At 62.4% G+C, this 57,671-nt stretch carries 46 protein-coding genes and 1 pseudogene (2 of these 47 only partly in view); 10 read left to right on the top strand and 37 right to left on the bottom strand.

What is annotated here, in order from left to right; translation table 11 throughout:
* The 6 genes from AUL39_RS02825 to AUL39_RS02800 all read right to left on the bottom strand — a co-directional run.
* A protein-coding gene (locus tag AUL39_RS02825; protein WP_059053404.1) for a type II secretion system F family protein crosses the window boundary here: on the bottom strand, positions 1-634 show its 5' portion. Its footprint begins 308 nt before the window's first position; only the first 634 of its 942 coding nucleotides appear in the window; the start codon lies at positions 632-634; its stop codon lies off the left edge, out of view.
* Positions 613-1,938, bottom strand: coding sequence for a CpaF family protein (locus AUL39_RS02820; protein WP_059053401.1), 1,326 nt, complete (start codon positions 1,936-1,938; stop codon positions 613-615). Before AUL39_RS02820 ends, AUL39_RS02825 begins: the two co-directional genes overlap by 22 nt.
* Positions 1,939-3,201, bottom strand: a complete 1,263-nt coding sequence (locus tag AUL39_RS02815; RefSeq protein ID WP_059053400.1) for a P-loop NTPase — start codon at positions 3,199-3,201, stop codon at positions 1,939-1,941. It lies immediately after the preceding gene.
* On the bottom strand, positions 3,201-3,896 hold the full coding sequence (locus AUL39_RS02810) for an SAF domain-containing protein (protein WP_059053397.1): 696 nt from the start codon (positions 3,894-3,896) through the stop codon (positions 3,201-3,203). The genes AUL39_RS02815 and AUL39_RS02810 overlap by 1 nt, the downstream gene beginning before the upstream one ends.
* 358 nt (positions 3,897-4,254) lie before the next feature.
* Entirely contained in the window at positions 4,255-5,454 is a 1,200-nt protein-coding gene (gene rsgA, locus AUL39_RS02805; protein ID WP_059053395.1) for a ribosome small subunit-dependent GTPase A, read from the bottom strand.
* 6 nt (positions 5,455-5,460) lie between these two features.
* Entirely contained in the window at positions 5,461-8,139 is a 2,679-nt protein-coding gene (locus tag AUL39_RS02800; protein WP_059053394.1) for a cation-translocating P-type ATPase, read from the bottom strand.
* A gap of 309 nt (positions 8,140-8,448) precedes the next feature.
* Between AUL39_RS02800 and AUL39_RS02795 the strand changes: the two genes are divergently transcribed.
* A complete protein-coding gene (locus AUL39_RS02795) occupies positions 8,449-9,477 on the top strand; it encodes a 2-hydroxyacid dehydrogenase (protein ID WP_059053391.1) in 1,029 nt (342 codons plus the stop codon).
* 43 nt (positions 9,478-9,520) lie between these two features.
* A complete protein-coding gene (gene pyk / locus AUL39_RS02790; protein ID WP_059053389.1) occupies positions 9,521-10,975 on the top strand; it encodes a pyruvate kinase in 1,455 nt (484 codons plus the stop codon).
* Positions 10,976-11,311: 336 nt separating this feature from the next.
* On the opposite strand, the gene AUL39_RS02785 is transcribed toward pyk, so the two are convergent.
* From AUL39_RS02785 to pheS, 4 genes are all read right to left on the bottom strand, one after another.
* On the bottom strand, positions 11,312-12,718 hold the full coding sequence (locus tag AUL39_RS02785) for an alpha-amylase family glycosyl hydrolase (protein ID WP_235810729.1): 1,407 nt from the start codon (positions 12,716-12,718) through the stop codon (positions 11,312-11,314).
* A gap of 778 nt (positions 12,719-13,496) precedes the next feature.
* Positions 13,497-14,174 (bottom strand): hypothetical protein, encoded by a 678-nt coding sequence (locus tag AUL39_RS02780; RefSeq protein ID WP_070807535.1) that lies wholly within the window; start codon positions 14,172-14,174, stop codon positions 13,497-13,499.
* Between the two features lie 33 nt (positions 14,175-14,207).
* Positions 14,208-16,670: a phenylalanine--tRNA ligase subunit beta gene (gene pheT, locus AUL39_RS02775; RefSeq protein WP_059053383.1), complete on the bottom strand. Its 2,463-nt coding sequence runs from the start codon at positions 16,668-16,670 to the stop codon at positions 14,208-14,210.
* 103 nt (positions 16,671-16,773) lie between these two features.
* On the bottom strand, positions 16,774-17,841 hold the full coding sequence (pheS, locus tag AUL39_RS02770; RefSeq protein ID WP_059053381.1) for a phenylalanine--tRNA ligase subunit alpha: 1,068 nt from the start codon (positions 17,839-17,841) through the stop codon (positions 16,774-16,776).
* 662 nt (positions 17,842-18,503) lie between these two features.
* On the opposite strand from pheS, the pseudogene AUL39_RS11615 reads away from it, so the two are divergent.
* Both AUL39_RS11615 and AUL39_RS11180 read left to right on the top strand, forming a co-directional pair.
* Positions 18,504-19,046, top strand: a pseudogene (locus AUL39_RS11615) (amidohydrolase family protein); the annotation flags it as partial.
* A gap of 64 nt (positions 19,047-19,110) precedes the next feature.
* Positions 19,111-19,482, top strand: coding sequence for an amidohydrolase family protein (locus tag AUL39_RS11180; protein ID WP_059053378.1), 372 nt, complete (start codon positions 19,111-19,113; stop codon positions 19,480-19,482).
* A gap of 417 nt (positions 19,483-19,899) precedes the next feature.
* Here AUL39_RS11180 and AUL39_RS02755 read toward each other — a convergent pair whose 3' ends face one another.
* The 3 genes from AUL39_RS02755 to AUL39_RS11015 all read right to left on the bottom strand — a co-directional run bounded on the left by AUL39_RS02755 (position 19,900) and on the right by AUL39_RS11015 (position 22,931).
* Positions 19,900-20,811 (bottom strand): AEC family transporter, encoded by a 912-nt coding sequence (locus tag AUL39_RS02755; protein ID WP_059053376.1) that lies wholly within the window; start codon positions 20,809-20,811, stop codon positions 19,900-19,902.
* 84 nt (positions 20,812-20,895) lie between these two features.
* Entirely contained in the window at positions 20,896-22,218 is a 1,323-nt protein-coding gene (locus AUL39_RS02750; RefSeq protein ID WP_059053373.1) for an ATP-binding protein, read from the bottom strand.
* On the bottom strand, positions 22,218-22,931 hold the full coding sequence (locus AUL39_RS11015; RefSeq protein WP_059053372.1) for a LytR/AlgR family response regulator transcription factor: 714 nt from the start codon (positions 22,929-22,931) through the stop codon (positions 22,218-22,220). Before AUL39_RS11015 ends, AUL39_RS02750 begins: the two co-directional genes overlap by 1 nt.
* Positions 22,932-23,118: 187 nt before the next feature.
* On the opposite strand from AUL39_RS11015, the gene AUL39_RS02740 reads away from it, so the two are divergent.
* Together AUL39_RS02740 and AUL39_RS02735 are read left to right on the top strand one after the other, a co-directional pair.
* Positions 23,119-26,205 (top strand): glycoside hydrolase family 3 protein, encoded by a 3,087-nt coding sequence (locus AUL39_RS02740; protein ID WP_059053370.1) that lies wholly within the window; start codon positions 23,119-23,121, stop codon positions 26,203-26,205.
* Complete coding sequence (locus AUL39_RS02735; protein ID WP_059053368.1) at positions 26,205-26,615, top strand: hypothetical protein; 411 nt, start codon at positions 26,205-26,207, stop codon at positions 26,613-26,615. Before AUL39_RS02740 ends, AUL39_RS02735 begins: the two co-directional genes overlap by 1 nt.
* A 90-nt stretch (positions 26,616-26,705) precedes the next feature.
* Here the strand turns inward: AUL39_RS02735 and AUL39_RS02730 are convergent, their stop codons facing one another.
* The 7 genes from AUL39_RS02730 to AUL39_RS02700 form a co-directional block, all read right to left on the bottom strand.
* The gene (locus tag AUL39_RS02730) at positions 26,706-28,193 is read right to left on the bottom strand and encodes a S10 family peptidase (protein ID WP_059053367.1); all 1,488 of its coding nucleotides are present in this window, start codon (positions 28,191-28,193) and stop codon (positions 26,706-26,708) included.
* 11 nt (positions 28,194-28,204) lie between these two features.
* The gene (locus tag AUL39_RS02725; RefSeq protein ID WP_059053365.1) at positions 28,205-29,470 is read right to left on the bottom strand and encodes a M20 family metallopeptidase; all 1,266 of its coding nucleotides are present in this window, start codon (positions 29,468-29,470) and stop codon (positions 28,205-28,207) included.
* Between the two features lie 51 nt (positions 29,471-29,521).
* Complete coding sequence (locus AUL39_RS02720) at positions 29,522-30,556, bottom strand: ABC transporter ATP-binding protein (protein WP_059053363.1); 1,035 nt, start codon at positions 30,554-30,556, stop codon at positions 29,522-29,524.
* The gene (locus AUL39_RS02715) at positions 30,549-31,604 is read right to left on the bottom strand and encodes an ABC transporter ATP-binding protein (RefSeq protein WP_059054062.1); all 1,056 of its coding nucleotides are present in this window, start codon (positions 31,602-31,604) and stop codon (positions 30,549-30,551) included. The genes AUL39_RS02720 and AUL39_RS02715 overlap by 8 nt, the downstream gene beginning before the upstream one ends.
* A gap of 9 nt (positions 31,605-31,613) precedes the next feature.
* The gene (locus AUL39_RS02710) at positions 31,614-32,528 is read right to left on the bottom strand and encodes an ABC transporter permease (protein ID WP_082667189.1); all 915 of its coding nucleotides are present in this window, start codon (positions 32,526-32,528) and stop codon (positions 31,614-31,616) included.
* A complete protein-coding gene (locus AUL39_RS02705; protein WP_059053361.1) occupies positions 32,528-33,484 on the bottom strand; it encodes an ABC transporter permease in 957 nt (318 codons plus the stop codon). Before AUL39_RS02705 ends, AUL39_RS02710 begins: the two co-directional genes overlap by 1 nt.
* Positions 33,485-33,601: 117 nt before the next feature.
* The gene (locus AUL39_RS02700; RefSeq protein ID WP_201783900.1) at positions 33,602-35,332 is read right to left on the bottom strand and encodes an ABC transporter substrate-binding protein; all 1,731 of its coding nucleotides are present in this window, start codon (positions 35,330-35,332) and stop codon (positions 33,602-33,604) included.
* Positions 35,333-35,532: 200 nt separating this feature from the next.
* Between AUL39_RS02700 and AUL39_RS02695 the strand changes: the two genes are divergently transcribed.
* The gene (locus AUL39_RS02695; protein ID WP_059053359.1) at positions 35,533-36,471 is read left to right on the top strand and encodes a DUF1177 domain-containing protein; all 939 of its coding nucleotides are present in this window, start codon (positions 35,533-35,535) and stop codon (positions 36,469-36,471) included.
* A 2-nt stretch (positions 36,472-36,473) separates the two neighbouring features.
* Complete coding sequence (locus AUL39_RS02690) at positions 36,474-37,151, top strand: AroM family protein (protein WP_059053357.1); 678 nt, start codon at positions 36,474-36,476, stop codon at positions 37,149-37,151.
* On the opposite strand, the gene AUL39_RS02685 is transcribed toward AUL39_RS02690, so the two are convergent.
* From AUL39_RS02685 to AUL39_RS02620, 14 genes are all read right to left on the bottom strand, one after another.
* Complete coding sequence (locus tag AUL39_RS02685) at positions 37,148-37,996, bottom strand: MurR/RpiR family transcriptional regulator (RefSeq protein ID WP_059053355.1); 849 nt, start codon at positions 37,994-37,996, stop codon at positions 37,148-37,150. The genes AUL39_RS02690 and AUL39_RS02685 overlap by 4 nt on opposite strands.
* Before the next feature lie 125 nt (positions 37,997-38,121).
* A complete protein-coding gene (locus tag AUL39_RS02680) occupies positions 38,122-39,456 on the bottom strand; it encodes an MFS transporter (RefSeq protein ID WP_059053353.1) in 1,335 nt (444 codons plus the stop codon).
* 59 nt (positions 39,457-39,515) lie between these two features.
* Positions 39,516-41,006, bottom strand: a complete 1,491-nt coding sequence (locus AUL39_RS02675; RefSeq protein ID WP_059053352.1) for a M20/M25/M40 family metallo-hydrolase — start codon at positions 41,004-41,006, stop codon at positions 39,516-39,518.
* Positions 41,007-41,549: 543 nt separating this feature from the next.
* Positions 41,550-42,368, bottom strand: a complete 819-nt coding sequence (locus AUL39_RS02670; RefSeq protein WP_059053350.1) for an HAD family hydrolase — start codon at positions 42,366-42,368, stop codon at positions 41,550-41,552.
* Positions 42,369-42,398: 30 nt separating this feature from the next.
* Positions 42,399-43,238: a permease prefix domain 1-containing protein gene (locus AUL39_RS02665; RefSeq protein WP_059053347.1), complete on the bottom strand. Its 840-nt coding sequence runs from the start codon at positions 43,236-43,238 to the stop codon at positions 42,399-42,401.
* Complete coding sequence (locus tag AUL39_RS02660; RefSeq protein WP_201783899.1) at positions 43,238-43,579, bottom strand: PadR family transcriptional regulator; 342 nt, start codon at positions 43,577-43,579, stop codon at positions 43,238-43,240. Before AUL39_RS02660 ends, AUL39_RS02665 begins: the two co-directional genes overlap by 1 nt.
* Before the next feature lie 471 nt (positions 43,580-44,050).
* Positions 44,051-45,211, bottom strand: coding sequence for an N-acetylglucosamine-6-phosphate deacetylase (gene nagA, locus AUL39_RS02655; RefSeq protein ID WP_059053345.1), 1,161 nt, complete (start codon positions 45,209-45,211; stop codon positions 44,051-44,053).
* An 83-nt stretch (positions 45,212-45,294) separates the two neighbouring features.
* Positions 45,295-46,464, bottom strand: coding sequence for an SIS domain-containing protein (agaS, locus tag AUL39_RS02650; RefSeq protein ID WP_059053343.1), 1,170 nt, complete (start codon positions 46,462-46,464; stop codon positions 45,295-45,297).
* 25 nt (positions 46,465-46,489) lie between these two features.
* Entirely contained in the window at positions 46,490-47,218 is a 729-nt protein-coding gene (locus AUL39_RS02645; protein ID WP_059054050.1) for a GntR family transcriptional regulator, read from the bottom strand.
* A gap of 146 nt (positions 47,219-47,364) precedes the next feature.
* Positions 47,365-48,465, bottom strand: a complete 1,101-nt coding sequence (locus AUL39_RS02640; protein ID WP_059053341.1) for a PTS system mannose/fructose/sorbose family transporter subunit IID — start codon at positions 48,463-48,465, stop codon at positions 47,365-47,367.
* Positions 48,455-49,264, bottom strand: coding sequence for a PTS mannose/fructose/sorbose/N-acetylgalactosamine transporter subunit IIC (locus AUL39_RS02635; protein ID WP_059053339.1), 810 nt, complete (start codon positions 49,262-49,264; stop codon positions 48,455-48,457). Before AUL39_RS02635 ends, AUL39_RS02640 begins: the two co-directional genes overlap by 11 nt.
* Positions 49,265-49,389: 125 nt before the next feature.
* Entirely contained in the window at positions 49,390-49,872 is a 483-nt protein-coding gene (gene agaB / locus AUL39_RS02630) for a PTS galactosamine transporter subunit IIB (RefSeq protein ID WP_059053336.1), read from the bottom strand.
* 94 nt (positions 49,873-49,966) lie between these two features.
* Complete coding sequence (gene yajC, locus AUL39_RS02625; RefSeq protein WP_059053334.1) at positions 49,967-50,251, bottom strand: preprotein translocase subunit YajC; 285 nt, start codon at positions 50,249-50,251, stop codon at positions 49,967-49,969.
* A complete protein-coding gene (locus tag AUL39_RS02620; RefSeq protein ID WP_059053332.1) occupies positions 50,251-50,682 on the bottom strand; it encodes a PTS sugar transporter subunit IIA in 432 nt (143 codons plus the stop codon). Before AUL39_RS02620 ends, yajC begins: the two co-directional genes overlap by 1 nt.
* Before the next feature lie 408 nt (positions 50,683-51,090).
* Here AUL39_RS02620 and pfkB point away from each other — a divergent pair, with 408 nt between their 5' ends.
* Positions 51,091-52,023: a 1-phosphofructokinase gene (pfkB, locus tag AUL39_RS02615; RefSeq protein WP_059053323.1), complete on the top strand. Its 933-nt coding sequence runs from the start codon at positions 51,091-51,093 to the stop codon at positions 52,021-52,023.
* 14 nt (positions 52,024-52,037) lie between these two features.
* Here pfkB and AUL39_RS02610 read toward each other — a convergent pair whose 3' ends face one another.
* Complete coding sequence (locus AUL39_RS02610; protein WP_059053321.1) at positions 52,038-52,811, bottom strand: DeoR/GlpR family DNA-binding transcription regulator; 774 nt, start codon at positions 52,809-52,811, stop codon at positions 52,038-52,040.
* Positions 52,812-53,163: 352 nt separating this feature from the next.
* On the opposite strand from AUL39_RS02610, the gene AUL39_RS02605 reads away from it, so the two are divergent.
* Positions 53,164-54,015 (top strand): class II fructose-bisphosphate aldolase, encoded by an 852-nt coding sequence (locus tag AUL39_RS02605; RefSeq protein ID WP_059053319.1) that lies wholly within the window; start codon positions 53,164-53,166, stop codon positions 54,013-54,015.
* Positions 54,016-54,426: 411 nt separating this feature from the next.
* Here AUL39_RS02605 and AUL39_RS02595 read toward each other — a convergent pair whose 3' ends face one another.
* Together AUL39_RS02595 and AUL39_RS02590 are read right to left on the bottom strand one after the other, a co-directional pair.
* On the bottom strand, positions 54,427-57,360 hold the full coding sequence (locus tag AUL39_RS02595; protein ID WP_160327010.1) for a glycoside hydrolase family 3 protein: 2,934 nt from the start codon (positions 57,358-57,360) through the stop codon (positions 54,427-54,429).
* A gap of 124 nt (positions 57,361-57,484) precedes the next feature.
* Positions 57,485-57,671: the 3' portion of a DeoR/GlpR family DNA-binding transcription regulator gene (locus AUL39_RS02590; RefSeq protein WP_070807534.1), read on the bottom strand. It continues 608 nt past the right edge of the window; the window shows 187 of its 795 coding nt (coding positions 609-795); the start codon falls outside the window, past its right edge; the stop codon is at positions 57,485-57,487.

The following is a 57,671-nucleotide window of genomic DNA, read 5'->3' as shown; positions in this document are numbered from 1 at the left end:
TGAGAAGTCCCATCCCTGGCGCGTCGAGAGTGCGTGAGAGCGACTCAAGCGCGTCCTCTGTCGATACGCCACAGCGAAGCCCCAGCGAGGCAGATGCAAAGCCCGCAGAGACCGGCCCGTGGCCGTGCGACCCCACGTACTCGATAGCCTGGGCCAGTGTCTGGCCAGCGCCAAGCGCCACGGAGAGCGTCCGGAACACGCCAGGCATCTCCTGCGAAATATCGTGCACACGACGCCGGTCACGCGAAGAGCGCCATGCAGATAGGGCAATCCTCTCCAGACAGGCAAGAACGAACGCCGAGACGAGCGAGAGGAAGAGCAGGCCTCCCACGCAGGCAATCCCCACCCCAGCGACCAGCAGCGCAGCGCACGCGGACTCCCTTCTCAAGCCCGGCCTGCCCTCATGGGGAAGCGCGGCAAGGGCGTCCGACGCCTGTCTCCAGTCCTCACCCTCGAGAAGCGCAGCCACCATGCCACTGCGCCCCAGGGACTCGAGACGTCTACCTGCCCAGCGCTCGCATGCACGGAGCGTTCGAGACGCCATGGTCTTGGCGCCACGCTCGCCGCTTGCGATGAGTATCCGCACGGCCGAAAACGCGCAGGCGGCAGCCATCAGCGGAAGGAAGACCTCCATCGCTCCACCTCGCCTTCGTCGAGAATCCCGTCGCACACCGCCTGTGCCACAAACGCCGGCTCGCGGACGAGCTTCCAGGAGCGCTCTGCCACGTCAAACGATACGCACTCGACGAGGTCCACCGACTTTGCCCCTCTCGACCACCCAACCTCATGCGTCGTAGTGATGTAGCGCGACCCATCCGGCGCACGCCGCGACATCACGATGAGGTCGAGCGCCGAGGCAATCTGCTCCTCGATGATGTCGGCGGGCAGGTCCATCCCAAAGCGCGCCATGAGCACCAGGCGAAGCACGGCCTCCTCGGCGGTGCCCGCGTGCAGCGTGGTCATCGAGCCGTCGTGTCCGGTCGTCATTGCGGCCAGCATGTCGATGCACTCCTCGCCGCGAACCTCCCCCACCACAATGCGGTCCGGCCGCATGCGCAGCGAGTTCTTGACCAGGTCGCGAATCGTGACCTCGCCGGACCCCTCAATCGAGGCGCCCCTTGCCTCAAGGCTCACCACGTCCGGATGCGCATCAAAGCGCAGCTCGGCGGAGTCCTCTATGGTCACAATCCTTTCGCCGGGGTCAATCTCGCACGAGAGCGCGTTGAGGAGCGTGGTCTTGCCCGACCCGGTGCCTCCGGCTACTGCTATCCCCTTTCGCGTCCTCACAGCCCAGCGCAGCAGCTGCGCGTACCATTCAGGCAGCGAGCCCAGCTCGACCAGCGTGCCCAGCGACGTGATGCGGTTGGAGAATCGCCTGATGGTGACCACCGGCCCGCCTATGGCAACCGGGTCCGCCACGGCGTTCACGCGGTCGCCGTTGGCAAGGCGCGCGTTCACAATGGGGCAGCTCCTGTCGAGCCTTCGCCCAAGGGGTGCCAGAATTCGGTCGATCACGATCATGATCTGCTCGGGTGAGTCAAACACCGCTGGTGCCGAGAAGACCTCGCCCCCACGCTCATAGAAGAGCGCATCGCAGCCGTTGATCATAATCTCAGAGACATCCTCGTCCTCGAGAAGTGGCTGGATGGGGCCAAGACCGCAAATCTCGTCCGTCACCTGGCGCACGAGACGCGCCACGTCCTCGCGCGAAAGGCCCTCGTAGCCCCCAGTGTTTATGATTGCGTTGCACGTCACGGCAAGTGCCGAGCGCGCCTGGGTGGCATCGCCCGCAGAGAGCATCGAGGCAATGGTCGCAAGCCCCAACCGCTCCACCAGGGCGTTCTTGAGGCTCAGCCGCTGCTGGCGAAGGTCGCGTCCCTCCGTTGTGGCAGTCCCTCTCCGCGCTTCCTCCTCGCGGACCATCTCGAGTACAGACACCTAGACCGCCTCCCTCCTGCGCCGGAAAAGGCCCCTGCGCCGCGGGGCAAGCCCCTGGGCAGCGCGCTGTGCAGGCTCGGCCTCTGGGAGCGACCCAAGCTCCTGGAGGAGCTGCGCCAGGCAGGCGGCAACAGACTCCGCAAACGGCGAGCCAACCTCCAATAGGCCTGCCGCATCTCCATATCCCAGGTAGTCAGAAACCTCGTCCCCGCCATCGAGCGCCGTGAACGCACGCGCAGCCTCGAGCCCCACCTCTGCCCTGCCCAGCGCCGGGTCTGTCCTGTCCCGCACGTCCACGCGGTTCTCCAACCGGGCAATGCGCGTGCGCGCAACGCCCAGCCGCACGGCAAGTCCGCTCGTGCGGGCAAGCGCTGCCAGTGATCCGGGCCGGCTGTCATGTACGAGAACCACGCGGTCGCTCTGGCGAACGGCAAGCGCCACCGCCTCAGAGAATGTGGGAGACGTATCGACAAGCACCAGATCGGCATCAAGCGCAAGGGTGCCAAGCAGTACAGACACAATCCCCGAGACAAGCTCGGAGGTTTCCGGACGCTCGCATGGCCCCCACACGCGGATGCGCTCGCCGCACGGAGCACCAAGCCTCCCCAGGTGCTCTGCGTCCCCCAGGTCTTCCGCCGAGAGGCGCGAGAGGTCCGTCCCGCGCGCAAGGCCAACCATCGCGTAGAGGTTCCCACAGGAGAGGTCCAGGTCAACCACCTCTACTCGCATGCCCCACGAGGCTGCGGCAACCGCAGCGCACGCCACGACGGACGTCTTGCCAACGCCGCCTCTTCCCGAGCAGAACGTAAGAATGGGCGCGCGGGCCCCCTCGGGCGCCAGCGCCGGCCCCGGAGCAGCCGAGGTGCGACCCCCATCGCTGTTCTGCAGGGGCTCCGGAACCGGCGCGGCGTCCATCTCCGCAGACGGCGCAGGGGACACGCCGTCCAGGTCAACGACAAGGTCGATGCCCGCCCTCGCAGCGCGAGACCTCAGCGACCCAGAGGGTGACCTCAGCGCAAGCACGACCTTCTCGGCATGGCCGTCGGACGCAATGGCGGCCGCAAGGTTGACGTCCGAGACACCGCTTTTGGAGAGGCCGATAAGGGCGGACCGCTCGCCGCTGGCGCACTCTGCCATGCGTTCCCGCAGTTCGCTGGCATCCTGGGCAAACTCGCACTCTGCCAGGCCGTCTATCGTCCTGAGCGCCTCGACCATCCCGGCGCGCTCCTCCTTTGGGCACAGCACGCTCCACGCATGTCCCATCACTCGCCCACCTCCTGGTCAACCTTGGTTGGCGCGGCGGGCACGCCCACCTCAGCGCCCTCGACGTCGCTTGCGGGAAGGCCAAACCGAAGGCTCCCCTCGGTCGACGCCGCCAGGACGCTCGAAACGTCCGTCGGAGCAAGCGCAACGGTCATGACCTGTGATCCCGATGCAAGCGTGCGCGACCCCTCGGGCATCGAGAGCACCGTTGCCTCCTTGGCAAGCACCGTTGCTGCGCCATCTGCCACGCGGTAGGCAACGAGCCGGTCACCCGCTACTACACCCTCGCCCACGCCAAGCTTGTCTGCCATGGGAACAGAGACGGCAATCTTTCCTGACGGCACCTCGACAGCGGCGCCCGTCTCCCTAAAGTTGAGCTGGGTGAGCGGTGTCCCAGAGGCAGCGGCAACCGTGATCTTCTTGCCAATGGCATCGTCCAGGTTCGTAATGGCACCTTCTGGCACCAGGTCAGAGACCCAGTCTCGCTTGGCAACGTCACCCGCCGAGATGACCTGCCCCTCCTCCAACTGGGATGTGGCAACAACCAGGCTCACCACCTCGCCGCCGTAGCGCGTGAGCGTCTCCTGGCGACGCGCCTCCTCCTCCGCACGCACGCTCTCGCCATATGCCAGGCACAGCACAACGGCAAGCAGCGCAAACGCCCCAGAGAGCACGATCTTGAAGCGGCGTGACATGGGCTCCCCCTTTCCCAACCTCCGTTCCTGGCTGAGAAAATTGTCCGGTGGGAGAAGCCCCGAATCGCCATCCTTCCAAGAAAGAGCTGCCAGGAACGGGCATCTCTCTTGCAGGAAGCTGTCACATTTTGTTGTTATCGCGGGATTTTTGCTATGAGAAATCGCGATTTGCTGTTATTGCCTGGGCATGCCAGAACCGCGCCCAGCACGGCCCCGCAGCCGCATTTGCGCAGCTCAGATGGCATATATTTAAATGTGTAGGAATTGTGTGCGCACCGCGACAGAGTCCATATCAAATATTCGCTGTTCTGCGCATGCACGCTGCGTCACGCGGCGCCCGCCGCGTACAGCCGCCCAGCTAAAGCACGATATCCGGGTCGAGTGTCCGCGCGCTCTCGCGCATCTCGGCGGCCAGCGCCACGTACGCGTCGTAGCGACGTTGAGAGATGCGCCCCTCGGAGAGAAGCTCGCGCACCTGGCATCCCGGCTCGTGCGTGTGCGTGCAGTCACAGAAGCGACACCCACGCGCGGCATCCGCCACCTCGGGAAACACAGCCGCAAGGCCACGCTCGTGACCCACGATGGGAAGGCTCCTCAGCCCCGGCTCATCCACGATCACGCCACCGCCCGGCACAGAGACCATGCGGCGCGCCACCGTCGTGTGCCGGCCCGCGTCATCGGACCCGCGCACGGCGCCGGTCTTGAGCACGTCATGTCCCAATAGGGCGTTGAGCAGCGTTGACTTGCCCGCGCCGGACTCCCCCAGCACAATGGCAACGGTACCTGCGGGCGCAAGCGAGCGCACGGCGGCGGGACCCCAGGCAACTCCCAGGGCGCCCGCGTCCTTCTCGGCACGCTCGGCCTCCACGCCATCCGCCGAGGAGGTCATGACCAGCCCGCACTCCTCGCCTAGGACGTCACGAACGGCGGCAACGTCCTCTGCCAGCACCGCGCTGGGGGCGCGGTCCGCCTTGGTGAGAACAACGGCGACCCGCGCGCCACAGTCGCGCGCAATCACGGCAGAGCGCGCGATTCTCTCGCACGAGATGGGCGCCGCTCCCAGCTGCTGGACAACGAGCACCACGCTCACGTTTGCGGCAAGGGTCTGCCTCTCGCCGCGCGAGCCTCCCCGCCAGCGGGCAATGTCGCTCTCGCGCGGCAGGATCTGAAGGATAAGGCCCATGTCGTGGCCCGCGGGCACGCGCGCCAGAACCCAGTCGCCTACGGCCACGCGCGAGTCCCCACCCTTGGTGAGGTGCGCCGAGAACTCCGCGCGGAAGAGCGCATCTGCCGTCACCACGGCAGGAAAGCCGCGGTCCAGCCGCACCACGCAGCCAAGCGCCATCTCGTCCACGCTGCAGCCCAGAGCCCGCGCGGCCTGCGCTGCCGCCTCGCCAAAGGTGCTCCGCTGGCGCTCGGATGGCGTGAGCTCGGAAAAGCGAGGCAGGTCCGCGAGAGAAGAAAGGGCCGGCAGGCCCTGCTGGGACCTGCCGGCACTCGAGACACTACGCTTGCGCGAACCCTTCTGGGAACTCTTCTTTGGTGCGCGCTTGCCCATGAACGACTAGTTCCTGCCCTTCTCGACCGCACGCATGATGGCCTTGTAGATCTCCACCAGCGGGATGATAGCTGCGGCGAGCAGCATAGCGATGCCGTACTCGAACGCGTTGATCTCGGCGAAGTCGAATGCCTGGGCGAGCGGGGTCTCGATGACCACAAAGGTGAGGACGAGCGAGCCCGCGAACGCGAACCACAGCCACTTGTTCTGAGTGGGCAGCTTGAAGACGGACTGACGACGGCTGCGCATATTGAACGAGTGGAACATCTCGACCATCGAGAGCGTGAGGAAGGCCATGGTCATGCCGTCGAGGCCCTTGTCGGCACCAGACAGCACGGACGACAGGGGCACGCCCTCGATGTTGAGGCCAATGAAGTACGAGATGAGCGTCAGCGTGCCAATGAAGGCACCCTGGATCAGGCAGTCGAGGCCCATGCCGTTGGCAAAGATGCCGTCGTCGGCGTTGCGGGGCTCGCGCTTCATGATGCCCGGCTCGGCCTCCTCCATGGCCATGGCAAGCGCGGGGAAGCAGTCTGTGATGAGGTTGAGCCACAGGAGGTGCGTAGGCTCAAGAATCGTAAAGCCAATGAGCGACGCCACGAAGACCGCGATGACCTCGGCGAGGTTGGACGAGAGCAGGAAGGCGATGGACTTCCTGATGTTGTCGTAGATGCGACGGCCCTCTTCGCAGGCGTTGATGATGGTCGCGAAGTTGTCGTCGGCAAGCACCATGTCGGCCACGTTCTTGGTGACGTCGGTGCCGGTGATGCCCATGCCCACGCCAATGTCGGCGCGCTTGATGGATGGGGCGTCGTTCACGCCGTCGCCGGTCATGGCAACAACCTTGCCGAGCTTCTTCCAGGTGTCGACGATGCGGGTCTTGTGCTCGGGCTGAACGCGGGCGTACACGCCGTACTTGGAGATGTTCTTCGCGAACTCCTCATCGGACATGCGGTCAAGCTCTGCGCCGGTGATAGCCTGCGAGCGGTCAACAATGATACCCAGCTCCTTGGCGATGGCCACGGCGGTGTCGATGTGGTCGCCGGTGATCATGACAACACGCATGCCGGCGGAGTGCGCCTCGGCCACGGCCTGCTTGACCTCGGGACGAACCGGGTCGATCATGCCGCACAGACCCAGGAAGGTCATGTCGTGCTCAAGCGCCTCGGGCGAGAAGTCCGTGGGGGCCGTCTTGCCGTAGTTCACGCGGGCGGCGGCCATCACGCGAAGTGCGTCGTCAGCCATGGCCTTGTTGGCCTCCATGATGCGCTGACGCCACTCGTCGGTCATGGGCACGTCGCCGTTGGCAGTGTGGACCATGGTGCAGCGGGCGAGAATGACGTCGGGGCCGCCCTTGGTGTGCTGGATGTAGTTGCCGTCAGGCGCCTTGTTGACCACGGACATCATCTTGCGACCGGAGTCGAAGGGTGCCTCGCCCACGCGGGGGTTGGCGGAGTCGAGGTCACCCGAGGTGAAGCCGAGCTTGGCGGCATCAGCCACGAGCGCAGCCTCGGTGGGCTCGCCCACGGCGGTCTCGTGCGCAGAGTCCCACTTGGCGTCGGAGCATAGCGCCATGCAGCGAACGAGGCGATCCTGGTCCTCGGTGAAGTGGCGCACGACGGTCATCTTGTTCTGCGTGAGGGTGCCCGTCTTGTCCGAGCAGATGACCTGCGTGCAGCCAAGGGTCTCGACGGCGGAGAGCTTGCGGATGATGGCGTTGTGCTGGCTCATCTTGGTGACGCCGATGGAAAGCACGATGGTCACGACGGCGGCCAGGCCCTCGGGGATGGCGGCAACGGCAAGCGACACAGCGACCATGAAGGTGTTGAGCACGAGCGTCATGTTGTCAAAGAAGCCCATGCCATGCTTGAGCCAGGTGACCACAAAGACCAGGGCGCAGATCACGATGCAGATGATGGAGAGAATCTTGGAGAGCTCGTCCAGCTTCTTCTGGAGCGGCGTCTCCTCGTCCTCGGCACGTGTGAGGGCGTCGGCGATCTTGCCCATCTCGGTGTCCATGCCCGTGGCAACAACCACGGCGCGGCCACGGCCGTATACCACGGTGGAGCCCATGTAGCACATATTCTTACGGTCGCCGAGAGGAACGTCCTTGCCCTCGTCGAGCACGTCGAGAACCGTGGCAATCTTGTTGACCGGCACGGACTCGCCCGTGAGGGCGGCCTCTTCGATCTTCATGGACGCGCTCTCGATGATGCGGCAGTCCGCAGGGACGGAGTCGCCAGCCTCAAGAATCACGAGGTCGCCAACGACAAGCTCGGAAGACGGCACGGTAACCACCTTACCGTCGCGCACGACCTTGCTCTGTGCGGCAGACATCTCCTGGAGCGCGGCCAGGGCCTCCTCGGCCTTGGACTCCTGCACCACGCCGAGAACCGCGTTCACCACAACCACGAAGCAGATGATGATCACGTCGGCGAAGTCCGCCTCGCCCTGAGCCATACTCGTAAGGGCCGAGATGACCGCGGCCACGATAAGCATGATGATCATCGGGTCTGCCATCTGGGCAAAAAAGCGCTTCCAGAGCGGGTCCTTCTTGGCTTCCTTGAGCTTGTTGGGACCGTTCTTCTCGAGGCGTGCAGCCGCCTCATCTGCGGCAAGGCCGTAGGTGTCATCTGACGCAACATCCTTGATGACTTGCGCAGACTCCTGCAGGTACTCCTTCAATTCTCCTCCTGGGGTCACGGGCGCCCAGCAGATTGATGCCCGATCATAATTCCCCAGGAGGGGCAAGGGCTCACCAAGGCTGCCATGCTGGACGCATGGTTGATACCGCATCATTCTACCCGATGAAACGCGCGTCAGTCTTTATTGGATGAAGGTGCAATTTGGTGGTGAAGCCCCCTCTCGTATCGCATTCGTAAGGACTTATCGACGTATGCCCCACGGCGCTTGCCCCATGCGGTAAACTTTCGCTAAGTCAGCACGTAACCGCGTGCGAGATTGATTCCACAGGGTCTCGAGGAAAGGGCAACGATGAAGATTCTGTTCTACGGAACCGCCAGCTATGACAAGGATTCTTTCACCAAGGAGCTCAAGGACTACCCGGACGTCAAGATCGACTTCACCGAGACCAACCTCACCCCCATGACCGCACCCCTTGCCCGCGGGTATGATGCGGTCTGCGCCTTCGTGAACGCGGACTGCGGCGCCATGACCCTCGAGATCCTCTCCGGCTTTGGCGTGAAGCTCGTCCTCATGCGCTGCGCCGGCTTTGACGCCGTGAACGTCGAGGTCGCCAAGGACCTTGGCATGAAGGTCACCCGCGTCCCCGCCTACTCGCCTGAGGCCATCGCCGAGCACGCCATGGGCCTTGCCCTCTGCGCCAACCGCCGCATCCACAAGGGCTACATCCGCGTCCGCGAGAACAACTTCGACCTCACCGGCCTTGTTGGCGTGACCCTGCACGGCAAGACCGCCGGCATCATCGGCACCGGCCGCATTGGCGCCGCCCTCTGCCGCATCTGCAAGGGCTTTGGCATGTACGTCATTGGTGCCGACCTCTACCCCAACCAGAAGCTCATCGACGAGGAGCACGTTGTTGACGAGTACGTCGACATCAAGGATGGCAAGGTCGACTACGACTCGCTCTACGCCCGCGCCGACCTCATCTCGCTGCACGCCTTCCTCAACGAGGAGAGCTACCACATGATCAACGACGATTCCATCTCCAAGATGAAGGATGGCGTCATCTTTGTGAACACCGCCCGTGGCGCTCTGGTCGACTCCAACGCGCTCATCCGCGGAATCCGCGCCGGCAAGATTGGCGCCGCAGGCCTCGACGTCTACGAGGAGGAGAACGCCAACGTCTACCAGGACCGCGAGGACGAGATTCTCGGCAGCTCCATCACTGCGCGCTTCTGCTCCTTCCCCAACGTGGTCATGACTTCTCACCAGGCGTTCTTCACCAAGGAGGCCCTTGGCGAGATTGCCCGCGTGACGCTCGACAACGCGCAGGCATTCGCTCACGGCACGGACTTCGTGCCCAGGAGCGTTGTCTGCTAGCCATAGAGACATCGCACCAAAGAGGACAGGCAAAAGGAGAAATATGGCATTTAGCAAGAAGACCAAGATCGTGTGCACCATGGGCCCCGCCACCGAGAGCGATGACGTTCTTCGCTCCCTCATCGAGAACGGCATGAACGTCGCCCGCTTCAACTTCTCCCATGGCAGCCACGACTACCACCGTCAGATGATCGAGCGCGTCCGCCGCATCTCGGCCGAGCTCAGCATCCCCGTGGCAATCATGCTCGACACCAAGGGCCCCGAGGTTCGCACCGGTCTTCTCGAGGATGGCAAGAAGGTCACCGTCAACACTGGCGACGCCATCGTGGTTACCGCCCAGCCCACCAGCGAGGACTTCCACGGCAACGCCGGTCACATCTCCCTCGACTACCTCAACCTCCCCAACGAGGTCGAGAAGGGCTCCATCCTCCTCATCGACGACGGCCTTGTCGGCCTTGAGGTCGACCACGTGGAGGGCTCCGACATCCACTGTGTGGTCACCAACGGCGGCGAGATTGGCGAGAAGAAGGGCGTCAACGTTCCCAACGTGAACATTGGCCTGCCCTCCGTCACCGACCAGGACCGTGCGGACATCATGTTTGGCTGCGAGCTGGGCATCGACGCCATCGCTGCATCCTTCATCCGCGACGGTGCCGCCGTCAAGCAGATTCGTGACATCTGCGTCGAGATGGGCGCACCGCACGTCCAGATCTTCCCCAAGATCGAGAGCGCCCTTGGCGTCAAGAACTTCGACGAGATTCTCGAGGCCTCCGACGGCATCATGGTCGCCCGCGGCGACCTGGGCGTCGAGGTGCCTGCGGCTGAGGTGCCCCACATCCAGAAGACCATCATCCGCAAGTGCAACAACGCATACAAGCCGGTCATCACCGCAACGCAGATGCTCGACTCGATGATTCGCAACCCGCGCCCCACGCGCGCCGAGGTCGCCGACGTTGCCAACGCCATCTATGACGGCACCGACTGCGTCATGCTCTCCGGCGAGACCGCTGCCGGCAAGTACCCCGTGGCTGCCGTGCGCACCATGGCAGAGGTCGCCAAGGAGACCGAGCGCTACCTCGAGGAGCGCAAGGTCTACCACGACCGCGGCGGTGTGCGCAACGTGAACGGCGCCACCGGCTTTGCGGCCGTCGAGATGGCCGACCGCGTTGACGCCAAGTGCATCCTGTGCCCCACGCACTCCGGCCGCACCGCGCGCATCGTCTCCAACTTCCGTCCCCGCATCCCTCTGTACGCCATGAGCCCGAGCGAGGAGGCCATTCGCCGCACCTGCTTCTACTGGGGTGTCTACGCGTTCAAGACCACGGAGCAGGGCTCGCTTTCCAACACGCTCTACAACGCCCTCAACGTTGCCAAGGCGAACAAGGTCGTTGACCCCGGTGACATTGTGGTCATCACCGCTGGCGATCCGCAGACCTCCCCGCGCCAGGGCGACTACACCACCAGCACCAACATGGCCATGGTGGCGCAGATCCAGTAGGGTTTACGCTAGGTTTTGTCGCATTACGCAAACCGCCTCGGGTTTCTCGCCCGGGGCGGTTTTCTTTGGCGAGAAGGACAAGAGCCGCGGGACGCGCAGTGCCGGCGCGCTGCGAGAATGCGCCTATCGGCGAGAAAACGGCGCCCGAGGGGGGCTTCCGTACGCAATTGCCGCGATAATGGGCCCTCCGGCGTCAAAACGGCGCCGGAGGGCACGTCTCGTACGAAATCCCGTACAAAGCCGCTGCTCGGCCTCTTTTTCTCGCCCGAGGCGCAATTTCTGTCAGGGGAGGCAAGTCGCCGACAAGCGCGACCGCATCCGGCCGCCGCCAGTCCGCTATCGCTCGCAGAGCCACCAGTACGCCGAGAAGGGCGCCAGCTCGGAGCCGCCGCCAAAGTCGTGCGGCTCGCCGGTGATGAGGTCCACGGCGCGGCCGCATCCCGCATCGAAGTGCGCCACGGCAGGCTCGGCCGACGCGTTTATCGCCACAATGACCCGCTCGTCCCCATGGCAGCGCTGGAAGACAAGCTGCTGCGGCTGGCACTGCAGCTCGTGGTAGTCGCCCCACACGATGGCGTCGCTCTTCTCGCGCGCATGTGCCAGTGCGGCCACCCAGTCCGTGAGGTCATTCCATTCCGGCGCATCGAGTGCGGGGCGCAGCTCGTAGTCGCCGTAGTGCTGCTCGCCCTCGATGCCCCACTCACTGCCGTAGTAGACGCAGGGCACGCCGCACATGGCAAACAGCAGCCCGTAGAGCGGCTTGAGCTGGCGCTTGTCGTCCAGCCTGGTCGCAATGCGCGGCACGTCGTGGTTGTCGAGAAAGTCCAGCAGGTGCTTACCCGTGTAAAGGTCCCAGGGCTTGGAGCCGCTCTGGCGCTCAAGCGCATAGGCCACTTCGTGCATATTCGCGCTGTTGAAGCTCGACCAGAGGCCCTTGTAGGCCTCGTAGTTCGTCACCGAGTCGCATAGGCCGTCGCCCATCCACTGGTTGTAGTCGCCAAACATGGTCTCGCCAACCAGCACGAACTTCTCGCCACGCTCCTGCGAGATGCCATCGGCAATCTGGCGCAGGTAGCCCAGGTAGCCACGGTCAAGGCAGTAGGCCACGTCCAGGCGCAGGCCGTCGATGTCAAAGTCGCGCACCCAGCCGCGAATGACGTCGGCCAGGTAGTCGTTGAGCTCGAAGTTTCCGTGGTTGAGCTTCACGAGCGTGGAGACACTCGCCCAGGTCTCGTAGCCAAAGCCGTCGTTGAACTCGCTGTTGCCGTTCCAGTCAATGTTGAACCAGCCGGCGTAGCGACTCTGCTGGCCCTTCTCGCGCACGTCGCGGAAGGCAAAGAACTCACGACCCACGTGGTTAAAGACGCCGTCGAGAAGCACGCGGATGCCCGCCTTGTGGCAAGCGTCCACAACAAAGCGCAGGTCGTCGTTGGTGCCCAGGCGGCAGTCGACGGTCGTGTAGTCCGTGGTGTCATAGCCGTGCGAAAGGCTCTGGAAAACGGGGTTGAGCATGAGGCAGGTTGCCCCAAGGCGCTTCATGTGATCGATCCAGCCGTCGTCAACGAGCTTGCGCAGGCGCGGGACCGTGACACCGTCGTTCTCGTGCGGTGCACCGCACAGTCCCAGCGGATAGACCTGATAGACAAAGGATGGCTCGTACCAGCTCATCGTTGCTCCTCTCGTCGTGGGCGAGACGCCCGTGCGGACGGCGTCCAGGGGGCGCCATGCCAGCCACTCAACCATACGCGATAAACGTTGTGCAAACGTGAACGGATTTGTACGGGGTGTGCGAGAAGTGCGTAGCCGCCAGGGCTGCTTGACCTCAGAGGTTTCTCGCCCCCTTCCTTCTGCAAACCTGCAACTTAATAGCAGTCTCGCGTGGAAGCTCCCGAGAAGAACCGCAGGTAGATGGCTTGCAGCTCTCGTCGGCACTGCAATTAAGCCGCAGGTTTCTCTGTTGGTCGAAGTTGGACCAAGGGCTGGTTGCAAATCCCTTGTTGCGGCATCCAGCCAAGGTCGGCATCCAGCCGAGAACTGTATCCAGTCAACGTCGGCATCCAGCCGAAATCTGGATTGAGCCGAGATTATTGCGCGTTTTTCCGGCTATTCTTCACGTTCAACTGACCAAATGTGATTCTGGCGAGAAATAACGTTCAATAACTGAGGGGCCTTGGAGAGAGCCTTGAGGGAACCTCGGAGAAACCCGAAGAGAAGGCCACGGAAAAGGCCTCGGAGAATCCTGAGGAACGCCTTGGCTAACCGGCCACCGATGCAGATGAGACAAAGGGAAACTCCCTTTGTCTCATGCGAATGGCCGCGGTCTAGGGCCGCGGCCACCGGGAAGGGGTCCCTCGAAGACCGAGGGACGGGAGAGACGGCCGAGTGTTCGGGGGGGACCCAGCCGTTCCTCTCCCATGGTGGTCTCCACGGGTTGCGGAACGGTGAACCGCGGGTAACAACGGGTGCAAGATTGGCAACGTAACACGTAACGCCGCAGGCAGAGGGGCAAGTAGAAGCCCAGTTACGAGACCTGTCCGAGAAGTCCCGCCACTATCGTCGCATTGGCCTCCTCAGACGCCGCCGAGAAGAACTCCGGCGTGAGCAGGTCGTAGGCGGGGACGCTTCGAATGAGACCTTCGTGGTTCTCGTCCACAATGCGCCCCGCCACGGCAACGGCCTCGCGCACGTCCGCCTCGATCACGGGGTACTGCGGGTACGCAGCACAGGCGGCAATGATCTCGGGCGTCACTCGCGGACGCAGCGAGATATCAAAGGTTCTACCAAAGAGCGCAAAGTCGCGCTGCTTGCGCTTGCGGGTGACGTCGCCAGCCTTCACGCCAATAGAGGCGATATACGCCCGCGTGCGCGTGTTGTACACAGAGTCGCACACAAGGTGCGCCCACGCGCCCAGCACCAGGTCATGCAGGGAGGAGCCCGCGGTCTCCGCGTCGCAACCCACAACAAAGCGATCCCAGAACGCCTGGTAGTTTGGCGAAGGAATGGCACCGCCGTCGGCAAAGTGCGTCTCGCGGTAGTCGCGCAGGCGCGCGACGGGCACCGGCACCATGTAGCCCACATAGATGTCGGGCAGAAAGTTGCCAAACAGGAAGGCGTTCACGTCGCGCACGCCCAGCCGAGCGGCCCCCTCCTCGCGAAGGAGCCGTTCGACGTGGGCGGTATGTATGTTCCAGCTAGGCACGTGCGTGCGTCCTTGCGGCGCGCGGACAGCCCGCTAGCCGCGGACCTCTCCGCCGGTTGCGCGGCAGACCTTGTCCACGAGCTTCTTGTGGGCGCGGTCCACCTCCTCGGAGGTCAGCGTGTGGTCGGCAGAGCGATAGGTGAGCGAGAAGGCCATCGACTTCTTGCCCATGCCAACGCGCACGGGATCACGGTAGACGTCAAAGAGGCGCACGTCCGAGAGGAGCTTGCCGCCGGCACTCTTGATGCGCTGCTCGAGCTGCTCGCAGGTAACGGACTCGTCGACAACGATGGCCAGGTCAACGGACACACCGGGGAGCGTGGGCACGTCGACGTAGGGCAGCTCGCGGTGCGCAAGGCGCAGGAGCGACTCCACCGAGAGCTCGAAGGCGACCACGGGGGCGTCGACGCCAAATGCCTTGAGCGCCTTGGGGTGGACGTTGCCAACCCAGCCCATGAGCTCGCCCTTGTTGCCGTAGACCTCGGCCGCGCGGCCGGGCTGAAGCCAGCCGTAGGTCTGGGGGTCTGCCGCCTTGAAGCGCACCTTGGTCACGCGAAGCGCTGAGAGGAGCTGCTCCACCACGCCCTTGGCGTCAAAGAAGTCGTAGTCCTCAAACTTCTGGCACCACTCGTCATCGCGGTGGCCGGAGAGCACGCCGCACACAAAGCTGGGCTCGTCGGGCTGGCTCTTGTTCTCGTGGCCAAAGAAGACGCGGCCAATCTCGTAGAGCGCCACCGCATCCACGCCGTGGTCGAGGTTGTACGCCACCGAGCGGAGAAGCCCGGGCAGGATCGAGCGGCGCATCTCGGCCTGGTCGGCCACGAGCGGGTTGATGATCTTGACGGGGATGCCGCGGCCTTCCTCGCTCATACCAAGCTTGGAGAGGTCGTTGGCGTCGGCAAAGCAGTACGTGGTGGTCTCTGAGAGGCCACAGGCGCGCAACGTGCGGCCAATCTTGCGAATGCGCTGCTGGTCAACGGTCAGGCCACCGGCGTGGTTGCGCGCAGCGGGAAGCGTGGGCGTGATGTCGCCCTCTCCCCACAGGCGCACGACCTCCTCGATGAGGTCGACCTCGCGCGTGAGGTCGGGTCGGTTGGTGGGCGCGGTCACCGTATAGGCGCCGTTCTCGGCAGGCTCGACCTTGCATCCGAGGCGCTTGAGGCGCGCGGCCATGAAGTCGTCCGGGATGTCCGCACCGGCGAGCGCACGCACGCGGGCGGGGCGCATGGTGATCACGGGCGCGGGCACGGGACCGGGATAGACGTCCACGATGCCCGGGCAGACCTCGGCCGAGCAGCACTCCTCAAAGAGCGCCGCGGCGATGTTGGAGACGTCCGCGCAGCCGGCGCCGTCAACCTGGCGCTCGTAGCGGATGGAGGCCTCGCTCATGAGGTCAAGGTTGCGGCTCGTGCGGGAGATGTGGCCGGCCGAGAATGTCGCGCTCTCGAGCAGGACGTCGGTCGTGGTCTCGTCAATCTCGGAGTTGAGGCCGCCCATGACGCCGGCAAGGGCGATGGGCGTCTCGCCGCCGTCAGTGATGACGCACATGTCGGGCGTGAGCGTGCGCTCCTTCTCGTCGAGCGTGGTGAGAAGCTCGCCGTCGCGCGCAGCCCGCACCACCACGTGGCGCTTGCCATCCTCGCGCTTCTGGAGCTTGCCCAGGTCGAAGGCGTGGAGCGGCTGGCCGGTGAGGTACATCACGTAGTTGGTGACGTCTACCACGTTGTTGATGGGCCTGGAGCCGGCAGCGATCACGCGACGCGCGAGCCACTCGGGGCTGGGGCCAATCTTCACGTTGCGCACCACGCGGGCGGTGTAGCGCGGGCAGAACTCCGCGTCGTCAATCTGCACGTCCACCAGGTCGTGGGCGTCTGGGCCCTTCTCCTCCTTGATTGAGGGAAGCGTGATGTGGGTGCCCTCGTCGAGAACCGCGGAGGTCTCCACTGCCATGCCCACCATGGAGAGGCAGTCGGGGCGGTTGGGGGTGATCTCGCAGTCGATCACGGTATCGGAGCTGCCCAGGTAGTCCGTGTAGAGCATGCCCACGGGTGCATCGGGCGGCAGGATGATGATGCCGTCATGGTCGTTGCCCAGGCCAAGCTCGCGCTCGGAGCAGTTCATGCCGAACGACTCCACGCCGCGGAGCTTTGACTTCTTGATCTTCACGTCGCCGGGGAGCACTGCCCCGATCATCGCGGTCACAATGTGGTCGCCCTCGTTAAAGTTCTGGGCACCGCACACGATCTGGAGCGGCACGGGGTTGCCGTTCTCGTCGACGTTCTTGTCGCCAACGGAGACCTGGCAGAGCCACATGTGGTCGGAGTCTGGGTGCGGCTTCTTGCTCACCACCTGGGCAGTGTAGACGTGGTCGAGGTCGGCGCCAACGCGCTCGACGCCCTCGACCTCGGTGCCGGTGCGGATGTACTCGTTGACCAGGTCCTTGGGGTCTTCGGGCACGTCCACCATGTCCTTGAGCCACTCATACGAAACGCGCATGGTATCTGCAATCCCTTCTGGGCGGGCTTGGTGCGGCCGCCCTGGTTCTTCTCGTCCTGCCGCGGGCTTCTCGCCCGGGCGTTCCTCGCTGCCCTGGTCCGGCCTAGAACTGGTTCAGGAAGCGCATGTCGCCGGTCATGAGCATGCGCAGGTCGGGCAGGTCGTAGCGGAGCGCGGCCACGCGCTCGACGCCGATGCCAAAGGCGAAGCCAGTGTACTTCTCAGGGTCGATGCCGCAGTAGCGGAAGACGTTGGGGTCAACCATGCCGCAGCCCAGAATCTCGAGCCAGCCGGTGTTCTTGCAGAAGCGGCAGCCCTTGCCGTGGCACACGCCGCAGGAGACGTCGACCTCGCAGCTGGGCTCGGTGAACGGGAAGAAGTGCGGGCGGTAGCGGGTGGCGCGGTCCTTGCCAAAGATCTCGCGAGTGAAGTAGTCGAGCGTGCCCTTGAGGTCGCCAAAGGTGATGCCCTCGTCAACGACAAGGCCCTCTACCTGCGTGAACTGCGGCAGGTGGTTAGCGTCGGCGGTATCCGGACGAAAGACGGTGCCGGGGCAGATCATGTAGATGGGAGGCTCGTGGGTCTCCATGGTGTGCACCTGGACGCCCGAGGTCTGGGTGCGCAGCAGGATGTCGGACTCGCCCTGGACGTGGGTCTCCTTGCCCTCGGGGGCGTTGTCCACCACGTAGAAGGTGTCGCGCGCGGAGCGGCTGGGGTGGTCCTCCGGGGCGTTGAGCGCGGTGAAGTTGTAGTAGGTGGTCTCGACGTAGGGGCCATCCTCGACGGTGTAGCCTAGTCCGCAGAAGATGTCCTCGATTTCCTCGCGAATCTGGTTGATGAGGTGCTGCGTGCCCGGCGAGAGCGTGCGGCCGGGAAGCGTGACGTCAACGGCGTCGGCGGCCATGCGGCGCTCCAGGAGCTCGTTTGCCAGCTCCTCGCGGCGAGCGGTGATACCGGCCTCTACCTTGGCGCGCACGGTGTTGGCCATCTGCCCCATGGCGCGGCGCTCCTCGGGCGGGACCTGGCCCATCGTGTGCATAAGGGCCGTGAGCCTGCCCTTGCGGCCGAGCATGGAGACGCGCAGCGCCTCCAGGGCCTCCATGGTCTCAGCGCGCTTAAGTCCCTCCTCTACCTGCGCCTCAATGGACTTGAGGTCATCGGACATCGCCATAGTGCAATCCTTTCCAAAGCCAATAAAAAACCGTCCCGGGCCAACGCTGCCCAAGGACGGATGTCTCCGCGGTACCACCTTGATTGACGTGCGCGTTTTCTCTCGCGCGCGCCCACTCGTTGCGCCCCGTGCCGTGGGGCCTACGGCTTCCCTACTCGCTGGCCGTGCGGCCCGCTTTGAGGTTGCGGCTGGTGGAGTGAACTCTGGACGTCAACCTTGGAGGAGCCTCTCAGCCGGTGAGCCCCATCTCTTGTCCGCTGGCGACGCGACGACCAAACCTCTCCGTCATTGCCTAGGGGGCATGGTAGCACGATGGGGCGCTGGCGAGAACGACGGGGCGAAAACGGGCGTAAGCTCTGCACGATTCCGGGCGAGGGCCGGGGCGGCGGCTGGGAGCGCGCCAGCGGTGGGCGCGCCTAAGATTCCCGCTCCGGCGCGGTTTTCTCGCCGGAAGACCCATTTCCGCAGCAGCGGCGTACGAAGTCTTTCCTCCGGCGTCATTTTTGCGCCGGAAGACCGATTTCGGTGCAGTATACGCATTCGAAACCCCTGCTGCAGCACACCCTCGGCCCCCCTTATCATGTGATGCGGGCATTGCTCATCCCTTTCACAATCCCCGTGCAGCACTGCAACTGCAAGCCACGCGAAAGACGGAGCGCTTCATGATCGACATCCACGGCCACATCCTGACGAAGGGCTACCTCGACCTCCTGGAAGCCCATGGCGCGACCCGTGAGGACGGCTTCCCGCTCCCCGTTTGGAACGAGGACAGCGCCCTCGCGTTCCTTGACGAGATGGGCATTTGCTACCAGGTTCTGTCCCTTTCCTCCCCGCACCCATTCTTCGGTGATGCCGCGGAGTCGGCAGCCTTTTGCCACGTTTTCAACGACGAGACGGCCCGCGTCGTTGCGCGCCATCCCGACCGCTTTGGGTTCTGCGCCGTCGTGCCCCTGCCCGATGTCGATGCTGCAATCGTCGAGGCCACACGCGCAATCGAAGACCTCAACGCTCTTGGCGTCAAGCTCGCCAGCAACAGCCGGGGGCTCTACCTCGGCGACGAGCGCCTCGACCCGCTTTTCGGCAGCCTCGAGTCCATCGCGGAGAAGCGCGGCTGCGATGTCGTCTGTCTCATCCACCCGAGCCGTCCCGAGCCTATCGCGGAAGGTGTGTTCAGTGCGGGCCCCGTTCCGCTCTACGAGTTCCTCGCCGACACGACGCGCGCCGTGCTCAACATGATCGCCCACGACGTTCCCCGCCGGTTCCCCCCGCGTGCAGGTCGTCGTACCCCACTGCGGGAGCTTCCTGCCCAACGTCGCGCGCCGCATCGAGGGCGCCGAGCCCATCCTCGAGAAGGCGCACATGATGAGCCACGTGGACGTGCCTGCCAACCTGGCGCGGCTCTGGTTCGACACGGCAGGCGACCCTGTTCCCGACCTGCTGCCATTTCTGCTCACCATCACAAGCCCCAGCCACGTGCTATTTGGCAGCGACTTCCCGTTCACACCGCACGAGCGGGCTCTGGCAAATGCGCGGCGACTGCAGGAGTTTCTCGCCAGTGACGGGCGCGTTGCGGCACACGAGGACGACATTCTCGACAACAATGCCCGAAAGCTGCTGGAGGCAGCGGGCGCTCGTCTTTGATGCGGGCGGAGCGTACCGCGTCGCCTGCTGCCGCGCGGGCTTAGGCACCATTTTCTGGCCCCCTCCGCAGAGAATAGCTCCGTTTCTTAAACAGCCGCCACGTTTGCCCAGTTGCCGCTCATCGATTTTAAGAAATGGAGCTAAGCTCCGACAAACGCGCACGGGAGCAAGGGACGAGGAGGCCATGGCCACCCGAGCTTCAACGATTCAGTTTCGAAACTCAAATAATCTTATAGTTTCGAAATCGCAACCTCAACATCGTCCTACCAACGCTCCCCTTTCTTTAGCGGTATTTGAGACTCGCCGTGCCAACGACCTGCGAAAACTCGACGAGAGATTCACAGATACCGATAAAGAACGCGGGCCGGCGTAGGCCACAGCCCCGCGGGAGAGACGGGCAGCGAGAGAGCCAGGGTCCTACCACACCAGCTGCGCCAAGCCCACCACCAGGGGAATCGAGACCACCGAGAGCAGCACCGAAACCACGACGGTCTCCACCGCATAGACGTAGTCGGAGTCGTGGAGCTGCGCGTACACTGCCACGTTGAGGCCAACCGGGCACGCCTGTGCAATCAGAATCGCAAGCTTCATGTCGAGCATCGCGGCGGGAAGCAGGCTCAGCAGCGCCAGCGTGGCAAGTGGCGTCAGCAACAGGCGCGCCAGGGCAACCTTGTAGAGCCCCACGCGATGAATCATGTCCGCCGGATGAGATTGCGCCAGGTAAACCCCTATGGCAAACATCGCCAGCGGCGTGTTAAGCGCCGAGACGTAATCCAGGCAGCTCGTCACCACGCCCGGAAGCTGCAGCTGGGTCGCAAAGAGCACGAGGCCAATGAGCGTCGCCACCATGAACGGCGAGCGCACCAGGGAACGCAGAGACACCCTCCCCCGCTCGCCTGTGAGCAGCGAGACACCATAGGTCCACTGCCCCAGATTCATGAACGCGATGTAAGCAGTCATGTAAAACACGGGGCCCTGCCCCAGAATCGAAACGACCAGCGGAATCCCAAAGAAACTGGGGTTTGAGAAGGTCGCCGCAAAGTTGCCAATGGCGTCATCGCGAAGGACGAGACGTGCGACAAGCGCGGAGACGAGAAGTGCAGCAAACCCCATGAGCGCGGAGAGCCCCAGCGCAAGGACGTTTTCCGCTGTACGCTCGACCATGAGCCCCTTCACGATGACGCAAGGAAGGGAAAGATACACGAGGATGTTCCCGATGGTACGGTTGCCCTCCATCGTGATCTTGCCGGTGCGAAACATCGCAAACCCCACGCCCACCAGCATAAACATGACAACTATCTGCAGGGCAAGCGTGGCTGACATGGACATGTCGAGGTACCTCCGGGTAGGATGCCGTTGACGTTACGGGGTTAGCCCCGTGCAACCATAGCACCGGGGGACAGGCAGGCGCCATTATGCTGTCGGGAGCTCCGGTTGGGGTACCGCCACATCAAGAAGGAAGAGGTCATCTCGCGTACTTGCAACAAGGGTACCGCCATATCGCTGCGCCGTGCGCTCCATCGAGCGCATGCCAAAACCGTGATTGGCATCGTCGCCCTTGGTCGACTTTGGCAGTCCGCCAACAAACTCGAGCGATCCCACAAAGTAGTTCTCGACGTGAAGCGAAGCCATGCCCATATCGCTTCTCAGCACCAACGCAATCCTGCGCTTCTCGGGATTGGGAACCTCCCCCACCGCCTCTATGGCGTTCTCTAGAGCGTTACCAAAGAGGGAGTAGATTTCGGTGGGCTGCATGAACGAGATGGCAGAGCCGTCGGCCATGCAGGAAAGCGCAATGCCTCGCCTCTCGCACACAAGGGACTTCTCGCTCAAGATCACATCCAGGGCGTCGTTTCCTGTGCTCACCGTAGAGTCGTAAACGCGCACCTCCTTGGCAATGTCATCAAAGATGAGAGGATCTACCACAACCGCGCCAAGGCCGTCAGCCATGTGGCGAATCTGATGCCTAATGTCATGGCACTTCACGTTGATCGACTCGACCGTCTCCTTCGAGAGACGGTACTGGCGACGCTCGTCGTGCAAGAGCTGCTGGCTTTCTGCCATCTCCGTCTTGAGGCGTGTCTTGTAGAGCATCTGATACTCGGCAAAGAGGACAAAGGCACAGACAAGAGCGTGCACAATTCTCAGCGTGATAAACGTCGGGAAGTCAATGCCCGCCACATAGCTCGACTTAATGCAAACGTCCAAGCCAATGACAGCAAAAATCACCACCAACACCATGAAGAGCATACCGTGGTCTTCCTCAACAACAAGCCCGTTCCTATTCATTCGGCGAACCATCACAAGGTAGATGGTCATGTAAACAAGCGCGTACTCGACAAGGTTCGTAATGACGTAGAAGACATACTCCGACGGCACCCATCCGCCAACTCGGTTAATAAACCCCATTACACCCGAGGCAAGGTTCTGCGTAGCGTATCCCGCAGTTGCACAGAAGAGGATAGTCCAAGTAGTTGCCTCATGACAAAGCCCGACAATCGCACTGCAGAGCACAAGGGCCACCGCATACAGCACAATGAGTCCAAAGAGATGGGAGGCGCCAGGCGATGCAATCCCGTCCATGAACGTCCCGATAACAAGCGCAAGAGCAATGGTCGCAATCGCAACTCGCGCCGCATAGGCACCCCGACGAGGCAGGCCGCTAGCAAACAACAGCGTTGCTGCCACAAGCTCAACTGCCGTAAGCAGGGAATTGACGATGGTCTCCACATCCATCAGATGGTCCTTCCCATGTACTGGGCTATACGGTTGAGACAGTCGCGCTTGCACCGGCGACTAAAGAAGAGCGTGTCCCCTCCCGACAGCGTCAGGCTGCTGCCGGCAACACGCACCACATGCATCATGTTGACGAGCTGACCTTGCGAAACGCGAATGAAGGGCTTATCCGCAAGGCTCTCTGCCAGGCGTCCAAGGCTATCCCGAACGCGAATTGGGCTGGCGCCCGAAGAAAAGTGGTACACAAGGTCATGACCGCTGGTCTCGACATACTCGATGTCTGAGACGGGAAAGAGGTACATCCCCGATTGCGTCCGAATGGTAATTGACTCTCCCACATTGCGCGAGATGACTCGCCTTACCTTATCGAGACACATCGCCATGTCGTAGAAGCGCACTGGTTTGACGATAAAACCAGCGGCATCGACCTCGTAGCCTTTGACGGCATACTGCGCGAGACTCGTCACAAAGACAATCTGCGTGGTGGTATCGCAGCGACGCATCTGGGTGGCCGCGTCCATGCCGTTCATCCCTGGTAGGTCGATATCCATGAACACCACGTCAACGTCATAGGGGGCGTCGAGAAACGCCTCGGCGGTCCCGTAGTGCACGCATGACGTCTCGACGTTGCGATCGAGGCCATAGCGAGCGAGCTGCTCTTCAAGCAGACGCTCCTCATCCTCATCGTTCTCTACGCTCGCTGCCCTGATCATGTCCCCCAACCTCCCCAAACGATTATCCCATGCGACCGCGGCAGGCGAACGGCAAGCTTCACCCGAAACTGCCATCTGGAGAACCGAATCCGCCATGCCCCCTTTCTGGCCACATAACCCGGGCCTTACGATGCGCGCGACAAGCCCCCAGTGGGCAAGGGGAAATGGAAGGCGAGAAGGGAAGGACATGGGTACCATCTCACGCAGGCAATTCGTGAAGGGCGCTGCCGGCATTACGTCGACCGTGTTTGCGACAACGTGCGTAGGCGCACCAGTCGCGGAGTCCTATCGCGGAAGGATCAACACCGCTCTGGGCATCGACACCACAAGCGTGACGTCAAGCGGGTCGGGCGGTGACACCACCTACTACAAGAGCGACTACGGCACCGACATCTACGATGCCACAGCACTTCAGAAACTCGAGGATGACTGCGCCGCTGCCGCCATCGAGGAGGTTGAGGGCGGGGTCGTCCTGCTCAAGAACGAGAACGGAGCTCTGCCGCTCCAGAAGGGAGCAAGCGTCACCCTCTTTGGCCAGAACTCGTTCGAGAATCCCGATGTCGACACCGCGAGCATGGGCTTTGGGTACACGGGCCCAACGTATGGTCCCTTCTACAGCTACCACACGCCCAGCGACACCAGCACGGTGAAGTGGGTCACGTACCTCTCGGCCATGCAGGAGGCATTCGACGTCAACCCCACGGTCACCGAGGCCTACCAGACAAGCGGATACGGCAGGGTGAAGGACGCCGAGAATCCCGAGGTGGGCGAGGCACCGGTGTCACTTCTCACCGATGACCTTCGCGCGAGCTGGGCCTCACAGTACAACGACGCTGCAATCTACATGATCACCCGCCAGGGCTCCGAGGACTGTGACCTGGTGCTCGAGGACTCCGAGGGCATCAGTCAGCTTGCCCTGCATCAGAACGAGAAGGACCTTCTCGCGCTCCTTCAGGCCGAGAAGGCGGCAGGCACCATCAAGCGCATCATAGTACTGGTGAACTCCAGTTGGGCCGTTGAACTGGGTGATCTTGCCAACTACGACGTCGACGCAATCCTCTGGGTGGGAACCCCCGGCGTTGTCGGCTTCACCGGTGTCGCCAACGTGCTCGACGGCGAGGCAAGCCCCTCCGGTAAGCTCGTTGACACCTACGCTAAGAACTCGCTCTCGGCCCCCGCAATCACCTATGCTCAAGCCAAGAACACGCAGAAGTGGTCGAACCTCGACGAGGTCCTCGACACCTGCAACGATACGGACAGGTTTGTCCAGAGCTACCTCATCTACGCCGAGGGCATCTACGTGGGATACAAGTACTACGAAACCCGCTACGAGGACGCAATCCTTGGCCAGGGCAACGCCACGAGCACCGCGGGGTCATCGACGGGGTCTGCCTGGAATTACACGGACGAGATAGCCTACCCCTTTGGCTATGGCCTCTCGTACACAACCTTCCAACAGACTCTGGACAGCTGCTCGTTTGACTCGACATCCGACACGTACACCCTTTCGGTGACTGTTACAAACACCGGAAACGTTGCCGCTAGGTCGGTAGTCGAGGTCTATGCACAGACTCCCTACGGAGACTACGAAAAGCAAAACAAGGTCGAGAAGTCCGCTGTGGTGCTGGTTGGCTTTGCAAAGACCAGCGAGCTTGAGCCAGGTGCCTCCGAGACGGTGAGCGTCGAGGTTGAGCAGTACCTGCTGGCAAGCTATGACTACACAAAGGCAAAGGGCTACATCCTCTCTGCGGGCACCTATTACCTGGCAATTGGCGATGACGCACATGATGCGCTCAACAACATCCTCGCTGCCAAGGGTGCCAAAGGCATGGTTGCGGTAGATGGCTCAAGCACAAGTGGGGATGCATCGAATGTCTACTCTTGGAGCACCTCCGATGTTGACGCCAGCCGTTATGCCATGTCGCGCTACGTCGACAGCCAGCAGGTCACCAACTGCTTTGATGACGCGGACCTCAACAACCTTGGAACGGACACCATCACATACCTCTCGCGTAGCGACTGGGACGCCACCTTCCCCACCGAGCCCGTTGCCGTTCGCGCCACGCCGGACATGATGGAGGTGCTCGACGGCAACTTCTACGAGACGCCTGACGACGCTCCCAGCGTGTCTGACTTCACCCAGGGTGAGGACTCCGGAATCACCTTCGTGGCAATGCGCGATGTTGACTACAACGACGAGGAGACCTGGAACGTCTTCCTCAACCAGCTGACCGTAGAGGAGATGGCCTCCATCCTCCCCGACCAGAACGGCTCGGTTGCCATCGACTCCATCACGATGCCCGCCTCCTACCGTGGAGACGACATGGACCAGCTTCAGCAGGTGGTCTTTAAGCTTAACGGTGAGTCTGGCTTCAACTGGCCTTGCGCAATCGTCGAGGCATCGACGTGGGACATCGACCACATTACCAAGCGCTCCAACCTTACTGGCAACGAGAGCATCTTCATGGGTCTCACTGAGATTTGGTCTGGTGGCCCAAACATTCACAGAACGCCGTTCAACGGTCGCGCGTCCGCGTACTACTCCGAGGACGGCAACCTTGACTACCTGATTGGCGAGGTTGTCTCGCGCGAGTGCCAGAAGTACGGCGTCATTCTGGGCTACAAGCACATGGTCCTCAACGACCAGGAAGCAAACCGCGAGAGCGCGGCAACCTTTGCAAATGAGCAGGCCATCCGCGAGGAGTATCTGCGTGCGTTTGAGGGTGCCTACGCAAAGGGCGGATGCATGGGATGCATGACCGCATTCAACCGCATTGGTGTCACTTACGCCGGCAGCTGCTCGGCAACCATGCAGGACGTGATGCGCGGCGAGTGGGGGTTCAAGGGCGTCATCTGCTCCGATGCATGCGTTGGCTCCGACTACAAGACACACTATGCAACAAACCTGGCAAACGGTCTCGACTACTGGTGCTGGGACATGGCGGGCTTTGGACCTGGCTCTGACTCCTCCACTGCCAAGCTCAGCAACACAGTGATTGCCGAAGACATCGAGAACGGTGACGGCTATCTCCTCAAGGCGCTTCGCGATGCGACCAAGCACACGGTCTACGCCCAGGTGCGCACCAGCAACATCAATGGCCTGGACGACAGCTCGCAGATCGTCCACGCAAACGCATGGTGGGAGAACGCCATCACGGGCACCCAGATTGTGAGCGGCGTGCTAACCGCAGGCCTTCTCGGCGTGTATGTCTACGACACGGTAAAGGCCCACAAGGCACAAGACGGCGAGGACAAGAAGGGAGCTGAGGCCTAATGGCTCAGGTCAAGGGAATCAAGATTCAAACGGCAGGCGCTTGGCTCAGCCTTGTCTGTGGTGCACTGTCGCTTGTCACCGGAATCTACTACGCCGTCGCTGCCGGAGCGGCAAACAACTTCACTGCAACCGTCCTTGCATGCTTCCTGCTTGGCGCCGTCTGCGCACTTGCCTACTCACTGGTGCCAAGCGATTGGGCGGACATTCTCAACCTTGTTGCCGTGGTATTTATCGTTGTTGCCATCCTCGAGTTCATTGTCTCGAGCATTGCGACCCTGGCCGACGTGCTCTCCGGCATCACCATGTTTGGGTCATCCGGCGGCATCCAATACATTGCAATCACGCTGGTCCTGGGCCTTATCGCCCTGGTTGTCGAGCTTGTCTCCTGCTTCATGAAGCGTACGAAGTAAGGCCAGACCACCCGGAGCTTTAATACAGCCCTCCCTCTTCTCAAAGGACCCCTCCCGGCTTTCAATGGGAGGGGTCCTTGTTGAGAGAAGTTACTTCCTGTAGAACTCGCGCAGGTCGGCAGCCATGGCGTGGAGCGTGGGCTCGTCCGTGTATGCCATGTGGCCGCAGCCATAGCGATGCCACGTGATTTGGCGCTTGAGCGCGTCAGGCAGGTAGAGCTGGGACATCGTGTGACGCACGTTCCACCAGGGGGTTGCCGTGTCATAGCGGCCGCCCAGAATGCAGAGCTTGGTCGTGGGGCTGCGCCTCAACGCTACGGCAATGTCATACGCAAGGTTGGGCGCCGCAACGGTGGTCTCGTCAAAGCCCGGCTCGTCGTGGACCCAGTTCCAGCCAATGCCAATCTCCCCCCACACAGAGAGGCGATACTCGGCAGGCCCCTCATAGCCAAGGTCGCTGCGCAGGAAGTCGCGGAACGCCGCATACCAGCAGCTCTCGAGCGCATGGTTGGCCGGGTCCTCACAGGCAAAGTAGAACGAGGCACGTTGGCCAGGGAGCAGCGAGGTCTCGGTAAAACGCTGGTCAAGGCGTCCGCACACAAGGCCTCGACTGGCGAGAAGGTCTTTCCTAAAGTCCTCAAGCTCAACTCGGTTGTTGCGGGCAAGCAGATAGTCCTTGGGAAGCCCGACGAACGCAGACAGGTGCTCTGCAAGGGCATCCTTCTCGGCAGGGTCAATCTCATCGCCCTGGAAGATGCCGCGGGCGTACTCCCCTCCCGCAAACGCAGAGGCCTTGTCGAACCACTCGTCCTCGTCGACGCCCTGGCCAACAAGGCCAAAGTACTGTGCCGTAGAGGCAAAGGTGGGAACCATGCCCACGTAGTAGAGGTCGTTGCCGGGCAGGTTCTGCGTCCAATCGTAGTAGGCAGAGAGCATCACGACACCCGCCAGGGGCACATGCGCCTCGCCAAGATAGCGCATAAGGACGGCGCTGCGCATGGTTCCGTAGGACTCGCCAAAGATGTAGAGAGGGGAACCCCAACGGTCGTTCTCGTCAAGCCACTGGCAGATGGCACGGCAGAAAGTGCGTGCATCCTCCTCCAAGCCGTAGACGCGCTTGGTGTCGTAGCCCTCGGCCACAAAAGACCAGCCTGTGCCCAAAGCGTCCGGGAAGACGAGGTCGGACTCGCGAAGCAGCGTGCCGGGGTTATCCACAACCTCATACCCCGCACCCACAAAGTCCATCCCGTGGGTCACCACGCGACGCGGCCCCAGACCGCCAAAGTTAATGGGCACCGAGGCGGAGCCAGGACCGCCGTTATAGCAGAAAGTCACCGGACGCGTATGCGAATCTACCTCGCTGCCATCGATTGCCTTGGCAACATAGGAGACGTTGAACATCCGCCCCTCAAGGACCTTCTCGCGGTCGATGATGTCCAGGTGGCCAGCTGTGGCCACGTAGTCAATCGTCTCGTCACCAACATGCCATGTGAGCTGCGCGCTCTTTGCCTCGGGAACCTCGTTGGCAGAAGCCTCGCAATTGCACTCACACCCGCACCCGCACTCGCACTCTCCCACGTTAGACCTCCCTACTCGATACCAAGCATGTCGCAGAGGGTGAGCATGTAGATCTCGGCGGCATGCACCACGTCCTCCACGTCCACGTCCTCGTTGTAGCCATGGATGCCCGCGTTGTTGGCCGGCCCAAACTGGATGGTGGGGCAGCCGAGCGCGCGATAGTGCGCGGCGTCGCTCGACGCCCACTGGTAGGCGGGCAGGCACTCCTCGCCCCACACGCTCTCGATGTTGTCCTTGAGACTCGTCACCAGAAGGCAGGTGTCATCGGTGTAGTTGCCCTCGGCAATCCACTCGTAGCTTGCCTCGACACCCTTGACGCCACTCTCCTCGATGATGCGGTCGACGGCCGCCACCACGTCCTCGTGTTTGCAGCCGTAGGGCAGGCGCACGTCCACCTTGCAGCTGGCAAGGTCGGGCACCTGGTTGATCTTGCCGCCGCCCTCGATGATGCCCACGTTGGCCGAGCAGTGGTCAATAACGTTGCCCACCAGGGGGTTGTCGATGGTGCGCTCGGCAATGGTGCGGGAGTTGGCAACAGCTTGGGCTTGGCTGGGAAGGTAGTGGCCAGGCACAGAAGTGAGCTCGTCTATATGGAGAATAACGCGCGCCAGCTTGGTGATAGCGTTGTCGCCCTTGTAGTTGCCGGTCGAGCCGTGACCAGGCGTGCCGTGCGCCGTAAGCGTAAGGTGCAGGATGCCCTTCTGCCCAATCTCGATGGTGTCGTGCCCGGTTGGCTCGCCCACCATCACGGCATCCGCGCCATCCGCATAGCCGTGGTCGCAGAACCACTTGGTGCCGGTCCCCGCAATCTCCTCGTCCGTGGCCACGTGCAGACGAATGTCGCCCTTGAGGTTGGCACCGGACTCATTGAGCAGCGCCATCGAGAAGAGCAGCACCGCAAGGCCACACTTCATGTCAGAGGCACCGCGACCATGAATCTTGCCGTCAAAGACCTCGGCCCCAAAGGGATCAAAGTCCCAGCCAGAGAGGTTGCCCACGGGAACCACGTCCACGTGACCGTTGAGAACAACGTGGAAGCCCTCGTCGGAGCCAATGCGCGCGTAGATCACCGGGTAATCCTCGCCCGCATAGGCAACCAGGCGCTGCGAATCGATGCCGTGGCTAGCAAGGTATCTCCTCACAAAGTCAACGGCAGGCTCCTGCGGGTCCAGCGGGCTCTGGTTCTTGATGCGGATAAGATCCTGGCAGAGAGAGACAAGCTCCTCCTTGTGATCGAGGACCTTCTTGTGGAGCTCTTCCTTCGTGACCTGTGGCATATGTGGCAAACACTCCCCGAACTTTCAGACGGACACTTCATTTTCGCGCGGCTACTCCGCAACGACGTCGTGGTACTTAAAGCACGCCACGCGGTGGCCGGGCTCGACCTCCTCGAGCGAGGGACGCTCGTGACGGCAGCGCTCCATGCAGAAGGGGCACCTCCCGGCAAGCGGGCAGCCCACCTGCTCACCCACAGGGCTTGGAATCTCTCCCTGGAGCTTGATCTCTTGCTTCTTGTCGAAGGGACTCTCGGGCGGAATGGCCGAGAGGAGCGCCTTGGTGTAGGGGTGCAGAGGATGCGCATAGATCTTGTCGGCAGGGCACAGCTCCATGACGCGGCCCAGGTACATGATGGCAACGCGGTCGGAGATGTGCTTGATGACCGAGAGGTCGTGGCTGATGAAGAGATACGTGAGGCCACGCTCCTGCTGCAGGTGACGGAAGAGATTGAGCACCTGTGCCTGGATGGAGACGTCAAGCGCCGAGACGGGCTCGTCGCAGACGATGACCTTGGGGTCGAGCACCAGGGCGCGGGCCACGTTGATGCGCTGGCGCTGCCCGCCAGAGAACTCGTGTGGGTAGCGCTGGAGGTGTTGCACGTCCAGGCCCACCTCGCGCATTACCTCCAGCACGCGCTGCTCGCGCTTGGAGGCGTCCGACTCGGTGCGATAGATGAGCATGGGCTCCTCAATCGTCTTGGCCGCGGTGTAGCGCGGGTCAAGCGACGAGTAGGAGTCCTGGAAGATCATCTGGATGTCCTTGCGGACGGCCTTGAGCGGCTGCCCGGAAAGCTTGGTGATGTCCTGCCCGCCGTAGACGATCTGCCCCGAGGTGGCCTGGTGCAGCTGCACCACGCAGCGGCCCAGCGTGGACTTGCCGCAGCCGGACTCGCCAATGATGCCCAGCGTCTCGCCGGGATAGACGTCCAAGCTCACGTCGGAAAGGGCGTGGAGCACCTGCGGCTTGGAGAAGAGCTTGCCCCCGCGCAGGCGGAAGTCCTTGGAGAGGTGCTTGATGGAGAGAATTGGCTCTCCGCTCGCAACCTGGGGTCTCTCGGCAACAGCGGCTGCCTGCGTCTCACTCATGGTGGTTCACCTCGCCTCTCACGAGCCTGTGCTCGCCGTCCTGCCTCAGGCACGCCACAAAGTGCCCCGGCTCAACCTCCTTGAGTTCTGGCACGCGCCTGTGGCACTCCTCCGTCGCATAGGGGCAGCGGTTGCAGAAGTTGCAGCACGTACCGGTGAGCCTGAGGTCGGGAGGCACGCCCGGTATGGTCTTCAGGTCGGTCTTTGCGGTATCGGAGAGCCGTGGCATGGAGTCGAGAAGGCCCCAGGTATAGGGATGGAGCGGGTTTGAGTAAAGCTCCCTCATGGAGGTGTACTCGCAGGTGCGCCCTGCATACATCACCATAACGTCATCCGCCATCTCCCACACAATGCCTAGGTTGTGGGTGATGAGGAGAATAGCAGTGCCCAGCTCGTCCTGAAGACCTCGCAAGAGTGAGAGGACCTGAGACTGCACCGTCACGTCAAGGGCAGTCGTTGGCTCGTCGGCAATGATGAACTTAGGGTGGCAGCTCACCGCCATGGCGATGATCACGCGCTGGCACATGCCGCCCGAGAGCTCGTAGGGGTAGGCGTCCATGCGGGCCTCTGGGTCGGGGATGCCAACGAGGCGCAGCATCTCGACGGCGCGGTCGTAGGCCTCCTTCTTTCCCAGGTCGCTGTGCGCGCGGATAAGCTCGACCATCTGAGTCCCCACCTTGAAGACCGGGTCGAGGCCGCTCATGGGGTCCTGGAAGATCATCGAGATGTCGCTGCCTCGAAGCTTGAGCAGCTCGCGTTCCGGCACGTGGACCATGTCGATGCCATCGAACTCGATGGAGCCGTCCTCGATCTTGCCCGTCTTGGCAAGCAGGCGAATGACGGAGGAGGCGGTCACGCTCTTGCCAGATCCGGACTCGCCCACGATGGCAAGGGTCTTGCCGCGGTCAAGGGAGAAGCTCACACCATCGACCGCCTTGGCGATGCCGGCTGCCGTGTGGAAGTACGTCTTGAGGTCGCGTACCTCGAGGATCCTCTCGCCCGACTTTGTTCCGGCGTCGTCGAGAAGCCCCGTGTTCTGCTCGGTCATGGTCATCACCTACCGCTTCTGCTTGGGGTCGAAGACGTCGCGGATGCCGTCGCCAAAGAGGTTGAAGCCAAGCACCGTGAGCAGGATGAAGACACCCGAGATGGTGGCGATGTGCGGCGCGGTCTGGAGCGTGCTCTTGCCCTCCGAGAGAATCGCGCCCCAAGACGCGGTGGGCGGCTGCACGCCAAGGCCGAGGAACGAGAGGGCCGCCTCGGAGATGATCGCGCTTGCGATGTTGAGCGTGAAGTACACGATGACCGGCGACATGGCGTTGGCAAAGATGTGCTTGAAGAGGATGCGCGCGGGAGAGGCGCCTATGACCCTCTCGGCATTGCAGTACTCCTCGTTCTTCACCACGTGCACCTGGCCGCGCACAACACGAGCAAAGTTGGGGACGTTTGCCACGCCAATGGCGATGATCACGTTCTGCGTCCCCTGTCCGAGGATAGTCATGAGGATGAGGGCGAGGAGAATGAACGGGAAGGCCATCATGCCGTCCATGACGCGCATGATGATGGAGTCAATCGCACCGCCAAAGAAGCCGGCGACAAGGCCCAGAAGCACGCCGATGATGGCACCCACGATGGTGCCGCCGATGGCGATGAAGATCGAGATCCTCGCACCATAGATGATGCGCGAGAGCAGGTCGCGACCATAGGAGTCGGTGCCAAAGAGGTGGCCCGCCTGCCCCGGCGCCGCGAACATGTTGGACATGTCCGTCGCATTGGGGTCATAGGGTGAGATGATCGGGGCGAACACGGCAAGAAAGACCATGAACGCAACGATGATGAGCCCCACGACAGCCATCTTGTTGCGCGTGAGCTTGTGCCAGACGTTGTTCGCTCGCCGCTCGCGCTTGAGCATCTCGAGGTTGGCGGCGTCGCTCAGGGCCTCCGGCGCAGTCGCGTTTGTCTGCTCTGCCATTAGCGGGCACCTCCCTCGTAGCTCACCTTGGGGTTAATGATCATGTACACGATGTCCACGACCAGGTTCACAAAGACGAAGACCACCGCCGAGAAGAGAACCACGCCCTGGATGAGGGCATAGTCGCGACCGTTGACCGCGTTCACGATGAGGGTTCCCAGACCAGGCCAGGAGAAGATCGTCTCGGTGAGGATGGCTCCGGCAAAGGCGCCGGCGAGCTGGATGCCCAGCACGGTGACGATGGGCGGGAGGGCGTTCTTGAAGGCGTGCTTCCAGATGACCACGGACTCCTTGATGCCACGAGAGCGAAGCGCCTTCACGTAGTCCGCGTTGATGGACTCGAGCATGCTGGAGCGCGTGATGCGGGCAAAGGTTGCGGCGGGAATCGTTGCCAGGCAGAGGCACGGCAGGATCATGTGGCTCACCACGTCCCAGGCGCCCTTGGCAGCATTGCCCATGCCCATTACGGGAAGCCACCCCAGGTTCACGCTGAAGGTGAGGACGAGCATCAGACCAAGCCAGAAGATGGGCATCGACACGCCGACAAGCGCCAGCACCATGAAGATGTAGTCGAAGGCGGTGTTCTGCTTGACCGCAGACTCGACGCCAATGGGAATGCCCACCAGGATAGCGAGCACGAGTCCGGTGATGGTGATCATCAGCGTGGACGGGAGGCGGCTCAGGATAATGGGCATCACCGCGCCGTTATAGGAGTAGGAATAGCCAAAGTCCCCCTGCAGGACGCCGAGGACGTAGCTCGCATACTGCTGCAGCATGGGCTCGTTGAGGCCCATCTTCTCTCGCATGGTCTCGATGGCATCTGGCGAGGCCTGGGGACCGAGCATGGTTACTGCCGGATCGCCCGGAATCATGCGCGTGAGGACGAACGTGAACGTTACGACAACGAGCAGGACGGGGATGGTCTGAAGCGCCCGCCTGATGATTGTCTTGGCCATCCTGCTACCACCCCCTGGGTGTTCTCGTCCGAATGCGACGCAGGATGGCCCCATTCGGTGCCGAGGGGGCGCAGGTCTCGCCCGTGCCCCCTCGACTGGCTAGAAACGATGGTGCTGCTACGCGGTCTTCGAGACGTTGACCTCGTCGTTCACGATGACGATCTTGCCGTCGGCGCGCTGCTCGTAGCCCTGGACCTTGGTGGTGAGGCCGGTGTTCACGAACTCGGAGGCGTAAACCAGCATCGGGTCGTAGGAGACAATCGCCTTGAGCGCCTGCTTGTAGTAGTCGGCACGCTGGTCCTGGTCGGTGACGGCAAGGGCCTTGTCGAGAAGGTCGTCAACGTCCTGGTGGCTAAAACCAGCGCCGTTGCCGAGCGCGCCCACCTCGGAACTGCTGAACAGCTTGTTGAGGAAGAAGAACGGGTCGGGGTACCAGGTCCAGCTCATGCCGTACATGTCGGCAGTGCCAGAGGCGGCCGTGGCGCTGAACGTGCCCCAGTCGGACGGGTTGATCGTGAGGTCAATGTTTAGGGTCTCCTTGAGCGTCTGCTGGAGGATGGTTCCCATCTTGATGCGGGCCTCGGTGTTGGAAATGTAAAGGTTGAGCGAGAGACCGTCAGCGTATCCCGCCTCTGCCATCAGCGCCTTCGCGGCGTCGGGGTCGTATGCGGGAACGTCGCTCTCGACGGAGGCATCGTAGCCCCAGCTTCCCTTGGGAAGCGGCAGCGAGGCGGTCTCGGCCTCGCCGTACGGATAGACGCCCTTCACCAGGTCATCGCGGTTGATCGCCATGAGGATGGCCTTGCGCACGCGCTGGTCGGCGGTGGGGCCGTTCACCTGGTTGAAGTAGACGTAGGCGATATGCAGGGCAGGCGTCTGCTGCATGACCAGGTCGGAGTTGTTCTTGATGGTCTGGATGGACTCGCCGGTGAGCGAGGTGGCCATGTCAAGCTCGCCGGTGGTGAGACCATTTGCAGCCTGGGTCATGTCGGTGACGACCTTGATGGTCACGCCGTCGAGGTTGGGCGTGGGACCCCAGTAGGTGTCGTTCTTTGAGAGGTCGGACTCCTGGTCCTTGAGGAACTGCTCGAGCTTGAAGGGACCGGAGCCAACGAGGTGGTCGCCGAAGGAGTCGCCCCAGCCCTCGACCTCCTCCTTGGGGACAATGACGTTGCCGGCGTCGGTGAGCGCGGTGAGGAACGAGGCGGCGGGGGCGTTGAGGACGCAGTTGACGGTCGTGTCGCTCACAACGTCAACGTGGTCGAGCATCGCCAGGCGGTTCATCGAGGACTGCTTGGCGGAGCGCTCGAGGGAGTACTTGATGTCCTCCGCGGTGACGGCACGGCCGTCCTGGTACTGGCCCTTCTGGAACTTGGCGTCGCTGCGCAGGTTGAAGGTGTAGGTAAGGCCGTCGTCGCTGATGGTCCAGTCGGTCGCGAGCACTGGCACGATCTGGGACAGGTCCATGTTGTAGTCGACGAGCGTGTCGCACACGCAGTTGATGATCTGGGACTCGTAGGTGCCCGTATAGAGGATGGGGTCAAGGTACTTGGGCGAGGAAGGCAGAGAGATCACGAGGGTGCCACCGGTGGTGGTTCCGTCGGCTCCCGCAGAGGCCGACGAAGTGTCGGAGCTGCCGCCGCATCCTGCAAGGCCCATCGCCGCAGCGCCTAGGCCGAGCATTCCCGCCGTACGCAGGAAGCCACGCCTCGAGAGGCACGCCATGGACTCCTGCACGTTCAACCTGGTCTTGTTCTGAGCGCTCATCGCCAGCTCCTCCCTCACGCCGGGCGCAAGCGTCCCGGCAACCAACGCGGCATGCGCGTTGACCCACCTCCTGCGGGTCATTGGATGCAGCATGCCATGCTGGTGGCCGTGGGGTTGTTTCAGGGAGGGTGTATTTCACTCGAATGAAACAAGTTACATCGTGCTGTAACAATTAAAGGCGCTTCTCGGGCTATGGTAGACGCTAAACAGGCCGGATTCTGGCACTGTTTGCGAATTGCCCGCCACGTGGATTGAAATGTATTTCGTTGAAAGGATTTCCAATGCTGCTTCGCCAGATGCTCGACATCTATGACCTCATCGATAAGCCCTCCGCCTCTGGCAACGAGGTCGCGGACTTCCTCCGCGGCCGCGGTGCAAGCGACGTAACCGTCGAGCGCGTCTCCGGCGAGCGCGGCGGCACCGACTGCATGAAGGTCCTCATTCCTGGCTCCAACGGCAAGTCCTCTGGCGGGGACGCACCCACCCTCGGTATTGTCGGTCGCCTTGGCGGACTGGGCGCTCGTCCCGAGCTCATCGGCGCCGTATCCGACGGCGACGGTGCGCTTGCGGCACTCACTGCCGCGCTCAAGCTCGTTGAAATGCACAAGCGCGGTGACGTCCTTACCGGCGACGTCATTGTGGCCACCCACGTGTGCCCCGACGCGCCCACGCTCCCTCATGAGCCCGTGCCCTTCATGGACTCCCCCATTGACATGGAGACCATGAACCGCATGGAGGTTGACCCCCGCATGGACGCCGTGGTCTCCATCGACACCACCAAGGGCAACCGCATCATCAACGTGAACGGCATTGCTATCTCCCCCACCGTGATGCAGGGCTACATCCTCTCGGTCTCCAATGACCTCATGGACATTATGACGCGCGTGACTGGCAAGATGCCGCAGGTCTTTGCCCTCTCGCAGCAGGACATCACCCCGTACGGCAACGACCTCTACCACCTCAACAGCATCCTGCAGCCCGCAACGGCGACAAGCGCTCCCGTCGTGGGAGTAGCAATTGCCACCGAGCAGATGGTTGCAGGCTGCGCCACCGGTGCCACACACGGCACCGACGTCGAGGAGGCAGCGCGCTTTGCCGTTGAGGTGGCAAAGGTCTACGGGCAGGGTGCCTGCTCCTTCTACGATGCGGAGCAGTTTGACCACCTGGTCGAGCTCTACGGCACCATGGAGCGCTTCCAGACGCCGGGCAAGGCGCGCTAGGGATGGCACGCACCAGGATTGCCGGCATCACCGTGGGGCAGGCGCCCCGCACGGACATGACGGCCGACCTTGAGTCGCGTCTCGCGCCAACACTCGAGCTCGTGCAGTATGGGGCGCTCGATGACCTCACTGCAAGCGAGGTCGAGCGCGACCTTGCGCCCGAGCCCGGCGATGAGGTCTTGGTCTCGCGCATGCGTGACGGCTCGCAGGTTACTTTCTCTGGCACCAAGGTGCTCCCCCTGGTGCAGGCGAGAATCGACCAAGCCGAGCGTGAAGGCGCCCGAGCCATCATCGTACTGTGCACGGGGTCTTTTCCCGAGATGCGCCACGAGGTTCCTCTCGTCTATCCCCAGCCGCTCTTTCACGCCGTCGCTCGCACCCTTGCGAGCGGCCGGCGTGTGGCCGTGATGGTGCCCGAGCCATCCCAGGTAGAGCAGGCCAAGACGTGGTGGGGCGATCACGGCGTGGAGGTCGACGTAGTATCGGCTAGCCCGTACGCGGGTATCGACGGCGTGCGCAAGACGGCAGCCACGCTGCGCGGGTCGAGCGATGCCTTTCTCTGCCTTGACTGCATGGGATTCACCACGCAGATGCGCGACGCCGCGCGCGAGGCGTCCGGCCTCGACGTGCTTCTTCCGCGCACCCTTGTTGCCTCGGTTGTCTCCGAGCTTCTCGGCTAGCGCTCTTCTTTTTCCGGACGGGGGTTCGCTCCCCCGTCCGGCGCGCTTGTGTCGTCGTTGGCGCCCTCGGCCTTGCTCTGCAGGTAGGCAACCTCGTCGAGAAGAATCTCCAGGTACATGTAGATGGTGAGCTGGGCGTCTGCAAGGTCTGACCGCCTGCCGTTCATGATGCTTGGCAGCACGATTGCATTAGACGCGTGCGAGATGAACTGGCTTCTCGCGTTCACCGTGACAAAGAAGACCTCTCCGCCGTTCTCGCGTATGGCATCCATGAGCAGGGCATAGGCATCGTAGTCGCGCCCCTTCTGCGAAATGACCACGCAGACGTCACCCTTGCCCAGAATGCTTGCCACGTCATCCATCACCGTCGTGTCGTTTGTCACGCTGTTGAATATGCCCGCGTGCATGAGCCCCGCAGAGAGCTGCAGCGCTCTCTCGTACATGCGGTCCACGCCCCACACGGCAACGCGTGGCGCGGCGCAGAGCGAGGCTGCAACGTGGTTGAGCAGTGACGCGTCAACTGCCTCGGCGACCTTGCGCAGCTGGACGGCATTGATGTTCACAAAGCGCGAGAGAAGTCCGCCCTCGTTCGCGCCGCCTTCCTCCTGCGTGCCGTTGGAGAGAAGCTGGCGGTCCATCTCAAAGCGGAACTCAGAGAAGCCGCTATACCCCATGCGCTGACACATGCGCACGATGGCCGCAGCCGAAAGACCCGAGAGCTCCGAGACCTTCGAGACGGTGTTGCCAACCACATCCATAGGGTGACCGGCAATGTAGCGGGCGACGGCAAGCTCGGACTCGGTAAAGTTTCCCTCCTGAGACTTCATGCGCTCTATCAGGTCCACCTAGTGATCCGCCCTCCGCTATCGAAACGTATATCACCGTTGCGTGCCAGATGCGTTGGCACACGGAACTTCGAGTATGGTGCCACAGAAGAGTTTCGCGTGCCATTGTCCACTTGGCCCACGCCCTACTCCGCAGAACTCGCCTCGCGACGCAGGATCTCGTCCGCAAGAATCGAGTCGCCGTGCTTTGCCAGGGCGATGAAGACGCACATGGCCGCCCCCATCACGGTGATGTAGAGGAAGAGCTGGGACTCGGCCACGTCCATGACCAGGCCGGACAAGATGGGCGTCACGACCTGCGCCGCCATGCTCACCGTGTAGTAATAGCCCGAGTAGCGGCCAACGCTCCTGGAGCTGCAGCCCTCAAGGATCATGGGATACACGCACAGGTCGACAGCGCCAAGGGAAGCGCCCATGAGCAGGAAGAGCACATAGTAGAGGGGCGTGAACGACGGGAAGAGCCACATGATGGCCGGGCAGATAGTCATCACCAAGCCGGCAACGAGGGCAACGCGCTTCCTGCCCACCTTAAGGGAGAGGTTGGCCACCGGAACGTACGAGAGAAGCCCTCCCGCTATGGTAACAATGTTGATGATTGCGTAGGAGCCGCCAAGCATCGAGAAGAAGTCAGACGCGTAACGCGAGATGTTAGTGGTCATGGCGTTGTAGGACATGTAGTAGAAGAAGACCGCGCCAAGGAGCAGGGCAATCGAGCGCACGAGTTCTGGGTCGGTCACGCGCTCCTTGCCTTGCCCGGCGTCGTCATCCACATCGATCGAGTCTTCCTTGATGCCCATGGCAAGGCTCTCCTCGTGCATCTTAGCCACTGCTTTGGGCTCGTTGAGAAGCACGCGGTACACCACGGCCGCCACGGCGATCACAATACCCTGCAGCAGGAAAACCGGCACGTAGTCCGGGTTCGCCACCGAGGGGACAAGGACCGAGATGGCCACCAACATGACGCCAGTACCCGCATAACCCACGATCTTGTCGACCGAGTCGCCCTTGGTACGCAGCGGACGCGGCGTGATGTCGGCGACAATCGCCAGGGTCGCCGTGCGATACGAGCAGATGGCAACCAGGGTCACCAGGATCATCGCAATAAGCAATGGCAGGCTGCCCAGGTTGTTGGCCACAGCGATGAGCGGCACGGAGACGGCTGCAACGGCAGAGCCGGCCAGGATGAAGGGGGTCCTTCTCCCCAGGCGCGACCGGCAGCGGTCGGAGAGGATGCCAAACCAGGGCAGCAGGAAGAGGCCAAACACGTTGTCGAGCGCCATCACCACGCCGGTGAGCCAGTTGGAGAGACCAAAGGTCTGGGTGAGCATCTTGGGGACCAGACCGTCGAAGACCTGCCAGAACGAGATCATCCCCATGAAGGGAAGGGAGGCAACCGCGCAGCGCTTCCAGTCGAAGGGAATCTTCTGCTTGGGCTTGGCACCCCGTTCCTTCTCGGCCATCTTGGCGCCTCTCGTCTGGGCGCGCTAACGGGCGACGCGCCGGACAGTGGTTGCGTTCCTTATGCCTTCAGCTGGTCAAGCCCCCGAACAAACGCCACGTAGAACTCCACGCCGCGCTTGTAGTCGTCAACCGGAATGCGCTCGTTGGCGCTGTGGATGAGGGTGCGCGCCGTGGGCGTGTAGATGAAGGCGGCAAAGCGGTACACGTGGTCACAGATCTTGGTGAACGAGCGCGAGTCCGAGCAGCTAGTCTGCACGTAAGGGCACACGCCTGCCTCGGGGTAGACGCCGGCGACGCAGCGGCGGATGTAGTCAAACTGCGCGTCGTCGTGCGGCGAGAAGGGCGAGGGCTCATTGACCAAGCTGTTCTCGGCAATGTCCACGCTCACAGCGTCCGCGGCAACACCGGATTCGCGGCACTCCTCGGCCGCTTGTGCGCGGGCGCGGGCAAGCGCGGCGTTCACGTCCTCGAACGGGGCCACGCGCACGTTGAGGTTGGCCGCAGCCTCGGGCGGCAGGACGTTTCTCGCAGGCGAGCCCGCGAGCTGTGTGAGCGCGTAGGTCGAGCGGACCATGGGGCCGGTCTCGGTGCCGGCGGCAAGGATGCGCCCCACCAGCGGCCGGAAGAGCCACATGTTTGCAAAGATGATGCGATAGGCAAAGCTTCCGCGGGCAGCAAGCTCCTGGAGCATGGCTGTGACAGCATCTGCCACCTGCGGCTTTCCGGGATGGGCGCAGATGCGCTCCGTGGCGCGGGCGAGAAGGCGCGTAGCATCGTTGTACGAGGGCGCAGACGCGTGCCCACCCGTACCGTGCGCTGTCACGGTGACGTCCACGTGGCCCTTCTCGGATACGCCCACCATGGCCATGGGCGAGGTCACGCCCAGGGGTACGCCGGTGGCAACGGCGCCGCCCTCGTCGAGGACCATGCACGGATGCACGTTGTGCTCGCGCAGCCACACCACGGCGTGGTCTGCCGTGGGGCCGGAGGTCTCCTCGCAGCAAGACGAGAAGAACCAGATGTCGCGCGGCGGAACGTAGCCCTCGGCCAGCAGGTGCTCGAACGCCTCCATGCAGCCGCAGAAGCAGAGCTTGTTGTCGAGCGTGCCACGGGCCCAGATCTGCCCGTCATGGACCTCGGCCGCAAAGGGCGGGTACGTCCACTCCTGGCCGTCCGTGGGCACCACGTCGTGGTGGGCCATCATCACGACGGGCGCCAGCGAAGAGTTGCGCCCAAGCCAGCGCATGAGGATGCCGTACTCGTCGATGCGAGTGAGCTCGAACGCCTGGAACGTGCGCGGATAGAGGCGCTGCAGCGTAGGTACCCAGCGGTCGAAGGGCTCGCGATCGAGCTGGGCCGGGTCGTCGCGCGAGACGGTGGGAATGCGCAGCAGCGTGCGGAAGCGCTCGACCTCCGCGTCGCCGGCGTGATAGCCGCCCGCGTCGATGGGCGAACCGGCGGGGAGCGTGGGCTTCATCGCCGCCGCGCGGGCAACGCAGACGACGAGCAGCACGAGAATGACTACCAAGACGAGAACAAGGACAACCATGGCGCCTCCAGTCACATTGGGGCCATGGTAGCCATATCGCGTGAGCGCAGACCATGCGAGGCTGTATTCGTCACCCACCCGCAACAGCTCTCGATTCCACAGGAGATGCCGCAATCACTCAACCCGTGAATTACCCACAGGAACGGAGCGGGAAGAGGCGACATGCACTGTTTCCCGAGTGAGCCTCCAACACAGCGCGCCATCTCAGCTCGACATCTCAGCTCGCTATCTCTGTTGAGAAGATTTCCGACATAATCTGTGGCCTGCAGGCCACGAAATGTCGAAATCCTTCTCAGCAGCCCCTTGGTGCCACCAGACTATTGCACACCGAAGACTCTTGCCGTTGCGCGCCCGGGCGACCCTCGGAATGCCATGTCAAACAGAGCAGGAAACCTCACACGTGTTATTTCTACTTTGATATTAGGTCATTCTCAACTGGGGTTTTGCCGACTCACATCAAAAAAGAAATATCACGTGTGAGGTTGCCGTACAAGGCAGCCATGCGAAGTTGCCGTGTGAGGTTGTCCGGCGCGGGGGGCAGTGCTACGCCGAGAAGGGCCACTCGCCGGCGGCGAGGGCCTCAACCGCCGCGGCAACGGCGTCGTCCTCACATCGGCCAATGTGCCAGCGAGCCGCGCGAGCCGCCTCGGGTTGGGCGTTGGCAACCGCCACGGAGTTGGGCACCACCGAGAAGAGCGGCAGGTCGTTGCCGGCGTCGCCAAACACCACAACCTCGCTCTCGTCAATGCCGAGAAGCTCGAACAGAAGACGCGCACCCGTACCCTTGTTGTATCCGTGCGGCATCACGTTGGAGAAGCCCGCATGCGCGTAGTCCAAATCAAGCTCGGGAACCTCGCGTGCCGCCCGCGCGATAAGCTCCCGCGTACCAGCCTCGTCCGTGTCGACAAACACGTTTGACTTCACCACCACATCCGGCACGGCATCGACCGGCACGCACTTCTCAGCGTATGCAGGGAAGGGGCGCCTAAGGTCTTCTCGGCTTCCGGCAACCAGCAGCGGCGTGCCGCCGTCAAAGCAAAGAAGCCCGGAATGGGGAACGTCCGCGAGCATTGCCGCCAGCCGGACGAGCGCGTCGTGCGGCTGATGCTCCTCGTGGACCAGCTTGCCGCCAAGGTAGACCTGCAAGCCATTGGTTGCAAGGCAGGTGGCGCAGCAGGCGGCGTCTCCGCCAAAGAAAGGCGGAATCCAGTCGATGCCGCGGCCGCTTGCCGGCCCAATGGCAATACCTGCGTCAAGCGCTGCGTGGAACGCCGAGACCGTGCGCAGAGAAACCTGCGTGTTCCCCTTGGGAAGAATGGTCCCGTCAATGTCGCAAAGGATGAGTTTGGTGTTTCTCGGCATTTCTCCCCCGCAATCTCCGCACCGCCTGCGCTACAGGGCGGTCACGGTAACGTCTCCCATCTCGGCGCTGACATCAACGATTCTCTCGCCAGTACCCCTAATCACTGTACCCGGCGAAACCTCGTTTCCGTCGAGAATTATCTCGCCCATGTCAACGGAGAGCTTGAGCGTTGCATTGGAGAGGTCGACATCGCTTACGTCGACATCACCCATCTGAGAAGAGACGGTCATGCGAGCTGCCTCCACGCCCTGCAGGTCGACGCTGCCAAGCTGCGTCGTGGCATCGATGGACGAGAGCTCGGCAGTCGAGGGGACCACGACGGTGATGACAATGCCGTCCGACGCCTGCGTGCCCGCGCTGCTTGTCTGCGTTTGCGTCACGTGGAGCACGCCATCTTGCACCTCGTACTCAAACGAAGTGTTCGCGGCGCCGCTATAGCTCACCCGCGCAACGTCACCGCTCTTGATCACCACGTCTCCGCAGGCCGCGCTCACATCTACGGATGAGAAGTTCTCTCCGATGGTAGCGTCCACGTTGCCAGCATGCGGATCTGCCTCCGCACGGCCACAAAAGGCCACCCAGCACACGCAGCACACCGCAATGACGCCGAGAACCACCGCCACGATGCGTCCCGGATGCCACTTGCGTGCTGGTTGCGGCGTTACCCCAAGCGACTCGAGCACCTCGTCTGGGTTGCCAAACTCGGCTATGGTCGCTTTGGCCGCGTCTTTCTCGGGCATGCCCTGGGCGAGAAGCTCGGCGTACTTGTCTTCCATCATCTGGCCAAGCTCGTCCTTCGCGCGGTGCGCCTCGGGCGTCTGGGGAAGCTTTGAGAACACAGACTCGAGATAATCCCTGATGTCATCCATCACGCACCGCACCCTTCCATAAACCGGCCGACAACGTCCTTGGTGAGCTTCCACTCTCGGCATCGTGCCTGGTAGTGGTCAATTCCCGCTGGTGTGATGCGATAGTAGGTGCGTCGTTTGCCGTTCTCCGCAACCTGCGGGAACGACTCAACGAGGCCGCCCTTCTCCAGACGCGCAAATGCCGAGTAGAGCGTAGTCTCCTTGACCGTGTAGAGGTCACCCGAGATTTGTCGGATGCGCTTCGAGACCTCGTAGCCATAGGACGGCCCCTGCAGGAGCACGCAAAGAATCATGGGGTCGATGTATCCGCGGATAAAGTCGCTGCTTATCTCGTCAGGCACGAGACACCTCCCGCAACGTACTACGTCTGTCGTAGTATCTTCGCTACTAGAAGGATACTACGACAGACGTAGTAAGTGACGAGAGAGGCTTTCGCTGCCGCAGACGTTTGGATAACGCCGGCAGACGGCGACCTGCGTGCAGCCTTCTCAGCGTCCAACGTCCTTCTCGCCAGGCCGTTCGGCTCTCTCGTTGCGGAGAATAGCTCCTTTTCTTAAACGTCGGTCGCGTTTCCGCAGGTCAGCGTAAGTGGTTTTAAGAAATGGAGCTATTCTCCGCAGATGAGAGCAACATGCGCACGGTAGCCAGCGACGGGATGCGGGGCCATCGCGCAGAGAAAAGCCCTCCGGCGCCAAATTGACGCCGGAGCCGCAGCAATAGCGGAAATCCTGACCAAAACGGGCCTTCAGGCGCCGCGCGGTGAGAAGAGCGAACACCGCATGGCGAGAAGAACGCCCGCTGCCCGTAGAGCCTTACGCCACGGGCACCAACTCGCCGCCAACATACGTCGCCGTGAGCGACATGTCGGCCGCGTAGACGTTGAAGTCGGCGTTGCGCCCGGGCAGCATGCTGCCGCAGACGTCATCCACGCCCGCTGAGCGCGCCGCAATCTCGCTGCCCATCCGGATGGCCTGCTCGGGCGTCACGATGCCCCAGTCGACCATGTTCTTCACGCCCTTGGCCAGCGTGAGGACAGACCCGGCGATGCTGCTCATGTCGGCCAGGTAGCAGAGGTCGTCCTTCATGACCACGGGCAGACCGCCGCTCATGTAGTTGCCCTCGGGCATGCCGCCGCAGGCCAGGCAGTCCGTGATGAGAACCACGTGCTCCCAGCCCTTGGCGCGCACGAGAGCCGCGCACGAAGCGGGCTGCACGTGGTGGCCATCACAGATAAGCTCTGCGTACGTCTCGTCCGTGGTCATGGCACAGCCGAGAACACCCGGCTCGCGCTGGTGCAGACCGCGCATGCCGTTGTAGGTGTGCACGAACACGGTGGCACCGGCGTCCACGGCGGCGATGCTCTCATCGTACGTTGCATCGGTATGGCCGAGCGCGGTCACCACGCCCTCGGCGGCAAGGCGCGAGATGTACTCGGGCGCCTCGGGATACTCGGGCGCAAGCGCACTCTTGCGGATAAGGCCGCGCGCCCTGCGCTGCCACTCCGCAAAGTCGTCGTACGAGGGCGGCACCAGGTACTTGGGGTTCTGGGCGCCCTTGTGCTTCTCGGTGAAGAAGGGTCCCTCAAGGTAGATGCCCGGAATGCGTGCGCCCACAAAGTCATCGTCGCGCTCGTCCACCGCGTCCGCGATGACCTCGCACTGGTTGCCGATGTTCTCCACCGAGTCGGTGAAGGTGGTGGGCAGCCACGCCGTGGTGCCACGCTGCGCGAGCGCCACGGAGGCATCGTTGATGCCGGCAGGGTCGATATCGGTGGTCGCGTGGTTGTGGAAGCCGTGGATGTGGGTGTCAACCAGGCCGGCGCCCACATAGGCACCCGCGTAGTCGACAATCTCGCAGTCAGGCTTCTCGGTCGAGAAGGACCCAAAGCGACCGTCGGTGATGGTGAGGTAGCCCTCTCCGGTGAGCCTACCGGGAAGAACGAAGTGAGCGGCGTGGACCGCATACGTTGCCATGATTTCTCCTTCCTGGGCCAAAGCCCTCGGTGCGGGGATAAGTTAACCATGGTATACCCAAGGCTCCCCGCACCGAAGCAGGACTACAGGCTAAACGGGTGAATGGTCACGCCCTTGACCACGCGGTTGACGGTACCGGTGGGCGACGGGGTGTCGGGGGTGTTGCCAACCTTGATGGAGGCGTTAAGGGAGATGGTCTGCGCAAACATCACGAAGGGCAGCGCGAGGTAGACCTCGGGGAGAAGTACGTCGCCATCAAAGGAGAAGTTCTCGCCCTCAAAGTCATCGCCGGTACGCTGCTGGATGCCCACAGTGGCAAGCGCAATGTCGTCGCCCTTGACCTCGTTCAGGATGTCAAGGTCATACTGACGCGTGTAGGGACCGTTGCTCACGAAGTCGAACACGAGGGTCTTCTCGTTGACAAAGGACTTAGGCCCGTGACGATAGCCCATCGAGGAGTCAAACGAGGTGGCGATGCGGCCGGCGCACAGCTCCAGGATCTTGAGCTGCGCCTCTCGGGCCAGGCCGGAGAGCGACGCGGAGCCGAGGTAGGTCACGCGGTCGAAGTCGCGGTCGAGCCAGCTCACAATCTCGGGCTCGCGGGCAATGACCTCGCGGCCCATCTTTGCGGCGCGGGCAACCCAGGCGCGCTTGTCCTCGATGGATGCCTGGTCAAAGATGAGTGCCGAGAGGAGCAGCATGCAGGAGTAGCTGCCCGTCATGGCAAAGCCCTTGTCGTTAGCACGCGGGATGAGCAGCGTGAGGGCACGCTCGTCATCTTTGGACTGCTGCGCGAGCTTGCCCTCGGGGGCGCACGTCACGTTGAGGTAGAGAAGGTTCTTGGCAACCTGCCCAACGCGCTCATAGGCAGCCACGCTCTCGGGGCTGTTGCCGCTGCGCGCAAACGACACCATAACCGTGGGGTCCTCGGGACGCACGTAGTCAAGAGGAGCGCAGACAACGTCGGTGGTGGCAACGGGCGCAAACTCAAACGCCTCGTTGTCGCCAACGCGACGCAGATATGGCACGAGGGTGTCGCTCACATACGCAGAGGTGCCAGCGCCGCAGAAGATCACGCGGGTGCGGCGCTCGCCACCAAGGGCGCGAGCCTTGGCGAGAAACTCCTCGATTGCCGACAGGTTGTCCTCGTAGATCTTGAAGGTGTCCTCCCAGAGGTCCGGCTGCTGCTTGATCTCCCTGGTGGTGATCTGCGCGCCCATCGACGTGAGCGTAGCCTCATCCTTCTCGAACATGTTCTTCTCCTCTCGGGGGCCTTCCCTAGCCCCGATAGTGTGAAACCTTGTATCTGAACTGGTCGGCTCGAGCAACACTTCTTGTGTACTCGATGGCCGTGTTCTTCACGTTGAAGGTAGTGCGATAGAGCTTGAGTACGGGTGCCGCCTCACTAATGCCGAGAAGCTCCGCGTCGTCCTTCCGGGCAACGCTCGCGCAGAACTCCTCCTCGGCCACGCGAATGGTCTCGTGGTAGACCTTCTCCACGATGTCGTAGAGTGGCTGGTTCTCGACGTCTGTACGAGTAAGACCGAGAAACTCAGACGCAGGAAGATACGTGCGCTCCACCATCATGGGGATGCCATCCGCAATGCGCAGACGCTTCATGCGAATGACGGGGTCCCCAATGCGCAGGCCCAGGCACGCGGCGATGTGCTTCGGTGCCTCCCTGGTATCGAACTCGAGCACCACCGTAGTGGGAACTCTCCCCATGCTCTTCATCTGCTCGGTGAAGCTGTAGGTCCCCATGAGGTTCGTGGCCTCGCGCACGGAGTCCGAGACAAAAGTGCCGCGCCCATGCTGCCTGGTGACAAGCCCCTGCCGCTCAAGCTCCGCAAGAGCCAGGCGTACGGTCGTACGCGAGAGGCCGTACGTCTCGCAGAGCTCACGCTCGGAAGGAAGCATGTCGCCCGGTCCCATCTCGTTTTCTATCTTCTCGTGAAGAAGGTCGACAAGCTGGTCGTAAAGCGGCTGCTTTCGCGAGATGGGGGTCATGTCTTCACCGTCCTGAAAATGGCGCGAGCACGCGTCAAGCGTACCCGCGCCGCCTGTTGCCATAGAACCTGCTGCGCACGCGTGCCGGATTGGATTCCGGGCACCCGGGGCGGCGGGCCGCCCCGGGTACGCAGCAATTGTAGGACTTAGCCCCAGATGCTCGGCCAGATGCCGAAACCGGCACCAACAATACCGATGATGAGCACGAGAACAATACCCTTGATGGGGGTGAAGTTCTTCTTGGAGAACAGGTAGTACAGGAGCATGACCAGCGCGAGCGGGACAAGCTTGGGGCAGATGCTGTCGAGGATCTTGGCGATGTCGACGTTGACCGGCGAGGTGACGGTCTCCATGTAGGTGACCTCGCTCATGCCGTTGCCAAGGTCAGTGGCGCCAGCGGTCACGGCGTTGCCGTCAGCATCGGTGGTAGCCAGGGGGTTGCCGGAGGCGTCAACCATGCCGGAGAGCGTGGTGCCGTCGGTGTCCTTGGAGATGACCTCGAACTTGCTCACGTCCTCGGTGGGGACGGTCGCGGTATGCGCGACGTAAGCCTGCGTGGTGCCGTTGGGGATCGTGAGGTTGATCTGCGTGCCGCCCATGGTGACGGTGAGGCAGCCAACGACGAAGACGCCGAGGATGGAGGCCGCGCGGGTGAACGCCTTCATGTGCTCCATGAGGGTGTCGAGCGCGTTCATGCCCATCTTGTACGACCAGTTCATGAGACCAAAGCGAAGCGCGAACTGGATGATGTTGAAGACGATCAGGAACAGGATGGGGCCAAAGATGTTGCCTGCGATAGCCATATTCGAGGTGATGCCGGCCAGAATAGGCACGAGGGTCATCCAGAAGATGGCGTCGCCGATGCCACCAAGCGGGCCCATGAGGGAGACGCGGACGGCACGGATGGTGGGGATGTCAACCTTCTTCTGCTCCATGGACAGGATGATGCCCATGGCGAAGGTGACGAGGAACGGGTGGATGTTGAAGAACTCCATGTTGTGGGTCATCGAGAGCGCGAGATCTTCCTTGTTATCCGCGTGAATCTTCTCGAGACCGGGAAGGATGGAGTAGAGCCAGCCTGCGGACTGCATGCGCTCGTAGTTGAAGGACGCCTGCAGGAAGCAGGAACGCCACGCCATCTTGTTAAGCGTCTTCTGGTCCAGATCAGGGGCGGGCGTGAGGTTCTGGTAGTGAGTCACACCCTCAAAACGGTTGACGGTCTGAGCAGTCGTCTCGTTAGATGCCATCTTCCTCACCTCCGTCGGTGTCAGCAGCAACGGCAACGGAACCCTTGAGCTCGGTGTTCTGCTGGTAGTCCCAGTAGGCGAAGCCAAAGCCGATGAGGGCCAGGATCAGCAGGGCAGGAGTCGCCAGGCTGGAGATGCCGGAGACGATAATCGCGAGGCCAAAGCCCATGAAGTAGAAGCCCCACATGTCGCGGTTCATCATGAACTTGAGCAGGATTGCGAAGCCGACGAAGCGCATCATGCCACCGGCAGCGGAGAGGCCATTGCTCAGCCACTTGGGGATGGCGGCAACGACGGCGGAGCCGACGGCCTGGCCGCCGATGAAGAACAGGGTGACGACGACGCCAAAGATGAGGCCGAGCAGGCACATCGAGAGGTAGTTGATGTGCTCGATGCCCTTGGGGTTAGCCTCGGCGGCGTACTGGTCGCACTTGGACATGAGCGGCGACATGATCGTGAAGATCAGGGTGACGCCGTACTGGCCAAGCAGGGAGAACGGAATAGCAGTAGCGACAGCAGCGTTCGGGTCAAGCTTGAGGGTGATTGCCAGAATGGCTGCCATGATGCCACCGACAACCGCGTTGGGCGGCTGGGCACCTCCGATTGGCATGTTGCCAATCGTCATGAGCTGGTACGTGCCACCAACGATGAGGCCGGTCTGCACGTCGCCAAGGATGAGGCCGATCACCATACCGGTGACGATCGGCTGATACAGAGACTCGAGGAAGCTGAACTGGTCGATAGCCGCGATGAACGTGACGATGAAGACCAAGATCACCTGGAGAGCTGAGTATTCCATCCTTGTTCCTCCTTTCCTATGGTTCCTAGTACCACGTGCCACGGATAGAGACAGAGCTATCGCCAGCACCCGTCCCTCACGGGTGCGCACGACCAAACTAAGTTGTTGCGAAAAGCGCTAGATGGCTACTCGAAGAGCTTTGCCGTAGGCTCGACCGCCGTGCTCGGAACGCGCTGGATCGAGAGCTCTACGCCTGCGTCCTGCAGCGCACGGAAGGCAGCGACGTCCTCGTCGTTCACGGCAACGGAGGTTGCGACCTGGCGCTTGCCCTCGGACATGTGCATGTTGCCGATGTTGAGCTTCTTGATGGGCACGCCGCCCTTGACGAGGCGCAGCGCGTCCTCAGGGTTCTCGACAATGAGGAAGATGTGCTGGCGAGCAGCGGCCTTATGGATAACGTCGATGGTCTTCTGGATGGAGAAGTACCTGGTAGCAACGCCCTGAGGCGCGGCCATGTCCATGAGCTTCTGGCGCATCTTGTTGCCGGCAACCTCATCGTTGGCAACGAGGATCAGGTTTGCGCCGATGGTGCTTGTCCACTGGGTGGCGACCTGGCCGTGAATCAGGCGGTTGTCAATCCTGGTAAGAAGAATGTTGGGCTCAGCCATGCTTGCTTCCCCTTTCTCGTACTCGCTCGCATATTTGCGGGCGAGAGTTTTCCTTCAAACTACGAACGGGCCAACTGGCTTGCGATGACACGACCTACTTCTTTGAGATCTCCTGGATCGCAAACCTCGAGACCTCCACGACCGCACCGGACTTGACCTCGACGTCACAGGTCTCCTCGCCCACACGGACTACCCTGCCAAAGAGACCACCGGCAAAGGCGACGCGCTGCCCAACCTTGAGGTTGGCGTGGAGCTCGGCGAAGTAGGCCTTCTGCTTGTTTGCCTTTACCGCGCTGTAGATCGCATAGACAACGCCCATGATGGCGATGAGGATGAGCAGCGCCGCGCAGGCCGCAAGCACGTTCTGCCAGAAGTCCATTACAGGCCCAGATCGTCGGAGTCGGGCTCGTCGTCAACGGTGAGGACCATGTGGACGACGCCCTGCTTGCCGGCCTCAACCGCGCAGTCGATGAGCTCCTGCGTGGTGGACTCGGGCGTGCGGGTGGCGAGGACCTCGAGGAGCATGGGCAGGTTGGTGCCCGCGATGACCTCGACGCCAGGAACGAGCTGCGTGTTCATCATGGCCTGGTTGAACGGCGTGCCACCCATGAGGTCGCAGAAGACAATCACACCGTCGTTCCTCTCAGCGGAGGCGGCAATGGCGTCCGCCAGCTTCTGGGGGAACTCGCCTGCCTCGTCCTCGTGGAACGGTACGACGTCGAACTCCTCCTGCGAGCCCGCGATCATCTTGACGGAGCTGTCGAGACCAACGGAAAAGTCTCCGTGACCAGTGAGCACAAATCCGACCATGCAAGTCCTCCTCTGACGGGGTCTTCGTAACGCTCTCTAGGCTAGAAGACTTTTGGTTCCAACAAGGAACCTCTTTGTTACGCCCGTCGTGCTTCTCGGTTACTGGTTACTACCACATTTCAACTACGGCTACTTTACAAGACCTCCGCATTTAGTCCAGAGAAAACTTGGTTTTTATTTCTTGAATGCCGCTTGCGGTTAAATTCATTACGGTCACGGCGTGTTATCGCAGGTAGTGGTACCAATTTATCGATACCAGCATACCCTGACGGAGTTTTTCTCGCATAGATACGTTAGATTTCTGGTATATCCAGTGGTTGTTACCAAAGGACAAAACTCATAGGTCCGGTTTGTTATTTTCAGCAACTGGTATCTATTTTGCACCCCAGAGTTGCAGGGAGGAACACCATGATTCTCACCGTCACGCTCAACACTTCCATCGACAAGGCCTACCGCATCGCTTCCAACCTCGAGCGCGGCACCGTCATGCGCGTGGCGGAGTGCATCGACAACGCGGGCGGAAAGGGCCTTAACGCGTCGCGCTCTGTTGCCACGTGCGGCGAGGAGGTCCTTGCGACTGGCTTTGTTGGTGGCAACAACGGGCGACTCCTCTGCGAGTTACTTGACTGCGATGGCATTCCCCATGATTTTGTCGAGGTGACAACCGAGACGCGCTGCTGCGTGAACGTGCTCGAGCCCGACGGCCTCTCCACCGAGTTCCTGGAGCCCGGCCGCGAGGTGACGCCCGAGGAGCTCGCCGCCCTCGAGGAGCGGCTCGTCTCGCTCGTCTCGCGCGCGGACGTGGTCACCATGAGCGGCAGCTTCCCCAAGGGGCTGCCCGCCGACACCTATGTGCGTCTCATCAAGCTAGTTCGCTCGCAGGGCAAGCCATGCATCCTCGATACCTCCGGCGCCACGCTCAAGGCAAGCATCGATGCGCTTCCCACCATGGTGAAGCCCAACACTGATGAGATTGGCCAGATCCTTGATCGCAATGTCTCCTCGGTGGAGGAGGTCATCGGCGCGGCGCACGAGCTCCACGAGCGCGGAATTGCGCAGGTGGTGGTCTCGCTCGGTGGCGACGGTGCCGTGATGGCATGCGACACGGGGACCTTCCGGGGGATTGCCCCCAAGATTGATGTCGTGAACCCCGTGGGGGCCGGTGACACCATGGTTGGGGCCTTTGCCGTTGCCATGGCGCGAGGGATGGAGCCCGCCGAGCAGCTGCGCTATGCGATGGCCTGCGCAAGCGCCAACTGCATGTCTGCCTCGACCGGCCACTTTGACATGGAGGTCGCGCGCGGCCTCATGGACGGCACCCGCGTGGAGCGCATAGCCTAAGGTACCGCCCCTACTCACCCGCAAGGATCAAGTCTTGTTGGAAGATCCCCGAGGCAGCCGGCAACGGCGCCCTCGGGGTCTTTTTCCATCACTATGACATCGGCGTCACCCACGTCGCCAAAGAAGAAGAGGCCACGGGCGCCCACCTTGCTCGCATCCATGAGCACGCAGGTTGTGCCCGCGCAGGCGAGAAACGCGCGCTTGAGTTCCGCCATACCCTCGTAGCCAGTCATGAAGCCGCGGCCGGGGGCAAAGGCGGTTGGGCACACGAAGGCAACGTCTGGCCGAAGCATCGAGAGCGCCGATACAGCCACGGCCCCAGAGGTGTAGCGGTGGCCTTTGCGCAGGGCACCACCTAGGAGAACCACCTCGGCGGAGGGCATGGAGCGATCGACGTAGTCGGCAATGGTGAGGTCTGCCGTCACGATGGTCACCTCACCGCGATCGCCCAGCGCGCGCACGAGCTCAAGGCCCGTGGTTCCCGTGTCCACGAGCACGGACTGGCCTGGCTCGACAAACTTCGCGGCTTCCCGGGCGATGGCGCGCTTTGCCTCCACGTTCACGTTGACGCGCAGGTCCTGGATCGACACCGTGAGCGTTCGAGAGAGCGAGACCGCCCCACCGTGCGTGCGGCGCAGCTTGCCGTCGCGTGCGAGGGCATCAAGATCTGCTCGCGCGGTGACGCGAGACACGCCAAGGGCATCTGCCACCTCGGCAACCTGCACAGATGAGTTTCTCTCAAGCATCGAGAGAATTGCCGCGCGCCTCTCCTCTGCAAACTCGGTCATGTGCTCCTCCTCGCCCGCGGGATTAAGTTGCCCGGCAAATCAATCCCACTGCCCGGCAAATCAATCCCACTGCCCGGCAAATCAATCCCACTACGCATGTGTGCAAACTGTGTTTCCTTCTCTTTGTTTAAAAGAAAGATATCACAAGCAGAATTCTTTCTTTTCTGCGTTTTGGAAAGCCCTGGGGAGCCCTTCCGGACGTCTGCGGCCACCGGCGCCTTGCGGTCGCTTTTCGTTGCTGACCAGTACCGCCATTTGCCCAAGACCACGTCTGCAAGCAGGCACGATACAATCACGTTGCAGATAAGGAAGCCCCACGGCACAGCCCGTGGGAACGTGAAGGGAGAGCGCGATGCTTGTCACAACCAAGGAAATGCTGCTCGACGCCCAGGCCGGCCACTACGCCGTGGGTGCGTTCAACGTGGAGAACCTCGAGTTCGTGATGGCCGTCATCAAGGCCGCCGAGGACAAGCACTCCCCCGTCATCATGCAGACCACCCCGGGCACCATCAAGTACGCCAACCTCGACTACTTTGCCGCCATGGTACGCGTTGCCGCCGAGAGCGCAAGCGTCCCCGTGGCGCTGCACCTCGATCACGGCGACGGCTTCGATCGCTGCATGCAGGCCCTGCGCGCCGGCTACACCTCCGTCATGATCGACGGCTCCCACGTGCCCTTCGAGGAGAACATGGCCCTCACCGAGAGCGTTACCAAGGTCGCCATCGCCATGGGCGTGCCCGTGGAGGCCGAGCTTGGCAAGGTTGGCGGCAAGGAGGATGACGGCCCAGCGGTCAAGGGCGAGAACCCCTACACCGACCCCGATGAGGCCGAGGAGTTCGTAAACCGCACCAAGTGCAGCTCGCTTGCCGTTGGCGTTGGCACCGCACACGGCGTCTACAAGGGCACCCCGCACATCGAGCAGGGCGTCCTCAAGGAGATCCGCAACCGCGTCGACGTGCCGCTGGTCCTTCACGGCACCTCCGGCGTGCCCGACGACCAGGTCGCCGAGGCCATCAAGAACGGCATCTGCAAGGTGAACTATGCCACCGAGCTGCGCCAGGCGTTCACCCGTGGCTTCATGGGGTACATGGCCGAGAATCCCAACAACTTCGATCCCAAGAAGCCCTCGAAGCCCGGCATGGAGGAGATCTACAAGGTCGTCGCCTCCCACATGGACAACCTGGGCTCCACCAACAAGGCGTAGGCGCACGCACAGAGCAACGTACGGCCCGGACGGCATATGTGCCCTCCGGGCCGTTTTCTGTACCGCAGGGCGCCCGTTCTGCTCAGTTATTGCACGATATTTCTAGCTAGCACTGTATTTGTCCAGTTAGAGTTCATTCTGCCGTGAAATAACGCGCAATAATCCCTTCTTGAGCCGCTCGTACTTTCTTATTGCTATTACAGGGTGCCAGTCTCTCTCGATTATTGAACGTTATTCCTGGAAGATTCTGTATTTGACCAGTTGTGCTTCAGTACGCTCTGAAAAATTGCGCAATAATTCTGCCCGATGTATAGACGCCGAGACACACTGAGCCCCTTGCAGCACACTCGCCGCTCGCTGGAGCGTTGCTTTCGCTCGGCTACCGTTCAGGAGGTCCGGCCAGCCTGCCATCTAGGCCTTCTCGGCGCCCTTCTTCTTGATGCCAACCACAAGGCGCCAGGTCGCAATGCCCACAAGTACCACCGAGACCACGCGCAGCATGGCAAGCAGGGTACGCCCGGGCGTCGTGATGGTCGAGCTTCTCGGCCGCGCTGCAGAGATGTCCCCCGTGGCATCTGCGTAGCTCTCGTTTGCCACGCGCGCATCGAGATAGGCGTAGAGGAAGTCTTTTGTCGCACGGCGAAGCTCGCTCACGTAGCTGGCAGAGCTTGGGTTAGATGCGAGAGACCCGCCGGACATCTGCATCCAGAGGTCTCCGCCATGCCGGAGCATCTGGTCACCGTTCATGTAGGCGGTGTGATCCGAGAAGTCGGTCACCACAACCCCGTTGAAGCCCCACTCGCCACGAAGCACGTCCGTGAGCAGGGCCTCGGAGCCACCCGCCCACACCGCGCCAACGCGGTTGTAGGAGCTCATGAGCGCCGTTCCGCCGTAGTCCTCCACCACAGTTCGGAAGGGCTCGAGGTAGACCTCGCGAAGCGTCTGCTCAGAGAGCCAGGTGTAGACGCCATCGCGGTAGACGTAGGCCTCGCCGTCGTTGAGCGCCAGGTGCTTAACGTAGCAGTACACGCCCGCGTCGCGCGCGCCCGCCACTACGTTGCCGCAGGTCTGTCCCACAAGCTGGGAGTCCTCGGAGTAGTACTCGTAGTTGCGCCCGCCAAAGGGGGTGCGGTGGAGGTTCGCGCACGGCGCGTACCAGCCAGAAAGCCCACGCTGCGCCGCCTGCTCCCCACAGGCAAGCCCCACCTGCCGGGCAAGGTCGCGGTTCCACGTCTGCGCGAGAACAACCGCGCTAGGAAAGCCCGTCCCGGGGTTGGTGGGCACGAAGCTCTCGATCTGCGCCGGGCCGTCAAGCTCGCGGGTCTCGGACGTTCTTCCCACCGAGGCGAGCGGCGAGGCGCCAGAGTACGCGTTGGTGACAAGCTGCTCCATCTCGGCAACCGTAAGCTGGTCGAGGAGAGAGTCCCACTGGGGGTCGCCGTAGTTGGCGCCCAGCTTGCGCCCCAGGCCCGTGATGACGCCGTTCCTCTCGATGGCCAGGCCGTTGCGTGCCCCGGTTGTAGGCATCGTCGCGCTGCGGGCGTCATCAGCAGCTCGCTCCTCGTATGTATACAGGTTGAGCGCGGCGACGCTCGTGGGCATGACACGCGTCGAGGCAACCTCTGGATAGGTTCCCGCAAAGTCAGCGCGCGAGAGGTACGTAATGTCCTGGCCAGTGCCAAGCCCGTCCGCGCTCACGCCATCCGCGACATCCTGGCCGGTGAAGCGATTGGTAACCTGAGCTCCGGTCTTCTCGTCCGTGGGAAACTGCCGGCCTTGAGAGAGCCCAAGCGAAAGCGTTGCGCCCTCGGCGTCATCCACGGTATGGGCGTCATGCCGCAGCGTGAGCGTGTACGTTCCGGGGTCAAGCTCCCACCCGGCAAAGCCGTTGCCGTTTGCGTCGTAGCAGTCGTAGCTCGCCATGGCGCGAGCGCTCACGGTAAGCGTGACGTCCTCGGACTCGCCCGGCGCAAGCTGGCTGGTCTTGGCGTAGTCCCCCAGCACCACAGCGCTCTTCTCGATGCCGCCTGCAGTGTAGGGGGCACTGTAGTAGAGTTCGACCACGTCGCGCCCGGCAACGCTGCCCGTATTGGTAACGCGAACGGTGACCGAAGCGCTGTCTCCCAGCTCAGAGCCCTGCGGCGGCGCATCGACAACCTGCCAGTCAAACGTGGTGTACGAGAGTCCAAAGCCAAACGGGTACTGAACAACGCCCCGGTAGCCCGTGCCGTGATCGTTGGATACGTTGCTCCAGAAGCCCTCGGCGTCCGCCGTCTCGTACCACTTGTAGCCCACGTAGATGCCCTCGGAGTAATCCACGTACGAGACCTGGTTATAGGCCTCGGGCAGGGAGAAGTTGCCGTTCTGGGTGCCGTCCGCGGGATAGAGACCATCGGCCGAGATATACGCACCAACATGCTCGCTTGCGCTGGCATAGGCCGGCGCGGTCGAGAAGTCGTACGCGTAGGTGTCTGCCGTGCGCCCGGAGGGGTTCACCTCGCCCCACAGAATCTGCGGCAGCACCTCGGCGCCGTACTGGCCCGTGTAGCCTGCAAGCAGCACGGCGTCAATGCCGGGCGTGGAGTCAAGGGCGCCCAGCACCATGGCGTTTGTCGAGTTCACCACCACAATAACGTTCTTGTACGTGGCGCCCACATAGGCGAGAAGGGCCTCCTCCTCAGTCGAGAGGTCAAGGGAGGGCCTGCTGGCGTCCGTTTCCACCAAGCCGTTCTTCTCGGATACCTTGTACTGCACAAGCGGCATGTCGTTGCTCTCTCCCGCATAGCGTTGCAGCACCACGATGGCAGTGTCCGAGAAATCCTGCGCGTTTTGAAGCAGCTCGTCGGTATAGCACGTACGGTCCGCAATCGAGGGCTCGTAGAGCACGCTCGACTCCTCTGGTTTGCTCGAGAGGGTCTTGGGGCGCTTTCCGGAGGCACGAAAATCCTGGTACATGGCCGTAAGCTCGGTGTTTGTCTCGATGCCGGCATCGTTCAGCGCCGAGATGAGGTCCGTCTCCACCGAGGTCACGCAGCCGGAACCCGAGCCGCCGCCCAGCCAGTCGACGGACGCCCACCCAAAGACGTTCACCTTGGTGACGTCGCTCGAGAGTGGCAATGTGCCGTTGTTGGCGAGAAGGACGGCCCCCTGGGCCTCGACCTCGCTTGCCAGCTGGCGCGCGGAGTCATTGGTCGCAGCAACGGTTTCCTCGGAAGGCTTGTCCACAAGCGTGCCGAAGAGCCTCGTGACTACGGGGCTCACACTGTTCTCGAGAATAAATCCCACGACCATCACAGCGACCATGAAAGCCACGGCAAGCGCGAAAAAGACCTTCTTGCGCGTCACGTGCACCCCTGGCGTCGCCGACCTCCTCCCGGCACCTCGCTGAATGTCTCTCCTCGAATGGGCCATTCCCGTACCTACCCTTTCTTGGGGACATCAAGCGCCCCGGGGGGCCACGGCTCCTGCGCTACGCGAGAACCACGCGGCTCCTGCCGTCCTTGCCAGCCGTGGCACTGGCCACAATGCCACCTGGATCCCTGTCCATGATGACCATGTCAACCTCAGTGGGAGCTGCAAAGCGCACGAAGGAGCGGGAGGCGCCAACCTTGGAGGAATCCATGAGGATGATGGTCTTTCTCGCATGGCGCATGAAC

The sequence above is a fragment of the Tractidigestivibacter scatoligenes genome (assembly GCF_001494635.1).
In the GTDB taxonomy this organism is placed as follows: Bacteria; Actinomycetota; Coriobacteriia; order Coriobacteriales; family Atopobiaceae; genus Tractidigestivibacter; species Tractidigestivibacter scatoligenes.
Note: the sequence above shows the minus strand (reverse complement) of the source record. Positions and strands in the feature narration are given on the sequence as shown.

Bases quoted from the DNA above. Each gene is read 5' to 3' on its own strand.
- AUL39_RS02740 (WP_059053370.1), top strand. From the start codon at position 23,119: ATGGGTACCATCTCACGCAGGCAATTCGTGAAGGGCGCTGCCGGCATT.
- AUL39_RS02815 (WP_059053400.1), bottom strand. From the start codon at position 3,201: ATGGGACATGCGTGGAGCGTGCTGTGCCCAAAGGAGGAGCGCGCCGGG.
- pheT (WP_059053383.1), bottom strand. From the start codon at position 16,670: ATGCGCGTTTCGTATGAGTGGCTCAAGGACATGGTGGACGTGCCCGAA.
- AUL39_RS02755 (WP_059053376.1), bottom strand. From the start codon at position 20,811: ATGTCCATGTCAGCCACGCTTGCCCTGCAGATAGTTGTCATGTTTATG.
- AUL39_RS11015 (WP_059053372.1), bottom strand. From the start codon at position 22,931: ATGATCAGGGCAGCGAGCGTAGAGAACGATGAGGATGAGGAGCGTCTG.
- AUL39_RS02695 (WP_059053359.1), top strand. From the start codon at position 35,533: ATGCTGCTTCGCCAGATGCTCGACATCTATGACCTCATCGATAAGCCC.
- AUL39_RS02735 (WP_059053368.1), top strand. From the start codon at position 26,205: ATGGCTCAGGTCAAGGGAATCAAGATTCAAACGGCAGGCGCTTGGCTC.
- AUL39_RS02750 (WP_059053373.1), bottom strand. From the start codon at position 22,218: ATGGATGTGGAGACCATCGTCAATTCCCTGCTTACGGCAGTTGAGCTT.
- rsgA (WP_059053395.1), bottom strand. From the start codon at position 5,454: ATGGGCAAGCGCGCACCAAAGAAGAGTTCCCAGAAGGGTTCGCGCAAG.
- agaS (WP_059053343.1), bottom strand. From the start codon at position 46,464: ATGTTCGAGAAGGATGAGGCTACGCTCACGTCGATGGGCGCGCAGATC.
- AUL39_RS02690 (WP_059053357.1), top strand. From the start codon at position 36,474: ATGGCACGCACCAGGATTGCCGGCATCACCGTGGGGCAGGCGCCCCGC.
- AUL39_RS02785 (WP_235810729.1), bottom strand. From the start codon at position 12,718: ATGGTTGAGTGGCTGGCATGGCGCCCCCTGGACGCCGTCCGCACGGGC.
- AUL39_RS02665 (WP_059053347.1), bottom strand. From the start codon at position 43,238: ATGGATGACATCAGGGATTATCTCGAGTCTGTGTTCTCAAAGCTTCCC.
- AUL39_RS02715 (WP_059054062.1), bottom strand. From the start codon at position 31,604: ATGACCGAGCAGAACACGGGGCTTCTCGACGACGCCGGAACAAAGTCG.
- AUL39_RS02645 (WP_059054050.1), bottom strand. From the start codon at position 47,218: ATGACCCCCATCTCGCGAAAGCAGCCGCTTTACGACCAGCTTGTCGAC.
- AUL39_RS02635 (WP_059053339.1), bottom strand. From the start codon at position 49,264: ATGGAATACTCAGCTCTCCAGGTGATCTTGGTCTTCATCGTCACGTTC.
- AUL39_RS02680 (WP_059053353.1), bottom strand. From the start codon at position 39,456: ATGGCCGAGAAGGAACGGGGTGCCAAGCCCAAGCAGAAGATTCCCTTC.
- AUL39_RS02675 (WP_059053352.1), bottom strand. From the start codon at position 41,006: ATGGTTGTCCTTGTTCTCGTCTTGGTAGTCATTCTCGTGCTGCTCGTC.
- AUL39_RS02705 (WP_059053361.1), bottom strand. From the start codon at position 33,484: ATGGCCAAGACAATCATCAGGCGGGCGCTTCAGACCATCCCCGTCCTG.
- AUL39_RS02720 (WP_059053363.1), bottom strand. From the start codon at position 30,556: ATGAGTGAGACGCAGGCAGCCGCTGTTGCCGAGAGACCCCAGGTTGCG.
- pyk (WP_059053389.1), top strand. From the start codon at position 9,521: ATGGCATTTAGCAAGAAGACCAAGATCGTGTGCACCATGGGCCCCGCC.
- AUL39_RS02810 (WP_059053397.1), bottom strand. From the start codon at position 3,896: ATGTCACGCCGCTTCAAGATCGTGCTCTCTGGGGCGTTTGCGCTGCTT.
- AUL39_RS02620 (WP_059053332.1), bottom strand. From the start codon at position 50,682: ATGGTCGGATTTGTGCTCACTGGTCACGGAGACTTTTCCGTTGGTCTC.
- AUL39_RS02710 (WP_082667189.1), bottom strand. From the start codon at position 32,528: ATGGCAGAGCAGACAAACGCGACTGCGCCGGAGGCCCTGAGCGACGCC.
- agaB (WP_059053336.1), bottom strand. From the start codon at position 49,872: ATGGCTGAGCCCAACATTCTTCTTACCAGGATTGACAACCGCCTGATT.
- pheS (WP_059053381.1), bottom strand. From the start codon at position 17,841: ATGGCGATGTCCGATGACCTCAAGTCCATTGAGGCGCAGGTAGAGGAG.
- AUL39_RS02700 (WP_201783900.1), bottom strand. From the start codon at position 35,332: ATGACCCGCAGGAGGTGGGTCAACGCGCATGCCGCGTTGGTTGCCGGG.
- AUL39_RS02725 (WP_059053365.1), bottom strand. From the start codon at position 29,470: ATGCCACAGGTCACGAAGGAAGAGCTCCACAAGAAGGTCCTCGATCAC.
- AUL39_RS02640 (WP_059053341.1), bottom strand. From the start codon at position 48,465: ATGGCATCTAACGAGACGACTGCTCAGACCGTCAACCGTTTTGAGGGT.
- AUL39_RS02670 (WP_059053350.1), bottom strand. From the start codon at position 42,368: ATGCCGAGAAACACCAAACTCATCCTTTGCGACATTGACGGGACCATT.
- yajC (WP_059053334.1), bottom strand. From the start codon at position 50,251: ATGGACTTCTGGCAGAACGTGCTTGCGGCCTGCGCGGCGCTGCTCATC.
- AUL39_RS02795 (WP_059053391.1), top strand. From the start codon at position 8,449: ATGAAGATTCTGTTCTACGGAACCGCCAGCTATGACAAGGATTCTTTC.
- pfkB (WP_059053323.1), top strand. From the start codon at position 51,091: ATGATTCTCACCGTCACGCTCAACACTTCCATCGACAAGGCCTACCGC.
- nagA (WP_059053345.1), bottom strand. From the start codon at position 45,211: ATGGCAACGTATGCGGTCCACGCCGCTCACTTCGTTCTTCCCGGTAGG.
- AUL39_RS02605 (WP_059053319.1), top strand. From the start codon at position 53,164: ATGCTTGTCACAACCAAGGAAATGCTGCTCGACGCCCAGGCCGGCCAC.
- AUL39_RS02610 (WP_059053321.1), bottom strand. From the start codon at position 52,811: ATGACCGAGTTTGCAGAGGAGAGGCGCGCGGCAATTCTCTCGATGCTT.